General features: G+C 38.2%; 37 protein-coding genes, 2 tRNA genes and 3 pseudogenes (1 of these 42 cut by a window edge). 19 read left to right on the plus strand and 23 right to left on the minus strand.

Going from position 1 to position 44,793, the window contains the following annotated elements; genetic code table 11:
- Positions 1-45 carry the start of a PadR family transcriptional regulator gene (locus F944_RS01275; RefSeq protein WP_004985686.1) on the minus strand. It extends 480 nt beyond the left edge of the window, so the window shows 45 of its 525 coding nt (coding positions 1-45); it begins with the start codon at positions 43-45; its stop codon lies beyond the left edge, outside the window.
- Positions 46-214: 169 nt separating this feature from the next.
- Between F944_RS01275 and F944_RS01280 the strand changes: the two genes are divergently transcribed.
- A complete protein-coding gene (locus F944_RS01280) occupies positions 215-2,581 on the plus strand; it encodes an AAA family ATPase (RefSeq protein ID WP_004985688.1) in 2,367 nt (788 codons plus the stop codon).
- 13 nt (positions 2,582-2,594) lie between these two features.
- On the opposite strand, the gene tnpC is transcribed toward F944_RS01280, so the two are convergent.
- From tnpC to F944_RS01310, 6 genes are all read right to left on the minus strand, one after another.
- Positions 2,595-4,202 (minus strand): IS66 family transposase, encoded by a 1,608-nt coding sequence (tnpC, locus tag F944_RS01285; RefSeq protein ID WP_004985690.1) that lies wholly within the window; start codon positions 4,200-4,202, stop codon positions 2,595-2,597.
- A 74-nt stretch (positions 4,203-4,276) separates the two neighbouring features.
- Positions 4,277-4,612: an IS66 family insertion sequence element accessory protein TnpB gene (gene tnpB / locus F944_RS01290; RefSeq protein ID WP_004985691.1), complete on the minus strand. Its 336-nt coding sequence runs from the start codon at positions 4,610-4,612 to the stop codon at positions 4,277-4,279.
- Positions 4,609-5,037 (minus strand): IS66-like element accessory protein TnpA, encoded by a 429-nt coding sequence (tnpA, locus tag F944_RS01295; RefSeq protein ID WP_004985693.1) that lies wholly within the window; start codon positions 5,035-5,037, stop codon positions 4,609-4,611. The genes tnpB and tnpA overlap by 4 nt, the downstream gene beginning before the upstream one ends.
- Positions 5,038-5,277: 240 nt before the next feature.
- Positions 5,278-6,846, minus strand: coding sequence for a glutamine-hydrolyzing GMP synthase (gene guaA / locus F944_RS01300; RefSeq protein WP_004985696.1), 1,569 nt, complete (start codon positions 6,844-6,846; stop codon positions 5,278-5,280).
- A 135-nt stretch (positions 6,847-6,981) separates the two neighbouring features.
- On the minus strand, positions 6,982-7,350 hold the full coding sequence (locus F944_RS01305; RefSeq protein WP_004985698.1) for a NirD/YgiW/YdeI family stress tolerance protein: 369 nt from the start codon (positions 7,348-7,350) through the stop codon (positions 6,982-6,984).
- Between the two features lie 116 nt (positions 7,351-7,466).
- On the minus strand, positions 7,467-7,889 hold the full coding sequence (locus F944_RS01310; protein ID WP_004985700.1) for a DoxX family protein: 423 nt from the start codon (positions 7,887-7,889) through the stop codon (positions 7,467-7,469).
- A gap of 203 nt (positions 7,890-8,092) precedes the next feature.
- Between F944_RS01310 and F944_RS01315 the strand changes: the two genes are divergently transcribed.
- A complete protein-coding gene (locus F944_RS01315; protein WP_004985701.1) occupies positions 8,093-8,746 on the plus strand; it encodes a DedA family protein in 654 nt (217 codons plus the stop codon).
- Positions 8,747-8,748: 2 nt separating this feature from the next.
- Here F944_RS01315 and F944_RS01320 read toward each other — a convergent pair whose 3' ends face one another.
- The 5 genes from F944_RS01320 to F944_RS01340 all read right to left on the minus strand — a co-directional run bounded on the left by F944_RS01320 (position 8,749) and on the right by F944_RS01340 (position 11,589).
- Positions 8,749-9,339 carry a LysE family translocator gene (locus tag F944_RS01320; RefSeq protein ID WP_004985704.1) on the minus strand — a complete coding sequence of 197 codons (591 nt, stop codon included), beginning with the start codon at positions 9,337-9,339 and terminating at the stop codon, positions 8,749-8,751.
- A 213-nt stretch (positions 9,340-9,552) separates the two neighbouring features.
- The gene (locus tag F944_RS01325) at positions 9,553-9,939 is read right to left on the minus strand and encodes a hypothetical protein (RefSeq protein ID WP_004985706.1); all 387 of its coding nucleotides are present in this window, start codon (positions 9,937-9,939) and stop codon (positions 9,553-9,555) included.
- Positions 9,940-9,952: 13 nt separating this feature from the next.
- Positions 9,953-10,789: a ParA family protein gene (locus F944_RS01330; protein WP_004985709.1), complete on the minus strand. Its 837-nt coding sequence runs from the start codon at positions 10,787-10,789 to the stop codon at positions 9,953-9,955.
- A gap of 80 nt (positions 10,790-10,869) precedes the next feature.
- Entirely contained in the window at positions 10,870-11,262 is a 393-nt protein-coding gene (locus F944_RS01335) for a SirB2 family protein (RefSeq protein WP_004985710.1), read from the minus strand.
- 18 nt (positions 11,263-11,280) lie between these two features.
- Positions 11,281-11,589: a BolA family protein gene (locus F944_RS01340; protein ID WP_004985711.1), complete on the minus strand. Its 309-nt coding sequence runs from the start codon at positions 11,587-11,589 to the stop codon at positions 11,281-11,283.
- A 201-nt stretch (positions 11,590-11,790) separates the two neighbouring features.
- Between F944_RS01340 and F944_RS01345 the strand changes: the two genes are divergently transcribed.
- Positions 11,791-11,866 (plus strand) — tRNA-Gly (locus tag F944_RS01345).
- A gap of 44 nt (positions 11,867-11,910) precedes the next feature.
- A tRNA-Gly gene (locus F944_RS01350) sits at positions 11,911-11,986 on the plus strand.
- A 380-nt stretch (positions 11,987-12,366) separates the two neighbouring features.
- Here F944_RS01350 and F944_RS01355 read toward each other — a convergent pair.
- Positions 12,367-12,585 carry a helix-turn-helix domain-containing protein gene (locus tag F944_RS01355; protein WP_010588955.1) on the minus strand — a complete coding sequence of 73 codons (219 nt, stop codon included), beginning with the start codon at positions 12,583-12,585 and terminating at the stop codon, positions 12,367-12,369.
- A 110-nt stretch (positions 12,586-12,695) separates the two neighbouring features.
- Here F944_RS01355 and F944_RS01360 point away from each other — a divergent pair, with 110 nt between their 5' ends.
- The 5 genes from F944_RS01360 (at position 12,696) to F944_RS01380 (ending at position 15,709) form a co-directional block, all read left to right on the plus strand.
- Positions 12,696-12,911, plus strand: coding sequence for a hypothetical protein (locus F944_RS01360; RefSeq protein ID WP_004985715.1), 216 nt, complete (start codon positions 12,696-12,698; stop codon positions 12,909-12,911).
- A 13-nt stretch (positions 12,912-12,924) separates the two neighbouring features.
- Complete coding sequence (locus F944_RS01365; RefSeq protein ID WP_004985718.1) at positions 12,925-14,106, plus strand: site-specific integrase; 1,182 nt, start codon at positions 12,925-12,927, stop codon at positions 14,104-14,106.
- The gene (locus F944_RS01370; RefSeq protein WP_004985719.1) at positions 14,099-14,347 is read left to right on the plus strand and encodes a hypothetical protein; all 249 of its coding nucleotides are present in this window, start codon (positions 14,099-14,101) and stop codon (positions 14,345-14,347) included. The genes F944_RS01365 and F944_RS01370 overlap by 8 nt, the downstream gene beginning before the upstream one ends.
- Positions 14,348-14,415: 68 nt before the next feature.
- The gene (locus F944_RS01375) at positions 14,416-14,952 is read left to right on the plus strand and encodes a DUF1376 domain-containing protein (protein WP_026039984.1); all 537 of its coding nucleotides are present in this window, start codon (positions 14,416-14,418) and stop codon (positions 14,950-14,952) included.
- Positions 14,953-14,962: 10 nt separating this feature from the next.
- Positions 14,963-15,709, plus strand: coding sequence for an ATP-binding protein (locus F944_RS01380; RefSeq protein ID WP_004985725.1), 747 nt, complete (start codon positions 14,963-14,965; stop codon positions 15,707-15,709).
- Positions 15,710-16,605: 896 nt separating this feature from the next.
- Here the strand turns inward: F944_RS01380 and ppk1 are convergent.
- A pseudogene (ppk1, locus tag F944_RS01385) lies at positions 16,606-18,531 on the minus strand (polyphosphate kinase 1); the annotation flags it as partial.
- 76 nt (positions 18,532-18,607) lie between these two features.
- Here ppk1 and F944_RS01390 point away from each other — a divergent pair.
- Complete coding sequence (locus F944_RS01390) at positions 18,608-19,372, plus strand: IS5 family transposase (RefSeq protein ID WP_004985728.1); 765 nt, start codon at positions 18,608-18,610, stop codon at positions 19,370-19,372.
- Between the two features lie 15 nt (positions 19,373-19,387).
- Here F944_RS01390 and F944_RS01395 read toward each other — a convergent pair.
- The 8 genes and pseudogenes from F944_RS01395 to F944_RS01430 form a co-directional block, all read right to left on the minus strand.
- Positions 19,388-19,543 (minus strand): annotated as a pseudogene (locus F944_RS01395) (hypothetical protein); the annotation flags it as partial.
- A 112-nt stretch (positions 19,544-19,655) separates the two neighbouring features.
- Positions 19,656-20,924, minus strand: a complete 1,269-nt coding sequence (locus F944_RS01400; RefSeq protein ID WP_004907087.1) for an MgtC/SapB family protein — start codon at positions 20,922-20,924, stop codon at positions 19,656-19,658.
- 49 nt (positions 20,925-20,973) lie between these two features.
- Positions 20,974-22,566 (minus strand): Na/Pi cotransporter family protein, encoded by a 1,593-nt coding sequence (locus F944_RS01405; protein WP_004985732.1) that lies wholly within the window; start codon positions 22,564-22,566, stop codon positions 20,974-20,976.
- 140 nt (positions 22,567-22,706) lie between these two features.
- Positions 22,707-23,831 carry an ABC transporter permease gene (locus F944_RS01410; RefSeq protein ID WP_004985737.1) on the minus strand — a complete coding sequence of 375 codons (1,125 nt, stop codon included), beginning with the start codon at positions 23,829-23,831 and terminating at the stop codon, positions 22,707-22,709.
- A 1-nt stretch (position 23,832) separates the two neighbouring features.
- On the minus strand, positions 23,833-26,589 hold the full coding sequence (gene rbbA, locus F944_RS01415; RefSeq protein ID WP_004985739.1) for a ribosome-associated ATPase/putative transporter RbbA: 2,757 nt from the start codon (positions 26,587-26,589) through the stop codon (positions 23,833-23,835).
- The gene (locus F944_RS01420) at positions 26,586-27,644 is read right to left on the minus strand and encodes an HlyD family secretion protein (RefSeq protein ID WP_004907097.1); all 1,059 of its coding nucleotides are present in this window, start codon (positions 27,642-27,644) and stop codon (positions 26,586-26,588) included. The genes rbbA and F944_RS01420 overlap by 4 nt, the downstream gene beginning before the upstream one ends.
- Positions 27,645-27,662: 18 nt before the next feature.
- Complete coding sequence (locus F944_RS01425) at positions 27,663-29,060, minus strand: efflux transporter outer membrane subunit (RefSeq protein WP_004985741.1); 1,398 nt, start codon at positions 29,058-29,060, stop codon at positions 27,663-27,665.
- 4 nt (positions 29,061-29,064) lie between these two features.
- Entirely contained in the window at positions 29,065-29,760 is a 696-nt protein-coding gene (locus F944_RS01430; protein ID WP_004985742.1) for a TetR/AcrR family transcriptional regulator, read from the minus strand.
- Positions 29,761-30,189: 429 nt separating this feature from the next.
- Here F944_RS01430 and F944_RS01435 point away from each other — a divergent pair, with 429 nt between their 5' ends.
- The 8 genes from F944_RS01435 (at position 30,190) to F944_RS01470 (ending at position 41,190) form a co-directional block, all read left to right on the plus strand.
- Positions 30,190-31,608, plus strand: a complete 1,419-nt coding sequence (locus F944_RS01435) for a hypothetical protein (RefSeq protein ID WP_004985744.1) — start codon at positions 30,190-30,192, stop codon at positions 31,606-31,608.
- Between the two features lie 553 nt (positions 31,609-32,161).
- The gene (locus F944_RS01440) at positions 32,162-32,830 is read left to right on the plus strand and encodes a hypothetical protein (RefSeq protein WP_010588950.1); all 669 of its coding nucleotides are present in this window, start codon (positions 32,162-32,164) and stop codon (positions 32,828-32,830) included.
- Positions 32,830-35,157, plus strand: coding sequence for a hypothetical protein (locus tag F944_RS01445; protein ID WP_004907117.1), 2,328 nt, complete (start codon positions 32,830-32,832; stop codon positions 35,155-35,157). The genes F944_RS01440 and F944_RS01445 overlap by 1 nt, the downstream gene beginning before the upstream one ends.
- On the plus strand, positions 35,141-38,356 hold the full coding sequence (locus F944_RS01450; protein WP_004907120.1) for a tyrosine-type recombinase/integrase: 3,216 nt from the start codon (positions 35,141-35,143) through the stop codon (positions 38,354-38,356). Before F944_RS01445 ends, F944_RS01450 begins: the two co-directional genes overlap by 17 nt.
- Before the next feature lie 130 nt (positions 38,357-38,486).
- A complete protein-coding gene (locus F944_RS01455; protein ID WP_004907123.1) occupies positions 38,487-38,849 on the plus strand; it encodes an MbcA/ParS/Xre antitoxin family protein in 363 nt (120 codons plus the stop codon).
- A gap of 295 nt (positions 38,850-39,144) precedes the next feature.
- Entirely contained in the window at positions 39,145-39,405 is a 261-nt protein-coding gene (locus F944_RS01460) for a helix-turn-helix domain-containing protein (protein ID WP_004907126.1), read from the plus strand.
- Positions 39,406-39,595: 190 nt separating this feature from the next.
- Positions 39,596-39,904 (plus strand): helix-turn-helix transcriptional regulator, encoded by a 309-nt coding sequence (locus F944_RS01465; RefSeq protein WP_004282130.1) that lies wholly within the window; start codon positions 39,596-39,598, stop codon positions 39,902-39,904.
- Positions 39,901-41,190, plus strand: a complete 1,290-nt coding sequence (locus F944_RS01470; RefSeq protein WP_004985749.1) for a type II toxin-antitoxin system HipA family toxin — start codon at positions 39,901-39,903, stop codon at positions 41,188-41,190. Before F944_RS01465 ends, F944_RS01470 begins: the two co-directional genes overlap by 4 nt.
- Positions 41,191-41,207: 17 nt before the next feature.
- Here the strand turns inward: F944_RS01470 and F944_RS01475 are convergent, their stop codons facing one another.
- Positions 41,208-44,555 (minus strand): DEAD/DEAH box helicase, encoded by a 3,348-nt coding sequence (locus F944_RS01475; protein ID WP_004985750.1) that lies wholly within the window; start codon positions 44,553-44,555, stop codon positions 41,208-41,210.
- A 99-nt stretch (positions 44,556-44,654) separates the two neighbouring features.
- Between F944_RS01475 and F944_RS16910 the strand changes: the two are divergent.
- Positions 44,655-44,793 (plus strand): annotated as a pseudogene (locus tag F944_RS16910) (IS4-like element ISAba33 family transposase); the annotation flags it as partial.

The following is a 44,793-nucleotide window of genomic DNA, read 5'->3' on the forward strand; positions in this document are numbered from 1 at the left end:
AGAAGCTGGAGCATGCTCAAAATAATGATCGCTTGCATGTTTCATACTTATTTTTCTCAAATTGATTAATTTATGCATATTAAGATATATCTTAACTTATCTTTAATCAAGTTTAGATTTTATTTTTAGTTAAATTTAGTATTGACTTCCTTTTATAACCTAGTAATTTATATATAAAAATTATTAACTTACAATCAAATTAATAGGGGTTAAAATGTCTAAAATAAAGAAAATTGCAAATATTGATAATTTTGGGATTTTTAAAAGCTTTGATTGGGATTCAAATCTGAAATATCAGAATAAACAAGGACAAGATGAAATTTATAATTTTAAAGATATTAATATTCTCTATGGTCGAAACTACTCAGGCAAAACTAGTCTTTCTAAAATAATTCGTTCATTAGAGAAAAGAGTTATTCCCTCTAAATATGATCAACCTGAATTTAAAATTGAACTCTCAGATGGCTCAATAATTTCTCAAAATGATTTAGCCACTTTTTCTTACCCAATCCACTCATATAACTCTGATTTTGTAAAAGAAAATTTAAAGTTTATTCATGATGAAAATGCCACTATTGAATCATTCTCAGTAACTTTGGGTGGAGAAAATCAGCAAGTTTTAGATCGTATTCAAGAGTTAAAAAATGAGCTTGGTTCAAATATAGAAAATGCTGAAACGAATCTCCATTTAGCTATTAAGAATAAAGCTATAGAAGTTAAAAATGCTACGCAAATACATAAACAAGCCAATGACACTCTTGATACTCTTTTAAAGAACAAAGCCTCTGGAGGCCCTGACTCCATTCGTTCTCAACCAAATCTCTACGGTGATCAAGAATATAATGTTGGTAAATTGAAAAGAACTGACATTCCTTTAGTACTTAATTCAGATTATCAATCTTTAAATGAAGAAAAAGAATTAGAGTTACGCAATATTTTGAATCAACAAGAGCTAAACAATCCTCCTGAACTTTCAACTTACACATTAAATTTTCCATCTCTGATCAATTCAACAAATACAATCTTAAAAACGGTTGTTGGTAATTCTCAAAAAATTCAAGAGTTAATAAATACCCCTTCTTTAAACTCATGGGTACAAACAGGTCATTCTTTACATCTTGATCGTTCAACTTGCGCATTTTGTAATAATGAGATATCTGATAAAAGACGTAAAGAACTAGCACAACATTTTGACAAAGAATTTCAACTACTTCAGAATCGGATTTCTAAAGGTATTCAAAATTTAGATCAATTCTTAATTGGTAATGAATTAAGAATTGATCTGGATATTAACCATTATTATCAAAAATATCATATTGATCTTTTAGAGCTAAAAAATGAATTAAAGATATCTCTAAAAAAGCAAAAATCATCTATTACACATCTCAAAACATTACTCGAACAGAAAAAAGGAAGTCCCTTTACTGAATTAGAAGCTGAGTATCCACAAGATTATTCAACAGAAATCAAAATCACTCTTGAAAAAATTTCTCAAATTCGAAATTTATGTATCCAATTGACTAGTGAGCTAAAGACTCAACAAAATGAAGCTAAAAAAGCTTTACGACTAAGCCATATTTATCATTTTTTACAAGATGTCAATTATTCTCAGCGAAATACAGATATAGGTTTAGCGTTTGAAGCGATTGCCCCATTAGAAACAGAACTTGCATCACTTCAAACTCGAAAAACTACAATTAATATTGCAATAAAGAGTGAAGAAGATAAATTAAAATCGGAGGGTGAAGCTTGTACTCGTATAAACAATATTCTTAATCATGACTTTGGTCACCAATCATTAAGTTTAGAAGCTATTGAGAATCCCAATGCCCAAAATGTTCATTTTGAAATTCAACGCAATGGAACTAAAGCTCACAATCTCAGTGAAGGTGAGCAAAGCCTCATCTCATTTTGCTATTTCTTAGCGAAAATCCAAGATGACCTAGATCAGAATAATAAACCGATTATTTGGATAGATGATCCTATTAGTAGTTTAGATAGTAACCATATTTTCTTTATATATTCATTAATCGAAGAAAAAATATGTAACGATAAAAAATTTCTACAGCTTTTTATATCTACTCATAATTTGGAATTTTTAAAATATTTAAGAAGAATTAGCGGTGCTGAGCCTGATCGGTCTATTGGTTTTTCTAAAGAGGAAAATAGGAAAGCTAGTTATTTTTTAATTCAAAGACATGATAATTTTTCAACCATTCGGCAGATGCCTATTTATTTAAGTAAGTTTTTGACCGAATTCAATTTTTTATTTAATCAAATTTATCAGTGTGCAACAGTAAATCAGATTGATGATTCAAATTTCCATCTTTTCTACAATTTTGGAAATAATGCACGAAAATTTTTAGAAATTTATACTTTTTATAAGTTTCCATCTCCTACATATCAACTGGATGCCCAACTAAAGGCTTTTTGGGGAGAGCAAATTCACAAGAATTTGACTGATAGAATTCATAATGAATATTCACATATGACTGGCGTACTTGAACGTGGTGAAACCATTTCTGAACAACCTGAAATGCAAAAATCTGCTAAAGCGATTATTAATGTAAGCATCCAGTGAACCGCACTTGAATTCAAGCAGGCTTCCAGTTATGCGGCAGCAACTCTTCAATGTCTTTCATTTTATGCGTTGGTAACCTTCTAAGAACATCGGTTAAATAAGCATATGGATCAAGACCATTGAGCTTGGCGGACTGAATTAACGTCATGATATTGGCTGCCCGTTGACCACTTCGCAATGAGCCAGCAAATAACCAGTTCTTACGTCCCAAAGCCCATGGTCGCATTTGATTTTCCACCCAGTTATTACATATAGGCAAATGACCATCATCCAAATAACGGCTTAAGGCAGACCAACGTTTTAGACTGTAATTGATCGCTTTTGCCGTAGGCGAACTTGCTGGTACTTTGAGCTGATGTTGTTTGAGCCAATCATACAGTTGCTGCATGATTGGCTCACTGTCCTGTTGCCTTCGCTGTCGTCGTTGTTCTGCTGTACAGTCTGGAATGTCTCTTAATTCTGCTTCAATTCGGTAAAGCTGTTGAATCATTGATAACGCTTGCTCAGCAATCAAACTTTTACCCGTCACATGCAGCTCATGGAATTTACGACGGGCATGCGCCATACAACCCACTTCAATCATCTGACCTGAGGCAAAACGTGCCTTATAACCACTGTAATCATCACAGACCAGATGACCTTGCCAGCCTTTAAGGAAATCTTCGGCATGTTGACCTGATCGACTCGCTTGAAAGTCATACACGATCGCTTGAATCGAATTGTACTGTGTGGTGGCATAAGCCCAGACATAACCTTTCTTCGGTTTCTTCTCAGCAATCTGCATCACGGTCACAGGCGTTTCATCTGCATGAATCACCTGTTGTTGTAATATGATCTGTTTTAAAGCTTCTGCCAATGGCTCAAGTTCCACGCCGCAACGGCCCACCCAATCAGCTAAAGTGGATCGAGCCAAGTCTACGCCAGCTCGTTGGTAGATCAGTCTCTGACGGTATAAAGGTAAATGGTCCGCATATTTGCAAACCAGTACATGGCTGAGCAGTTCAGGGCTCGCAATGCCTTTATCAATCACATAAGCAGGCATCGGTTCCTGCTTGATGATTTCGCACTGATCACACACCCATTTGCCACGGATATGCTGCTCTTTCATAAACTGTGCGGATTTAAAGGTCAGTTTCTCACTGACATCTTCACCGATACGACGCAAAGTACAGCCACAAGTGCATACTATTGAGGCGGGTTCATGCTCTATACGAATGGTGGCGAGATGATCTGGCAGTGCTCGACGTTTAGGTTTGATTGCCTTGGTTTTATGGGTGTTGGGTTGATCCGCATTCAGTCGTTCCAATTCAAGATCAACGGCTGCGATGTCTTCTTCGACTGCTTCATCTAACAGGCTAATTTGTTTAGCTGTTAAGTGTTCATTCTTCTGAGCGAATTTATGTCGTTTAAACAGAGCAAGTTCATGCTCGTATTTTTGCGTGAGAATGGAAAGATGTTGAACTTTGGCATCTAGGTGTTGATTAGATTGTTCTAACTGTTGTTTTGATGCTTCAAGCTGCTGCTTATCTTCTACAAGTTGCCGATTCTGCACTGCCAACTGCTGGGTAAATTCCAGTAATTGTTCATGGGTCAGTTGGCTTAAATTAGGCAATATATTCATGACCGCAGTATGCCTGAGATCAGGTCAAGGAGGAAATAGATCCTTTGGAGGATGGCAAAATAGATCTATCTGGTTTAGAGCATATTGACCACCTGAGATTGTCCAATTCTCTGCCAGGCTAAACCCTGAATCAGTGCCTGTAATTGTTCTACACTGATACTCATTGTTTCACCCTGATGAATCTTAGCCCAGTGGAATTTCCCTTGTTCCAGCCGCCTTGCACAGAGCCAAATACCCAATCCATCATGTACCAATACTTTCATACGATGACCACGTTTATTACAGAACAGATAAGCACAATGCGGTTTGACACAGCCGAAGGCTTTAAGAACTTGAGCAAGTGAAGTATCTGTACCTGCTCGCATATCCATGGGCTGGGTAGACAACCATATTTCATCAATACGAATCATTTGATCAAGCCTTGCAGCAGACATAGCAATTCAGTTGTTGATTCCACAGGCCACTCGATTTCAATCATTTGATGTCTTACGGAATGTTGTTCCTCATGCAGTGGAATCCTGATATAGGCAGTAGCTTTCTCCTCTGGTACAGACGGCGGTGATGTCTCTTGTTTGACTGGCATCGGGTGAGCAATGACAGGAAGAAAGTCGGCCTGTGGGCTAGGCGGTCTTTTTAATGGAGGGGGCATTGATTCGGACTGGCGAATCCATTTATGCAGTAGATTGGCATTGATCTGATGTTGCATTGCAACCTTGGCCACAGATGTGTCTGGCTGCTGGCATTGTTGAATAAGCTTATTTTTAAATTCAGCTGTGAAGGTTCGGCGGGGCTTTTTTAGCGTCGGTGCACTGTCTGTAACTGTCTTTAAATCCATAAATAGGTGTCCACTAAAATTTAAGTGGACACTATCGGCATATACATGCGTTAGAAAAAGTGGGGTTCAGCGGACGCTTACTTATTAATAAAGTGCAACAAGAAGATATAGCACAATACAATGCATTATTAGAGAGTATAGACATAACTATTACTAATGACTCGCTGCATCCGACCAATCAAACACAATAAAAAAGGACGCTTAAGCGTCCTTTTCCATAAAGGTAATTTCCTTCGGAAATTACTCCCATTCAATCGTCGCTGGTGGCTTTGATGAAACATCATAAACCACACGGGAAACATCTTTGATTTCATTCATGATACGCGTCGAGATTTTATCAACCAATTCATACGGCAAATGTGCAAAACGTGCGGTCATAAAGTCAACCGTTTCCACTGCACGAAGTGCAATCACCCATGCATAACGACGACCATCACCCACCACACCCACAGATTTTACAGGTTGGAATACCGCAAATGCTTGTGCTGTTTTGTCGTACCAACCACTAGCACGAAGTTCCTGCATAAAGATATCATCTGCCAGACGTAAAATATCGGCGTATTCTTTTTTCACTTCACCCAAAATACGCACGCCCAAACCCGGACCCGGGAATGGATGACGATAAATCATGCTGTGTGGCAAGCCAAGCGTTGTACCCAATTTACGCACTTCATCTTTAAACAAGTCACGTAATGGCTCGACCAAATCAAACGCTAAATCTTCTGGTAAACCACCCACGTTGTGGTGGGATTTGATCACATGCGCTTTGCCTTGTTTACTGGCAGCAGATTCAATCACGTCAGGATAAATCGTACCTTGCGCCAAGAATTTCACACCATCAAGTTTACGCGCTTCTTCTGCAAAGACTTCGATAAATTCACGACCAATAATTTTACGTTTTTTCTCAGGATCAACTTCACCCGCAAGTGCAGTTAAGAAACGTTCTTCGGCATCCGCACGAATGACACGGATTCCCATATTGTCTGCAAACATTTGCATCACTTGGTTGCTTTCGTTTAAACGAAGCAAACCATTGTCTACAAATACACACGTTAATTGATCACCAATCGCTTTATGTAAAAGTGCAGCCACAACAGAGGAATCTACGCCACCAGATAAACCGAGTAATACTTTTTCATCTCCAATTTGCTGACGTAATTGTTCTACGCGCAAATCGATAATGTGCTCTGGCGTCCAAAGACCACCACAACCACAGATTTTATGCACAAAGTTAGACAGTAATTCTGCACCTTTGGCGGTATGCGTGACTTCCGGATGGAACTGAACTCCATAGAAACGGCGAGTTTCATCGGATGCTGCTGCGAATGGACAACTTGGCGTACTAGCCGTAGTCTGAAAACCTTCTGGTAAACGTCCTACTTTATCACCATGACTCATCCAGACATGGAGTTGATCTTCGCGATCCTGCAAATTGCCAATCAATTGATCACGTTGTTGAATGTCGACTTCGGCATAACCAAACTCATGCACCTTGCCCGGCTCAACTTTTCCGCCCAATTGCTCAGACATGGTTTGAAAACCATAACAAATCCCTAAGACAGGGACACCAAGCTCAAATACCACTTGTGGCGCACGTGGGCTACCTTCTTCATGTACGCTTTCAGGCCCACCAGACAAAATGATACCGTTCGGATTAAAAGCACGAATGTCTTGTTCAGACATATCAAAAGCATACATTTCAGAATATACACCCGCTTCACGTACACGACGTGCAATCAGCTGGCTGTATTGAGAGCCGAAATCCAAAATTAAGATACGGTCATCAGTAATGTGAGTATTGGTTGTCATGATTACGCAACTATGCAAGGCAACGAGAGAAGCGCAATATTCTAGCATTTTTCATGATGCCACGCACGTTCTTTCCATTGCCAAAAAACTTAATAAAAACAGTATTAAAAAAGGCACTACATGAGTGCCTTCTATTTAGTGCTGAATTTTTTCGATTTTCACGACTTCAATGTCTGTAGGTTTATAGCGATGAGTATCTACCTCGCCCACAACACGGACGTGATCACCGACTGTTAAGCCTGCTGCACGCCAAAGATCATCATCAATTTCCAGACTAATTGTGCCAGAACGATCTTTAAATTCGTAATGATCACTTTTAATATGTTTGGTAATTTGACCTGTCAATGTTACGCCCGTTTCATCTTTGATTTTTGCTACTTGCTGAACAGTCACCATATTTTTTGCAGCTTCCTGAATAATCACATGATCATCCTTGCCAGCAAATGCACTAGAAGATAAAACGACTGTCGCGGCGATAGAAGCAGTCAGGATAAACTTTTTCATTATTCTCTCTTGATATTAAATATATTCTGTTTTATCTAAACAGAAAGTGAAAAAGATGTCGGCTAGAGTTTTGTAATATAAGGTAAAAGTTAATTTACCCTATAAGTCTGAATAATTTATTTTTCAATCATTGCATCTAGACTGATTTTACCCGCACCATGTAACATCAAGAAAAATAAACCGCCCGCCATACTTAAGTTTTTCATAAAATTAATGGCTTGAGATTGATCTGTACCTTCATGGAAAATCAGTGCAGTAATAATACTAAAAACGCCAAGTCCCAATGCCGCTAAACGAGCCTGAAAACCAAATAAAAGCGCTAACCCACCGCCGAATTCAACCAAAATTGTTAAAGGTAATAGTCCACCTGGCACCCCCATCGACTCCATATAACCCACAGTTGCCGAATAAGCGGTAATTTTTCCCCAACCTGCAACTATAAAAATATAGGCCATCAGGATTCGTGCAACCAATGAGATAACAGCATCCGCACCAGATTGAGTGACGATGTTTTTTACGACTACATTTGGATTAAACATAAATAAGCCCTTTAGATTGATTTCAACGTATGTTGTTTTGATGAGATGATCTTAATCTGCTTTATTTTTGCAATAAATATTCATTTTTCAGACATATCGTTCTGAATAAAAGACAATAAAAGATGTAACTTTTTACTGAATCATACTGACTTTCACATAAGGCACTGCTAGGATTTGATCACAATTTTGCGCTGTAGCCTGTCATGGAACTTTTTGATTTTATTTTGCACGTTGATGATCACCTTCTTGAGTTTATTCGCAATTATGGCGTATGGATATATGCAATTTTGTTTCTGATTATTTTTGTGGAAACAGGATTGGTGGTAATGCCGTTCTTACCTGGCGACAGTTTACTGTTTGCAGCAGGTGCATTGGCTGCATCTACTGGTGCAATGGATCCATGGGTTCTGGGCATTCTTTTATTTATTGCAGCAGTATTGGGGGATACGCTAAATTATCATATTGGTCGTTTTATAGGGCCGCGTGTTTTTGAAATGAATTCACGTTTTATTAATAAGGCACATCTGACTAAAACTCATGCGTTTTTTGAACGTCATGGTGGTAAAACCATCATTTTTGCTCGATTTATTCCTTTTGCCCGTACTTTTGCGCCTTTTGTCGCAGGTGCAGGCAGCATGAACTATAAGTTTTTTCTGACCTATAATGTGATTGGAGCGCTGTGTTGGGTAGCTTCTTTTATTACATTGGGCTATTTATTTGGCAATATGCCGATGGTTAAAGATAATTTTACCCACTTAATTTTTGGCATTATTATTTTGAGTGTGTTACCGGGAATTTTTGCCTTTATTCGTCAGAAACTCAGCAATAAGCGTCAAGTTTTAAACTCTAAAAAGTAAGTTTAAAAGAATCGAAAAATCACGGGTAACATACATAATAACAGCAACATTGCCGATCCTTTATATAAACGGTCGGCTTGTAATCCCTTAATATTGCCTGCCAGTAAAGCCCGACCAAACACCATCCAGAACCATGACACTGGAAATAGAATCAAGCTAAATACGCCTAGTACTAAAATGGCATGTTCCAAAGAATCCCATGTCTCTGGCGGAAAAATTCCTGCGGCAAACAATAACGCTTTAGGGTTTTTTAAGGTCGAGAAAAATATCTGTTTAGGGCGAATCGTTTTATGACTTTGGCTATGTTTTTGTAAATGTGAGGTTTTCCACAAGTTAAACGCTAACCAAATGACATATAAAGCACTAATCACATGCAAAAGCGGAGTCAGTGCAGGCCAGATCGGTTGTCCAAGATGAATTAACAATGCCCAAATCGCAATACCATACAGATAACCCAACCATTCTGCTGGAATAAAAGAAGCCGTTTTTGTAATACCCTGATGATGTGCAGCACTGGCAAACAACGCATTGGTTGGACCAGGAATAAGTAGCACGGCTAGCATCGCCAATACAAAAAACCAGCTTTCAATCATAAAGTATCCATCGCGATTAAGGTGGGCACACCTTATATGAAATTGAATTTAACTGACAAGTTTTATTGACGTTTAAGCCTGAGCATAGATGATGAAATATCAATGCAAAGAAAACTAACAATATGATTTAAAAAGACATATCACGAAACATTTTGACAAACACTTATTCAGTCCTGATTCAAAAAATGTGAAGCAGGACTCGTTTTTAGGATTTTAACTGGCTTTTTTCTTGACCACAATAGGACAATTTTTAAATTGTGCTGCCTGAACAATCGCTTCTTGCTGACCTAATACGCGAGAAAGTTCCGTATTTTTGGTGTTTGAAGATTGTCCCATGTTGACTGAAACGCTTGGACCGAAGCCCCAACCACCACGTCCCCAGCCACCGCCAAGTCCAACGCCTACACCCACACCTGTCCGTTTCGGTGTCTGCACACCATTTTCAATATAGAGTTGAATACGATTATATTCACTTTGTAATTGCTGACAATTCAACGACTGGTATTGCGTTGGAGAGACATAGGTCGGTTTAACTGTGGTCGCACAAGCACCCAGCAATAGTGTTAATACGCTTAGAGGAAGGAAATATAAGCCTTTCATCGCTTTTCTCAAATTAATTGGGTTCAATTTCTGCGAACAGTGTCTGATACGCTTGTGTCAGCTTGTGTTCTGGCGATAGATGAACCAAGGGTAAATTTTTCTGATGTGATTCTTTCATTAAAATTGAAGGCGGTAACATACTGTTTAATACAGGTAAGCCTTCATCTTTTAATTGTTGTACCACTTCTCTTGGCAATTTTGCCTGTGCCTGAAATTGATTGACCACAATCCCTTCAATTTCCAGACCATTATTATGATCATCTTGGGTTTCGATCACATTTTCAATCAAAGTTTGTAACGCACGTTTGGAAAACACATCGCAATCAAATGGAATCAAGACGCGATCAGCGGCAATGAGCGCCGACAAAGTAAAGAAATTAAAAGCAGGCGGCGTATCGATATAAATCCGATCATATTGGCTGCTGAGTTGTTGCAAAGAATCACGTAATTTATAAATTTTATGCTTGGATTCAAGCGCATGCTCTAATGCACCCAGTGTTGGACTGGCTGGAATCACGTCCAGCTTTGGAAAAGCCGTATGATGCACAAAACTTTCCAAGCCTTTGGCACGTGATTTTAAAATTGAGCCGATGGCATTGCCAATCAACCCTTTTGGTTGATTATTACCTAAGACATCATCAAAAAAGTTTTCGATGTTCGGCTCTAGGGCATTTTTATCTGCGGAGTAAGTCGCCTGTTCACCTAATAGGTATTGGCTAGAATTGGCTTGTGGATCTAAATCAATCACCAGTGTTCTTAAGTTTTGCTGTGCGCTAATTGCAGCCAAATTTACCGTGATACTTGATTTACCCACACCACCTTTTTGGTTAAAAACCACCCGTGTCAACATGCTTCCCTCATCACTATTTTTTCAAACTTGTTTAGAGTTTAACCTAGCCAATCGATATAAATGCAAAGAATGTCAAACAATTAACCAAAAACTGGCTTGATCATGACTAAACCCAGAATAGCAACAAATGCCACACAGCCAATGACCAGACCTGCTTTGCGCTGTACCACTAAAATAGACTGATCCTTTTTAAATGCTTTACTGAATGACGAAAGCATTACCACAAACAGAATAATTTTGGCATAAAACCATGGCTGCATTTGAAAATGATTCAGCGATAACAAAACAAGTCCCGTAATGACAACAAGCGTAAATCCTGAATGTTGCAGGGCAATCCAGAGTTTATTGGTCACAGGAGACTCAGACTGATCAGGCGTAGTCATCCATAAAGGCATAGAACGTATCAGCACGGCTATCGCTGCAAGTGCCAATGCAACCAGATGAATGACAAGGACGAATAAATGTATATCCATTTTTATCTATCAATTTGTTTAATTTTTAGGTGCATGCGCACATTCAGGACTATCGGGTCCTTGGCCTTGCCATTCATCTGGCGTATAGGCATGAATCGCCAATGCATGAATTTTACCAGGATTCATTAAATCTGTTGCGACTGCATAGACTTTTTGGTGACGTTGCACCAGTCGAAGTCCCTGAAAAATTGGACTTACAATAGCGACTTTAAAATGACTTTCTTTACCCGGAAAGTAACCACCGTGACCCGCAGACTCGTTGATCACTTCAAGATGCGTGGGTTGCAATGTATTTAAACGTTCAATCAGTTGTTGTTCGAGCGTCATGATCAGTTACCTACTTACATAGAAAGATGGATGGAAGTATAACGTGCCTAAGATTAAAACACTGAAAAACACATAAAAAGTGAGTCAAATAGAATAACTCAGACGATCAGAGTGCGAATATGATTTTATTTTATGCAATCAGCAGCATTATTTGCATAAAGTGGTTGACCCTTGATTTGCTTAATGTATTATAAGCGGCACGCGGGAATAGCTCAGTTGGTAGAGCACAACCTTGCCAAGGTTGGGGTCGCGAGTTCGAGTCTCGTTTCCCGCTCCAGATTGTTTTTAGTGAAAGTTTTTTATAAAACTGCTCAAATATTTGCGGGAATAGCTCAGTTGGTAGAGCACAACCTTGCCAAGGTTGGGGTCGGGAGTTCGAGTCTCCTTTCCCGCTCCAGATTCAAAAAGCCCTCATCGAAAGATGGGGGCTTTTTTCTTGTTGATTATTAATAATATTTTTTCTAAAACCTATATGTTCCAGCTTTGGAAGAAGCTCTAAAAATTTTAGAAAAAGTATTGTATAAGCTCGCTGCGTGACCAAAAGTGCCCTAAACGTGCCTTCCCTTTATCATATACGAATCAATTCATTCGCTATTCTGGTATTTTTTTAATCAATTTCAGTATAGATAATCAGAACACCTTCCCCATACACTTGACTTCCCTTTTTTCCATCTATTTTAGTATTTTTTTATTTGCTTTATTTTGATGGTGACCAAATTTGGTCACCAAAAATACATAGTTAAAACATTTACTTATGATCAAAAAACTCAATTTTAATCAATCATTCTGCTCTTCATTTTTCTTAAATTTTAATAAATCACCCACTTCAACATTAAGTAATACACACAATTTTTCTAAGGTCTCAAAATCTATTCGAGTCGATTGACCATTATATAACTTATGCAATGTTGTCTTACTCATTCCAGTCGCTCGAACTACATCCGCAACTTTCATTCTTCGCTCTGCCAAAAGCACTGGCAAGTTACAAACTATCATTAATTACCACCATTGTGTAATAAAGTACTTGCATAGTGTCTTAAATGCATTTATTATCGCATTGTGGTCTTAAATAACACCATTGTGATACTTTATAAAAGGATACAAACATGAATCTTACTTATATTACTACAAAAGAATTGGCGGAACGAATCCATTATAACGAACGTACTATCCGTAATCAGTTAAAAGATAGCGTTTTGATCGAAGGCATTCATTACATTCGCCCTTTTGGTGGTCGCAAAATTTTATATGTATGGGAGCGTATTGAAGAAGATATGACTAAAACAACTTTAGGCTCGCTACACAGCCTACAACTTCTGTAAGGAGAACATAATTATGGCTGCTATTCGTACTAGATACGGTAAGTTATGTGTCGATTTTCGATACTTAAGTATCCGTTGCCGTGAAACCACCGCTCTTGAAGACAATGCTCAAAATCGAAAAAAGCTTGAAAAAGCGATTGAACGAATGGAGGCAGAAATCTTATTGGGTATTTTTGACTATGCTAAATACTTTCCAAAAAGTTCTCGTTTGAAAGAAATCAAAAATGCAGAAAACAGAGTAAATGAAATCAGCTCAAAAACACCTCTATTTTCTAAGTTCTGTGAAATCTGGTTCACTGATAAAGAAATAGAATGGCGTACAAGCTACAAGGAAAAAATTCAAATTGTGATCAGAAAGTACTTAATTCCTTTTTTTGGCACAATTCCGGTTATTAATATCAAAAAGTCAGACATTCTTGGATTCCGTTCATCCCTCGCCAAAGTGACTCACGGGAAAAACCAAGAATGCCTTTCACCATCAAGAATCAACCAGATTATGATAGCACTTCGTATGATACTCGATAGTGCTGCCGAACGATATGACTTTGACAGTCCTTATAAGAATATCAAGAACTTAAAGCAAGGGAAAATTGAAGTCACGCCTTTTTCATTAAAGGAAGTACATGCAATCTTGGCCACAGTTCGTGATGATTTTAAGCCTTATTACACTGTTCGGTTTTTCACAGGTATGCGCACCAGTGAAATTGATGGGTTGCAATGGAAAAATGTGGACTTGCAACGTCGGGAAATCCATATTCGTGAAGCCTTGGTGAATGGGGAACTGGGTGGAACCAAAACCTATGGTTCTGACCGCACAATCCAGATGAGTGACCGCGTTTACCAAGCCTTTCTGCAACAGAAAAGCTTAAATAATGGTAAATCAGAGTTTGTTTTCTGCAATCGTGATGGTGGACCTCTCGATTACCGTTTGGTGAATAAACGTGTCTGGCATCCGATCTTGCGCTTTCTAGGATTAAAGCCTAGAAGAGCCTACCAAACACGTCATACAGCAGCAACGCTCTGGCTGTCGGCAGGAGAGAATCCGGAATGGATCGCACGTCAATTGGGACATTCAACGACTGAAATGCTATTCCGGGTCTATAGCCGTTACATCCCCAATGTTACCCGTCGTGATGGCAGTGCATTTGAAGCCATGCTGGAAAAACTAAATACAGAGGAGCTTGCACATGAATAGTAAAGCTTTCTTTGGTGGTGTGGTCGTCAGTCCTGAAGCGGATACGGTCGCTCGTGAATTAATCCATGAGCTACACATTCCCAAACTGCACAATCTGGCGTTTTTGCTGGAGATCAACAAATGCTTCGATGATCACCAGGCGTTAAGACTGTGGCTACAGCGACTGCTGGATGATGGACAAGCCCATTACGATGACCTAGCCCAACAGGCTCGCCTCCGGTTAATGAGCTTAGCTCCCTGATCAAATAAATATACAAGGTCATCTGATTGATGACCTTAGCCCTCTATACCTATAAAAAAGGTGAACACATGCATAAACATATTTCAATTTGGATGCCACTCTATATTGGCGACCTACAGGCGAAATTTGCACGAATGACAGCAGAACAAATTGGTGCGGCACTGCTGTTAATGATGGATTTCTGGAAAAACGGTGCTATTCCTCATGACCTAGCTACGGTATGTAGCATCACAAAATTATCGCAACATACCAAGGCTAAAACTTTGTTGAATACGCTAATAGCCCTGGAATTGTTTGAAATCGAATCTGAGCAAATTCATTCAAGTTTTTTAACCAGTTTAAAAAGCCAGGCATTGCAAAATCAGCAAATGAAATCTGATAAAGCTAAAAATGCAGCTCAAGCACGTTGGGGAAAATCCGCAACTAATGCTCAAGCATCAGCCAAGCAACGAAAAGTAAATGCTCAAGCAGCTCCTGAGAAGAGCCCGAGTATTACTCAAGTCATGCTTGAACCATGCCCTTCATCTTCATCTTCATCTTCATCTTCATCTTCAAATTTTGAAGAAAAAAATGAGAGTTTTTTAGAAAATTCAAAATGGATTTAGGAGAACAATCATGAATACCATGCTTAAAACGCTCCAGTTTCGCGCAGAAACAACAGAAGCACTCTGCCCTACCCATCATATACCCCTGATGGAAATCGCCGGTCACAGGCTTTGCAAATTGTGTGCAAAAGAAATGGTCCATCGCTCACATGCAGCCTATGCAGATGAGCTGCAACAACGGTTGCTGCAACAGAAAATCAAAAACTCAGGGCTCAATAAACGCTACCTGGACCGTGGCTTCAAGAATTATGTAGTTGCATGTCCTGCTCAAGACAATGCCATAAAACTATGTCAGGCTTTTGCACAGCAAATTATTTCTGACCATTATCCAAACCTGCTGCTCATTGGTACACCAGGTACAGGAAAGACTCATCTGAGTGCGTCAATCATTCGCAACATTCTGCATAACAGTACAAAATCTGCACGCTACTATACCAGTGCAGAAATTGCTCAAAAAATGATGGACACCTGGTCAGATGCTTCACGCTCTGAAAAGGAAGTTATCGAGCATTTCTCCAGTTTTGATTTATTGGTGATAGATGAATATGGCCTGCATGACCGACATGAAAAACGCCTGGAGATGGTGCATAAGGTTTTATATAGTCGTTATGACAATATGAAATCTACACTGCTGATTTCCAATTTCACAATCCAAAATATGCAGCGGGATTTAGGTGCCCGATTATGGTCACGGTTACATGAGAACAATTTGATTGTAGTGCCATGTTATTGGGATGATCTAAGATTTAATCAGTAAAATAATTTAGATTTAGAATCTATATAAGTGTAAAACCTATAAGTATTGGTTTTACACTTAATATCAAGATAATTAGAAGTAGTAAGAATTCTCTCCATCCAAATTCAATACCATCTAATTTTCAAATATAACAAAATTAATTTAACAATATCAAAAATTGCTTTTTTAAGAGTTAAATCTATACTACCTTTTATGAAAATTGGTTCATATTTTTTCATCAAATTGAGAAAATAAAAATCGAAAATAACCCTTATCAATTTCAGTTAAATTTTTAAAATCATGTTAAAAAATTACATATTTTTTGTTATTTTCAACATAACTTATAGTATAATTATAATATATAAAACAGCATCTTGTGATAGGAAAATGAAAAAATGAAGCTCACATCTAATAAATTTTTAATTCCCTTTACTCTTATCATTTTAATCAGCAGTTTTTTAATTATTCTCTACCGTATTACTATCAGCTAATACAGAAATTTTTCATATAATGATATGAAAAGAATTTAAAAAATTTAGATCAAATGAAAACCGACATAATTTAGATATATTCAAATTATGTCATTATTGTTTCATCGTACTCATTCGCTATGAAATAAAATAAGCCAAATGAAATATTTTTACCAAGGCAAAAAGATCAACTTCGGCATCTGGACAGGTAAGACTTGATCAAAATATAAAGTACCCAAAAATGTTTATCCTATTTAAATGTGTTAAATCAAAAAACAATGACCATCCAACAACTTAAAATATTATATCTGCCTATAACTTTATTTGACAAAAGGTGGCAAAGTGCTTGCTACTTTAAAATTAGTGGCATTCCACCTGTATCGAAAGATCATAATTTCTTAAATGTTGTTGAATAGGCCTAAAAAGAGTTAACTTTAAGTTAAGCATTTACTTTATAACGCTTAACAAAAAGTGCTGCGCATTATGTGGCTTTTCATTTTCTATGCATGAGTTACGCTTCCAACTACCATCACTTTGTAATAGCCATGCTTGTTGATTATCCATTAAATAATTTTCTAACCCTTGCTGATAAATTCTTTTTTTGAGTCTAGTATTTTCAATAGGAAAGCACACTTCAACACGTTTAAATAAATTACGCTCCATCCAGTCAGCACTAGAACAATACACACGTGTATCACCATTATTGTAAAAATAATAGACACGAGTATGCTCAAGAAAACGCCCTACAATTGAGCGAACACGAATATTTTCTGATAAGCCAATTAGGCCTGGACGTAAACAACAAATAGAACGAATGATTAATTCTATTTGCACACCAGCTTGAGAAGCTTCGTATAATTTATTAATCAATTGAACTTCGGTTAGTGCATTGACCTTAATGATAATTTTTGCCGGTTTCCCTGCTTTCGCAAGCACAATCTCGTTTTCAATAAAATTCATCAACTGACTATGCAAAGTAAATGGTGCATGTAGAAGTTTCTTTAACTTCACCATTTTGCCCATACCGGTTAATTCTTGAAAAATACGATGTACATCTTCACACAAATCTTGATTGGTCGTTAATAAACCGTAATCAGTGTAAATTTTGGCATTGCCAGCATGATAATTTCCTGTACCTAAATGTGCGTAGCGCACCAGTTTTTGATTTTCTCGGCGTACCACCAAAATCATTTTGGCATGAGTTTTATAGCCGACAATGCCATATACCACCACGGCACCCGCTTCCTGTAAAACATTGGCAACAGCGATATTGGACTCTTCATCAAACCGTGCCCGTAATTCAATCACTGCGGTGACTTCTTTACCATTTCTTGCCGCCTCAGCCAAAATTTGCACAATTTCTGAATTTGCACCGCTACGGTACAAGGTCTGTTTAATGGCCAAAACATGCGGATCTTGCGCGGCTTCACGTAATAATCGAATTACAGGGGAAAATGATTCAAAAGGATGATGCAATAAAATATCTTGTTTCTGCATCGCACTGAAAATATTTGCAGATTTTTTCAGTATTTTTGGAATCACAGGAGTATGTGGCTCATAGCGTAAATATGGGCGTTTAAAATCCGAGACCAATCGAGCCAAATTAACAGGCCCGTCGACACGATACAATTGATGCGTATCCAAATCGAATTCTTTGAGTAAGTATTCATAAATATGTGTTGGACAATTTTTATTGACCTCCAAACGTACTGCCCGACCAAAACGGCGTGAACTGAGTTCGTCTTTTAAGGCTTCCGCTAAGTCTTCAACATCTTCAGTTAACGTTAAATCTGCATTTCGGGTTACTCTAAATTGATAGCAACCCGTTGCCGTCATTCCCGGAAATAAATCAGACACATGAGTATGAATAATTGAAGAGAGCATCACATGATGCTCTTTGCCTTCGGTCAACTCATCTGGCAAACGCACCACACGTGGCAATGAACGTGGTGCAGGAACCACTGCCAAATCGATCTGACGGCCAAAGGCATCCTTACCTTCCAAAGTCACAATGAAATTAAGTGATTTGTTGACCAAGCGTGGAAAGGGATGCGCAGGATCTAAACTTATTGGTGTTAAGGCTGGTGCAACCTGTTCCTGAAAATATTTTTTGACCCAATTAGATTGTGCTTGAGTTAACTCTCCACGTCTTAAAAAGCTGATGCCTTCTTCTCTTAACTGCGGAAAAATTTGCTCATTTAAAATTTGATATTGGCGTTCAATCGCAGCATGTGCTGTCTCCGAAATTTGATGTAAAATTTCTTGTGGGGATAAACCATCAGCCGTTTGTATGTCTCGCTCTTGAACAAAATGTTCCAACATAGTTGCAACACGAATTTCAAAAAACTCATCTAAATTTCTAGAAAAAATTAGGGTCTGTTGACATTTTCTGTTCAAAAAAATAGCGAGAAAGTAAAATTTAATCGCCAAACCAAATTTACTTCTCGCTATGCCTCGTACAATGCTGAATGATCAACACTGGTCTAAGTTACTTTCTATTTTCCGAAATTTTAATATCTATTTCAAATCTAATTTGAGAAATTTTGTCGAAGCAATACTTTATAGAATAAGAACAGGCTGTCCGTGGCGTGATTTGCCTAAGGAATTTGGTTCGTATAACTCAATCTTTAAAAAATATAATCGTTGGTGTAAAAATGATAAGTTAATGAAAGTATTTAAATTAATTTCTTCAAATGCTGATGTGGAATGGGTTTTTATTGATGGTAGTCATGTTCGGGCACATCAACATTCTGCTGGAATAAAAGATCAGGATATTTCTAAAAGCATTGGTGGCAATAGTTCTAAAATACACTTAGCTGTTGATGCGGATGGCAATCCAATCGAAATTATTATCTCCGATGGAACGACACATGATGTCAAGATTGCTCCCAAAATGATTGAAAAACTAGATTTGAGTGAAACGGAAGTGTGTTGTGCAGACAAAGGATATGACTCTGAATCATTAAGAGAACAAATATCTGCGAAAAAAACTAAAGCGAATATTCCAAGAAAATCAAATACCCAGTCAAATAATGACCATATGGATTGGTATTTATATAAAATCAGACACTTAGTGGAGAATGCATTTTGTAGGTTAAAGCAGTTCAGAGGAATAGCAACACGATATGATAAGTTAAAGTGTAGCTATGAGGGTGCAGTTGCATTAGCTTGTATATTTATTTGGCTACCTTTATCGGGTAAATTCTATACTTGAAATGTCAACAGACCCTAATAAAAAATTCAATTTTTCTAAGAGTGGATTTAAAGGATCGACCGCTTGTTCTAAGACACGTAAATTAAAATCTAAAATTGACAACTCGCGATTAATATATCGCTCAACTTGACCATATACCGGGGGGGAGGCTTGTGTAACTACGGAATTCATATACTACCCATATTTCTTAAAAGCAATGCCATTTTTAGTTGGCTAAAAATAAATAGAATTACAAAACAAAAACTTAAATATCATTCTAAAATATTGAAAATAAATCCTAAATTTACTGAATAACCATCCAAAGTACCGCCATTAAAATCGCCATATGCAGCATTTGTGCGGGGGCAAAATATAGAAAATATTTCCCGCCACCAGTTAAAAATGCATTGATGCTTTTAGAAAATGCATGTGCAGCCAAACCAATCATCATAGCGTAGACCAACGTCATCTGCTGTGGTGTTCCTTGCATCACCACCGTTGCCATGGCGGCATGCACTTCAAATAAAGAAGCGAAGAATGCCCCAATAATCAAACCGCTATCACCCAACACTACATTCAAGCCATATACCGCTGCTTGAATCACTGTCAGTGTTACCACAATGATCAAGGCTTCCTTAATGCTGAACATCCGACTGTCCATATGCGTAATATCATTTTGTGGTGTAGCCTGTTGACCCATCGTCGCTTTGGATGAATGAATTAACATCAAGGCAATGATCAAAAGCACTGCAATGCCAATACTGCAAGGCAACAATAAAACCTTAAACCAAGCAAAATTAATCCCTGCGACAATAATCAGCAGCTGTAACAGGGTCGCAATACAGGAAATTAAGCCTGCACCAGCATTAGATTTGGCTTCTGCTTTGCCTGAACGGACTTCCATGCCCAAACTGGCAATAGTTGCGGTGCTAGAAACAAAACCGGATGCCAAAGATGACAACATCAAGGCTTTATTGTTTGGCAAGAGACGTTTAGCAATATGTGCCAAGGACTGTACGCCTAAAATCATGATCAGCAGTTTTAGAATCACATATGGATTGAGTACTGTGCCCCACATTGCCTGATCCGGCATCAGTGGCAAGGCAATTAAAATCAGTGCCAGTAAAAACAAACCGTCACGCAGTTCAAAATGCTGAATCCAATTGCCAGCAAAATAATGCAATGACTGCTTGCCCATTAAAATCAGACACAACACTACCGCTAACCCTGCAGCAAGCGGCACATTAAACACACATAATGCACCAATCAAATAGGTCATCAAAAATGCCAGTTCAGTGGTCGCACCAATATCCTGTTTTTGTTTAATCAGGCTATAAACACAAAAAGTCGTGACTGAAAATGCACCTAAGATACCTACTGCAAGATGTAGTAAAAAACATACTGCCCCAAGCAAGGCGCAAATGGTAAATGAACGCAGTCCGGCAAAACTGGGTTCACTTTCTTTACGATTATGCCTTTCCCGTTCTAAACCGATTAATAAACCGCAGCCTAATGCAGATACCATGACTCTCAATAATTCTTGAAAGGACAAATCTAGTAATACAGTATTCAATTTCTTAGCCTCAACACAGCTGGATAAAAAATGCGATGAACCACATTCATCAAGACTCCTCTAAAAGACGCTCATACATCACGTTAGAGAAACGATAGCTATGTGCAATTAAGCGATCCATCCAACGCTGTGCAGCTAATAATTCCACCCCTTTGGATGCGCTTAATTGATTTACTTCGGTATATTCCATGACTTTTTTACGCGTTTCGGCACGATGGCTACTGGTCCATTTTTTTAACTGATTTAAATCGGCTCTAAGATTTTCAATGACTGACCGATCTGCTAACTGTTCTATATGTGAAAAGTAACTTTCTAAAATATTGCAATAATCTAGTGCTAACTGAAAAATTGCCGGCTGTGTTCGTAGCAATATGGCATTATCTAAACGCTCTAAATCATTATGTAAGACACGTACATAGACCATTACTCGCAGTAATGATAAGAATTTTTGTTTGAGTGCAGGATGCTCAGGAATCGCTATTTTTTCTAAATACTGCTCAATATGCTGAATAATCTCATTCAGCGTATTCAACTGTTGATGTCTAGGTAATGTACCGGTCTGAAAAACCATTTGTAGAATTTTAAAAATCTCAAATATGCTGAAATATACCGCCTTTTCCGCGGCCTGTACTGCAATGGCAGGTACTTGCAAACTTGCATCATCCAGACTGTCTAAAATGGCAGGATTATTACTTGGCAACCATTGGATAATTTTCTGTTCTAAAAATTTCAGACTTGGCATAAACATACATGCCCCCAACACACTGAATGCTGTATGAAACATCGCGAGCATAATCACTTGATCAATGCTGCTGAAAAATGCACTGTGTTTAATCAACCAAAGAAAAAACGGTGCTAACAGGAAAAATGCAGCAATCGCACTCACGAGATTAAAAATCACGTTCACAGCAACTGTTCGTTTGGCATTGATCGAAGCGCCAATCACCGAAATCACGGTAATGCTGACTGCACCAATATTTTGCCCAATCACCATATATAGCGCCTGCGGCAAGTCAATCGCACCACTGACTAAGGCAGCCATAGTCGCTGTAATAGATGCACTAGAGGACTGCAGCAGCATTGCCATAATGATGCCGATCAGCACCAAAACCAATTGTGACCACAAGCTGTCATAACCAAAAAAGGATAAATCTGAGTGTACAGCAAACCCCGCCATGGCTTTTTGCAAAACATCGATGCCAAAGAAAATCAGACCAAAGCCTGCAATCACAAGGCCCAATAAGGCCATTTGGCCTTTAGCGATGAGTTTAAGCAGAGCGCCTAAAGCAATCATCGGTAATGCCAACATGGAAATGGAAAATTTCATGCCCAAAAATGCCACAATCCAACCAGTACTGGTTGTGCCGATATTGGCACCAATCACCACACTCATGGCTTGCGTGAAACTGAGTACCCCTGCTCCGACAAAACCAATGGCGGCGACAATTGTTGCTGTAGATGAATGCACCAGCAATGTCATACCCAAACCTGACAGCATGGCTTTAAACGGTGTTGCCGTAAACCTTGTCAGTAACTCCTTCAAGGTCTGACCTGCAATTTCTTTAAGGCTATCAGTCAGTAACGTCATACCAATTAAAAATAGACCGACACCGCCACATAGTTCAGAGAGAATTTGAAGCACTACATTCCCCTATAAATTTCAAAAAAATTATGCTATTCAATGACATTTATTTAAATCTTGCGCCATTGAATTATTATCAAAGAATAAAAAAAAGCAGGCAGACTATTCAGGGAGTCATCTGCCTGCAAAAGGGAAACCCTTTACGCCATGGTATGAATCGTGTCTTTAAAGCGTTTCCACGATATATAGAAAAATACCACTGCAATACCTAACAGCCATACAAAAGATGGCCATACCACATCAAATCCAGCATTGCGGTATAAAATGGCTTGAGCTAAGGAAACAAAATGCGTCGTTGGGGCAATCATCATCACGTGCTGTACAATTTCCGGCATACTTTCACGTGGAGTTGAGCCGCCTGATAGCATTTGCATCGGAATCAATACGAGCATCATGAGCAAACCAAACTGCGGCATAGATTTAGATACAGTTGCCATGTAAATACCCATTGAAGTTGTTGCAAACAGTGTGAGTAAGGCGCCAAAGAAAAAGAGCGGCAAACTACCATCAATCGGGACATGCAATACACCCTGAATCACGACTTTTAAGCCAACAAATACTGCGATCAATACCACAAGACTCATTGACCAGACTTTGGACATCATGATTTCAAATACCGTTACTGGCATCACCATCAGATGTTCAATGGTGCCATGTTCACGCTCACGAATCAGTGCTGCCCCCGTGAGGATAATCGAAAGCATCGCCACGTTATTAATGATTTGCATCACACTGTTAAACCATATATTTTCCAGTGTCGGGTTAAAACGGGAACGTATTGCCAAATCTATCGGTAGCTGGCTAATTTCACGATTGCGAAGTACATATTCATTTACTTCAGATTGAATGATCTGCTGAATATAACCTGCGCCAGACATGGCTTGGGTCATTCGGGTTGCATCCACATTAACCTGAATTTCTGCTGCATCACCCGACAGTACATCCGACTGGAAATTACTCGGAATATTGACCGCAAAGGTAAATTCACCTGCGTCCATGCCTGCATCCATCGTGCCAAGCGTGGTGGTTTTACTGATAAAATTAGGCGGATAAAAGGCTGAAGAAATCCGTTCCGACAAAGTTGAATGATCCTCATCCACAATCGCAATCGGTGCCATATTCAAGGTATCTTTGACCGCTGTTGATGCGGTATATACTGAGATGGTAAAGGTGTAAATAATCAGCACCAACATGGCAGGATCACGCCACAGGCTCCAAAGTTCTTTACATCCGAGCTGATAGATATTCTGTACTTTTTTGAACATCTTATTGCTCCTGTTTTTTCAGCAAGGCAATAGCAGCAAACATTACTACCGGAACAGCCATGGCAATGATCCAAATGGCCTGTTTCAAATCATCAAAGCCCAAACCTTTATTGAAAATTCCACGGCTAATATTGACCATGTGTGTTGCAGGATAAATTTCACCAAACCAACGCCCAAAACCATCTAAGGAGGTAACAGGGTTAATAATCCCTGCAAATTGCATGACAGGTACCAACGTCCCAATCATCACCAAAAACATTGACGCAATCTGACTTTTGGTCACTGTGGATGCCAATAAACCCATCCCTGTGGCAAAAATCACAAACAGAAATGCAGCAACTGTGAGGGTAAAAAAACTGCCTTTGACAGGTACATCAAATAAAGTCACGATGATCAAACACATCATAAAGTAGTTCAACATCGCCAACACGATATACGGAATCTGTTTGCCGATTAAAAATTCGCTGCGTGTCACAGGCGTGACGTATAAATTGACAATTGAACCGAGTTCTTTCTCTCGTACCACCGATAAAGCCGTCAACATGGCAGGAATCAGTAACAACAATAAAGGCATCACTGCGGGGGTCATCGCAGGTAAACTTTTAATATCAGGGTTATAGCGATAGCGCGTTTCGACATTCACTGTACTTGATGTTGCATCACCGCTTTGTTCCAACGTCTTTTGCATGAGCCAGTAAGTGTGAATCCCCTGTACATAACCTTGTACGGTTTCTGCACGTTGTGGCATTGCACCATCAATCCACACCCCGACTTGCACCTGTTCGCCACGCGCCACATCTCGAGCAAAATTAGGCGGAATTTCTATCGCTAAGGAAATTTCACCGCTACGCATTCGCCGATCGATATCGTCATAACTTTGCAACGGTGGTTTTTCAATAAAATAGCGTGACCCCGCAATACTCATGCTGTAATTCTGACTCAAACTGCTTTGATCATGATCCAGTACCGCAAATTTTAAATCTTCTACATCCATGGTGATGCCATAACCCATCACCAACAGCAAAATCAGTGACCCCATTAATGCCATGGTCGCTCGAATGGGATCTCGTGCCAGTTCCAAAGTTTCACGCCATGCAAAACTGAATAAACGCAGCAAACTAAATTTTTTCGGTGTTGTGTCAATTTCTTTATTGTCGGAAACTTCGCTAATATTTGCTTCAGCATCTGTTGGCTGATCTTTCGTGCCTGCACCTGCATCAATCAAGTAACCAATAAAGGCTTCTTCAAGCGTTTCAGCCTGACGATTTTCAATTAATTGTGCAGGAGATGCACTATCGAGTACCCGCCCAGCGTGCATCATCGACATACGGTCGCAACGCAAAGCTTCATTCATAAAATGCGTAGAAATGAAGATGGTCACGCCATCATTGCGTGATAAATTGATTAAATATCGCCAAAAATTATCACGAGCAATCGGATCAACCCCCGAAGTTGGTTCATCCAAAATTAAAATTTCAGGATTATGCACCAATGCCACTGCAAGCGATAAACGCTGACGAACCCCCAAGGGCAAATCATCGGGCAGTTTTTCTTTGACTTCTTCCAGGTCAAAACGCTCCAGCATGAGCTGTACACGTGGCTCAATCTGTTCTTTTGGTACATGAAATAATTTGGCATGTAAGACCAAATTCTGCACAATGGTCAGCTCGCTGTATAGGGAAAATGCCTGCGACATATAGCCGACACGGCGACGAGTTTCAATATTGTTGCCCTCTACAGGCTCACCAAACAGCCACGCCTGACCTTCTGAGGCTTCTAAAAGTCCCGTCAGCACTTTCATGGTGGTGGATTTACCACAACCATTCGAGCCTAAGAAACCAAATATTTCACCACGCTTAATTTTAAAATTAACATGATCTACCGCAGTAAAATCACCAAATTTCACTGTTAAATCTTGCGCTTCAAGAGCATAGCTTTCTGAACCGTAGTCAGGTAAAGGCGGAATCACCACAGGCTCATAGCCGAGCTTTTTTTCTTCTGGCAATAGTTGAATAAAAGCATCTTCTAAACTGTTACATTGCGTTTCAGTCAATAATTCTTGTGGTGTGCCAGTTTTTAAAATCTGCCCATCATCCATCATCGCCAGCCAGTCAAAGCCTTGTGCTTCATCCATATAAGCAGTAGCAACAATAACACTCATCTGTGGACGAACTTTGCGAATGCGGTTAATTAATTCCCAAAATTGCGCTCGCGCCAAAGGGTCAACCCCTGTGGTCGGCTCATCTAAAATCAGAAAATCGGGATCATGAATCAAAGAACAGCACAGACTTAATTTCTGCTTCATCCCACCCGATAATTTACCCGCAGGACGGTCGAGAAAATTGTACAAGCCTGTGCTTTTGGTCAGATCATCAATCCGTTTGCGTCGCTCGGCAGCATCATGCCCAAACAGACGTGCCACAAACTGTAAATTCTCTTCAACCGATAAAGTTTTATATAGGTTTTTCCCTAAACCCTGCGGCATATAGGCAATATGTGGGCAAACACGGGTACGGTGTTGTTTATCGGCAATATCACCGCCCAACACCTTTAAGCGACCTTGCTGTACAATTTTCGCCCCTGACAGCAAAGCCAATAGACTGGATTTCCCCACCCCATCTGGACCGATTAAACCGATCATGCAGCCTGCTGGTAAGGATAGCGACACTTGATTCAGTGCAACCGTTTTTCCATATTTCAGACTAACATTTTCAATTTCTGCAACAACCGATCCTTTTTCAGATTGTTGTGTCATCATTTAACTGTGTTCTCTAAAAATGTCGGCCAAGCTGCCTGATCATCAATTTTGATATATGCCACACCTGGCAAACCTGTTTTGACTTGTTCGATATATTTGTTCAATAAAGTTGGATCAATTTTCGCTTTAACACGGAACATCAGTTTTTGACGTTCGCTTTCCGTTTCCACCGATTTTGGTGTGAACTGTGCAGTATCGGCAACAAAAGACACTGTAGCTGGAATCACCACATTTTTCGCAGCATCCAATACAATACGTACTTCTGTTCCAATAGCAATTTTACCTGCAACGGTTTCAGGCAAAAAGAACGTCATATACACATCAGATAAATCAATCAGATTGAGCACACGCCCGCCCGCTGCCACCAACTCACCCGGCTGCGCGACACGGAACTGAACACGTGCTTTTAATGGTGCACGTAACTGTGCATCATCCATATCAAATTTAATCCGTTCCACCGAGGCTTTGATGGCATCGACTTGAGAATGTGCGGCTGACACTTGGCTTTTAGACGCAACAATTGCCCCTTGGGCACTTTGTACCTGTGCTTTGGCTGCGCTTAATACCGCAATGGCTTGCTGTGCTGCGGCACGTTCATCATCCAGTTGTTGCTTGGACGATGCGCCTTCTTTGGCTAAAACTTCGGTACGCGCTAAACGATTTTTAGCCGCCATCAGTTCTGTTTCACGCTGTTGTACCATGGCTTCAGCGGCGGCTTTTTCGCTGATCCGCATCGCCACTTGTGCTTCCGCTGTCGCAATCGCATCCTGGGCTTGACGCTGTTGTGCTTCCAATTCACGTAACTGGGCTTCTAAAGTCGAAATTTTAACCCGCGCCAAGATTTGACCAGGCTCGACAAAGTCACCTTCTTTAACCAAAATTTCTTCTAACTGACCAGATAGCTTACTAGATACGTTAATTTCAGTGGCTTCAATACGTCCATTGCCACTGACTAAGGCATCAGTGTCTGGCTTATTCATATTTTTCCAGATCAGATAAGCGACCAACCCTAAAACAACGATGAACCCAGCAATGGTTATTTTCTTAAAATTCATGTTTAATTACCCAATATTTTAAATTTTTTTTGCAAATGCGGTGTCACCACCCAAGGCAAAATAAAGACTGACATAGGACTGCATTAAGCTACTTTGCGTTTCAATCCATTGCTGTTCTGCACTAAGTAAATTGCGCTGTGCATCCAAAACGTCTAAATATCCCACAGCACCGTTGTCATAACGCAGTTGTGCCAGCCGTGCAGTTTCCTGGAAAGCACTGAGTCCTTGTTTCTGAATCCGTAATTGTTGATCTAAATATTTCTGTTGAACCAGTGCATCAGAGACTTCACGGAATGCGTTCTGTACCGTCTTTTCATACTCTGCCACTGCAATCTCTTTACGCACTTCTGCTAAGGTCAAATTATTTTTTAGACGACCCGCAGTAAAAATCGGCACACTGATACTTGGAGCAAACGACCAAACACTGCTGCCAGATTTAAATAAATCGTCTAAATCTGCACTGGCTGTTCCAAAACTGCCCGTCAGTGCGATACGTGGAAAAAATGCTGCGCGTGCCGCATAGATATTGGCATGCTTAGATTTAAGCATTGCTTCCGCAGCATGAATATCAGGACGGTTCAACAATAAGTCTGAAGGCAAACCCGTTTGTAGCATACTTGTTTTAAAAGTCACTTGATCTAAATCTGTTTTAGGCAAAGAAATCGGCTGTCCCACCAATTGCACTAAATAGTTTGCAGTCAGTGCACGGGATTTCTGTAATTCAGCCACTAAAGCTTGACCATTACTGAGCATTGTTTTTGCTTGCATGTATTCCACTTTAGAGCCTGCACCCACCTCAAAACGGCGCTTAAAAATTCGTACTGATTTTTCATAATTCTGTACAGAGCGCTGAGCAAAATGGATGCGTTTATCCAGTTCAGATAACGTTAAATAACTTTGAACAGTTTGCTGCATAATACTATTGCGTGCTGCACGCACATTGCTTTCAACTGCAAGAAATTGCTGCAAAGCCGCTTCATTCAAGCTGCGGATACGACCCCACAAATCCAGCTCCCATTGGTTCATGCCAAGACCCACAGAATACTGACTGGATGTCACTTCTCTACCGACATAAGATAAGTCGGCAGGCACATGACTGCGTTCCATGCTCGCAGTACCACCTATATTCGGAAAAAGTTCAGCACGTTGAATGTTATAAGCCGCTTGTGCTTCATGCATACGTAATGAAGCAATCTTTAAATCCTGATTCGCCACTAGTGCCAGATCGACAATATTAATAAGTTGTTGATCTTTGACATAATCAATCCAAGAAAGTGCTTGGTAAGAGTGCTGAGTTTGAATCGGATAATTATGAGATAAAGAAATTTTAGGCTTTTGATAAGGATCTATTTGTTGACAACCAGTAATACTGAATATAATTAAAAAACTACTATATTTTAATTGGGTAAATTGCATAATATTATTCACCCCAAAAATTAACAGAATGATAAAAATGAGAATTTGAAAACATATTTTTTAAATGAATATAAACTAACTGCTTCAATCTAATTTCAATATTAAAATTAGGATCTACTATCCAGTTATGAACTAAACCCATCAATGATGTTTTAATAAAATCATGTACCATTTCAATATCTACATTTCTTGATAATTCCTCTAGAGCTAATGCTTCTTTAAGCCATTTAATAGTTTTTTCCTCACGCATATTATGAGATCTTACCAGACATTCATTTAAAATTTTATTTTGCTCTAAACCATAAAATCTCAACCAAAAATATGCTCTATATTTTTCACGATACAAATAAAAATCATCTGAAATACTTAAAATTAATGAATTAATAGCATCTAAACCATATTTATTATTAGTTGCAATTTTAGATTTCTCATTTAACCAGTTTTCCAAATAATTTAAAACTCGAACAAGTAATTGATCCTTAGAACCATAGCGCCGAGAAACTAAACCGCGACTGTATCCAGCATTCACACCTACTGCCTCTAATGTAACTGCATTAACGCCACCTTCTGATAGAAGCTTAATAGTCTGATTCACCATCTTAAAATCAGATTCAATTGCTCTAACCTGTGTCTTTTTCTTAAAAAAATCATTATTCAAGTTTTCTTTATGTTCTAAAACAGTTGAAATCTCAAGACTCACAACAGCCCCCTTCCAAAGACATATAAAAATATTGCTGTCAACAACTTTTTCTGAAAAGAATATAAACTTAAAATAATAAAAGGTCAAAATTTATATTTTAATATTTTAAATATAAATAAATAACAATAACTTACATTAAAAATACTAATAAAAATAATAATAAAAAAAATACCGATCTTTTTAGTCGGCTTTGTTTTAATGGCACAAAAAAAAGTTGTTGCAAAACAACTTTAATAGGCTTTGTTGCACAACGATTTCATAACTATATGATTTTAAAAGTTTTGATTGTTTTTTGATCCAAAATTAAATTTATTTAAATCAGATGCTTACATATTTATGCAACAAAGCCACTTTAATAATAAAACAATAACATTGACTGTAACTGAATTTATAATTATTTTATTAAAAATTTTTTAAACGAGACTTAAAATGAATTATCAAGACCTCTCCATTAAATTAATTCAAGAACAATATAAACTCAAGAATTCTAAATCAAAAAGTATATTAGTAATAATTGGCGGAATTGAACTAACGCGAAAAAATCAATCAATCAAAAAGCTAAGTGAATTAATGGATCCTAGATATTTAAAAATTAAGGCTGGAACCCCAAATAGAGTCAAAGAAAATAAATTAATTTGGCAACCATACATAAATGACATTCCAAAAAATGGACAAATCATGTTTTTTTATGGGAATTGGTATACTGATTTACTAGCGTCAACTATATTAAATGATGAAAAAATACAAAATAATGTATTCAACGAACACTTAAAGCGTATATATGAATTTGAAAGTTACTTAAAAAATAATAATGTAGATATTATTAAAGTTTGGTTTGATGTTTCATGGAGCAAAGTAAAAATTCGCACAAAAAATATTGATATTATTAATAAAATCCAAAGAGTTCCACGTTTTACATGGGATGATTTTCCACAAAAAAAATGGAAAACTAAAACCTTATACAATCAAATTCAAACTTTAAGAAATAGATTCACCCACGATTGGGTAATCATTAATAGTGAAAACAATATAGAAAGAAATACACAATTTTCTCAATTAATACTTAAACATCTAAAACTACCACCTGTACAAATTAAGAGTAAATTAAAATATCAGGCGGCACCTATTCCTTCAAGTTTAACTCAAATAAAAAAAAGTGAAATTAGCCACATAGAGTATAAAAAAACCATTAAACAACTAGAAAGGAAAGTCGCAGATGTTCTACGTTATTCATCACATAACGTTGTATTAGTTTTTGAAGGTATGGATGCCGCAGGTAAAGGCAGTTCAATTAAGCGCATCATTAAATTTCTAGGGCTACACGAATATAATATTCATAGTATTTCAGCACCAGAAAATTTTGAACGATTACGTCCTTATTTGTGGCGTTTTTGGAATAAGCATTCAACGAATGGGGCACTTAATATTTTTGATCGCAGCTGGTATGGACGTGTACTTGTAGAACGTGTAGAAGATTTAATTAACCCAATAGAATGGCAAAATGCTTATGAAGAAATAAATCAGTACGAAAAACAACTGTCTGATACAAATACAATTGTTATAAAATTTTGGCTAGCAATTTCAAAAGATGAACAATTACGTCGTTTTTACAAGCGAAAAAATACACCTCAAAAAAGCTTCAAATTAACAGAAGATGATTGGCGTAATAGAGAAAAGTGGGATGCCTACTTACAAGCAGCATCAGATATGTTCAAATATACGAGCACAGATATTTCTCCTTGGCACATCATTGCCAATGATAGTAAATATGCTGCACGAATTGAAATTTTGCAAACTATCCTTCATAGCGTACAAAATAAAAATTTAGGTCACTTAGAAAACTTATAAGATTATATAAAGATATTTTATAATCAAATCAGGTGCCATTAGCATCTCGAAAGAATGAGTCCAAAAGCATTTGAAACAGGGCAGAATGAGGCTGTCTCATACTGGGATAACTAGAGCTGTCCCCTATGAACTCAAAATAATAGCCCTCTAGGTAAAGAGGTCCATTTTAATTTTGAGGCTGTATTAATTTAATATTCAACTTCTTTCAGTTCTTTAGCTAATAAAAATTTCCAAGCTCCGTTTTCATCAGGCTTGAAACTATACCTCCAATGTGCGAATAAGGCTGAAAACTCAAGTGGGAGATTGATTGCATAGAATATCTGTAACAACTTCTACCTGTTTCAATTGTTTAATTTCCCAAGTAAGAACCTCTATATCTTCAAATATACAGCATGTTATAGGTTGTTATTTAGTTCTTAAAATTATATAAAAATAACAATATATTGTATATTAATTGTAAATATACACAAGATATGGGGTATATCAATCTTGTTTAATATTTCAAAAAATTATAAGAATATTCAATTGATTGTTTTTTACACTTATGGGGACTATGGAAACGGCTTTTGATTTCAATGAAAAATTTGGCACACCTAAAAAATTGTTGTGTAAAAATTTTAATAAAATCCAAATCAGTGTACATCCTTATTTTTCTGGAATTTATCTTTGCTATCAAGAGGCTTTTAAATCCTTAAAAACTGATTTGTCTACATTAAATCCAAGTCTCGAACTTCACGTATGGAAAGATCCTAATTTCTCTGGTTTTACCATTACAAATAATTTTCAGTGGTTTCTATATTGGTCTCAGCATATACCAAAAAATATTAACGTACTTGTTCATTCTTTTCCTCAAGATGAGGACAAAATTGAGCTATTAAAAAAAGTGGCAAGTTCAGAATTCATAAAATTTCTGTCCTTTTATCATGAACTGGACCGACTTAACCCTAAAAAAATGCAATCGCTGATTAATGCCCATATTTCATCTGAAGTTATCCTGGCTTTAAACAAAGAAAATTCTTTCAAACCTCACCGTACTATGAGCTTGGATCTGCTTGCAGAACTGCTGTCATGCACACAAAATCAACTGAATTACCGCAATAAAGTTATAAACCGGAAAAGACAGAATGTGCTTGATCAACTGCAGCAAACCAGTGGAATTGTGCAGCAGCTTCTAAACAATCCCGACTTCGTTCTCACGCCAGATCAGCTATGGAAAGCATAATGTCAGAATCTAACCCAAGCCATCAAAATGCTGCTGATATTACGCGGGTATCATTAAAACAGACACTGGAAAAACTCTTTGGTGACGAGCAGCTCCAACGTACCAAACATATTCAATATGTTGCTGATTTACTGATTTCATATCCAACTGATCAATGTCTGGAAGGGCTGAATCTCGATCTATTAGATTTTGATCTAGAAACCAGTTCTGTTGTTGCTAGACCCGCTGCCTTGGTCTCCTCTCGAAAACATACTGTTCGCGCAACACCAGTCACTTGGTATGTGAACTCAATTGCACAATTAGCAAAGTCAGAAGAAAATGCGTTAATCTGGAATATCCTGGTCTTAAAAGCAGCAGTTTACCTAATTGCGCTTCCAGACATTCAACCTGAACTTTTTAAAGATGATCACACAGAACATTTCAACACTGTAAAACGTTTATTCCAGCGCTTCCGTACCGCCAATCGGGTTCTGAGTTCCGAAAAAGAATATCAAAATACTCCTGAATATATGCTTCTTTGGAAAAAGTATCTTAAAGATCCATCCCTTTCCTTAGTTGAATTTATTCGGTATTTGAATGAGGTTATTGATGAAGAACGTGATAAAGAGTCATCTAATGATTTTATGCAAAACCTGCTCAAAGTGATCCGCATCACCTTTAATTATGTTTTGGAAAATAAAGCAAAAATTGCCAAAGAGAGCATCGAGACTCAACTGCAACATGAATTTTTAGACGAAGATCAGCTGATTGTAGAAAGTTCAGAAATTAAAAAAGGGCAAAAATCTAAAGCTCTCAATATAGAAAAACAACTAGATGACCAAGATACACGTCAAATACTTGTAGACCCAACCATCGTTACCCCTCTGGCTGAATATTCAGAATCCAGCCAGAGCTATGTGCTGCCTCTGGTTGCCAAACATATTCAACGAAAAGAACATTTGCTGCCATACAGCAGCCTCTTTCCTAATATCACAAGTATAAGTGCTCTACTTACTGAACTATATAAAAATTACATTGTTGAAATTGAAGAAGACTCTAAAGACAAGGATAAAGAAACCAAAAAAAAGAAGGCATCCTTGATCCTGATGCTGTCATTTCTGACCGGAAATAAAATCCAGGAGTGGCTACATCTACAAAGTAAACGTGCTAAAAAATTGAATTCTCGCCAACAGATCAAGCAAAGCAATGGGCAATATTTTCTGAGAAGTAAATTTTCAATTTTTGAAAATAAGGATTTTGCTTATCCAGATGGCTTGCTCAACCAAACAGTTCATCTGGACATCCCGATCCCGAATTCATTTATTGCTTCGCTACGAGATGGTAACACCGTTACGGAAGAGGACATTCAGCAACATTTGAAACAGCTGAGAGCCAAACTTTATATTCCAAAATTATCATTAATAAGAATTAGCTCTCTTTTACATCAGACTATTTTGCAACGCACTGGAAATAAACAGCTTGCTGACCTTCTCACCGGTATTGATGCAAATAAGTCTTCTTCTACTTCTTATTGTCATCAAAATATCCTGACTTTACAGACTGAATATGTCTCAATTTTAAAAGAGCTGTGTGAGTCGTTATCCGATGACTACCAGAATATCGAATATGCTGCAGAAAAAAACTTTGGTAGCCGCAAAGCACCTACTTCAAATGTGATTCAAAATATCTTTGCCACACTCAAATTCAGAATAATTTCACAAAAAGAAGACGACTGGATAGCAATTTTCAATCATTACAATCTGTGGATGTGGCATTTCTTGTTGCTCTTTACTGCTGCACGACCCGTCGCTGAATTTCCAGGTTTTTTAAAAAGCTTTAACCTGAAAAGAAAAATATGCATGGTTTCTGATAAAGAGGTGGGTGGGCGTCAAGGCTATGGACGTTTAATTCCACTGGGTCATTTTGTCGCACAAGAACTCCAGAAATTCATAGAATTTTTACATTATTTTAAAACTCAAATTGCTCCTAGTCAGCCAGAAATTCCACAATATATTCAACATATTTTAGAGAGCAAGCTTCCACTTTTGAATATCTTTCAGGATGGTCAATGGCACCCATTAAGGCCATCAATTGTAAAAAACTTTCATCCTGAGTTAGGTTTGGAGCATGAAAACTGGCACCGGCATACTGCCCGTGCGTTTCTCAGCAATAAAATTAACGAAATTGAAATTTTAGCTTTATTCGGTCATGAACCGATGCAGCAAGAAGCTGCTCATCCTTATTCCAGCTTATCTATTTCACAATATTCAAGCATTGCTCATATTCTTGAACAAATGAAAGATCATTTTAATATTACCGGTATTGAACTAGATGTCCTCACTCAATAAACGTACTAAGCAAACTCGAACACTATATGCCGAAGCACGTAGAAAACAAGACCGACTCGATCAGGAAAAACAGCTTCGAGCAGATGTAGAACAGGAGCTAATTCAATACTTCCAAGAACAAGATTTGGAACAAAAAGGGCATCTTGAATCCTTCTATCCAGCAATTTATGAGTTTATTAAACGCAAAGCTCCAAGCTTGGCCTGGAAAAAATATGCGCATGAATTTTTTCGGTCATATATCAAGCAAATCAATTTAAATCGTCGTGAGACTTTGCCCCTACCAAATCTGACATTTGAGATGCAGCGTGATCAGCCGGTTTTTACAATGGACTGGATCGAGAAGGGACATCAGGTTGATGAAGTTCTTGATAAGCTTTGGGACTACTGGATTCTAGCGAAAGATAGCAAGACATTTTCTGATGATGAAATCATTGGAAATATTGTTATTTCTGCCCTGCTTTACTCAGGCTTAAATCAAAAATCCTCTTTAGAAGCTTTGCTTGAACACTTAAAAGATCCGGCAAAAATCAGAAAGATCGAAGATCTGAACATTATATTTTTAGAACCGCTCTCCCCCTCTTATGGAGATCTCTTTATTGATGAAAAAACCATCCGTAAATCGCGTAATTTTATTCCGGATCAAATTACACGCTTATGGTTAATTCATTTTAATAGCAGAAATATTCGTACAGTAAACCAGAATGTAGAAGACTATCTACAGCTTATTTTTAATAAGATTAAGTTACCATTTAATCTCAAAACTTATAAATTGTTACGCGACTACGCCAACTTTAACTGGATGCAACTCCCGAAAGTTGACATTGATCCTGCACTTTCACAATGCCTCATTGAGAATACTGCAACCTGTGGCTTATCAGAAATAGAATTTGAAAGATTTCTTCATCCAAAATTTAAATATCAGCAGGACACTCTTACTGATTCAAATGTAGAAAAATCACCATCTACTGTGAGGGAATCCTACTCTAATGATGACATTCAGCAAGCCTTGGATGATGTTATAAAGATTCACAAAGACCTTTTACAACTGATTCGTACATCACAAACTGATCAAAGTATCGATGCATTAATCATTAAATATTGCATTGAAAATACTAATAAATTTAATGAGTATAGTAAACGTGTCGCCTTATGGCTCATCAGCCTTTATAAACCAGAATTAGAACAGATTCAGCCACTGGCTGAACGTTTTAATTTTTGCGTAAACCAATTTCAAAAATCGTTTCAGCAGAATAAGCGTTTAAAAGACGGTTCGATTTACACTTATTATTCGCGTATTGCCGAGCCTTGGCTAACCCATTCTTTACAATATCTAGATAGCGAAGATGATCTGAATACGATACTGGCTAATATCTATCAGCAAATCATTACGAATACCCGACTTGCAGATGAGGCAGGCGAGCTTAACTTTAAAAAATCCAGTGGTCAGACCGTCAGAATGTTGAAACGCTTCCATAGCTTTCAACAAACAGTTTTTGACGCTGAGTCTCTCGAATTAGAGTCAATTGCCATACAAAACAGACCGAGAGCACGTATCATTGGTCCCATGACTTATCAAGCTTTCATGAACAAGTTAGATACCTTATTTTCAGGGGCTAATAGTCAAGAAAATACGTATAAGACATTAAAAATCATCTATATTTTAGCTTACCGTACCGGTATGCGTATTAATGAAATTCTCGGCTTACGTGTGCGGGATATCGAGGGCTTGAGCTGTTTATCCGTTTGGATTCAGCCCTACGGCTCAAAAAAGAAAGGAAACTTACATCAACTTAAAACAGATAGTGCTGAACGCAAAGTCCCTGTATATTGCTTATTAAAAACCGATGAATATCAAATATTTCATAATCATGTAGTCGAGCAACGATTACTCAATCAGGAAAACTTATACCTATTCAGCAACTGGAATGAAAATAGCAAGCTGAACAAACATACGGTGACAACACCTTTCAGAATGATTATGAACGAGCTTTTTAAAACTCATGACTATTCTTTTCACTCATTTCGACACACGGCTGCCAATCACTTATCCATTCTGCTCAACTGCGATTATGCTCCACTGGTCAAGAATCTTACGGATTATACTGCAGAAGAATATCAGTCCATTCGGACAGAGTTACTCCGTAATACGCATGGTCAAAATCATTGGTTTATGATTGCCCATTTACTGGGTCACATTGACCCTACGGAAACCTTTAAAAGCTATATTCATCTGAGCTACCTGATCGCTGGACATAAAATACTGCAATATCACCCAGACATAGATACTCAATTAGCAAAGAAAATGATGGGCTACCTGCCTTCTTTCAAATTTTTAAACACAGTAAAAGATTCTGCTCCATTCAATTTCGAAAAACATGCTGTCCATTTAAGTCAGCAGTTACTCAACGATCAAACTGACTGGTTAAAAAGTAACGTAGAAGATATTCTAGATGAGGTTTCATTTAACGCTCAGCCTCATGATTTTTTTAAATATTTTGCAGGAACAAAGGAATCCAAAATTTCATTTGCATGGTTTTTTAAATGCTTAAATTTACTGGAAATTCATCATGATCCAGATCTAGTCTCAAAGGAAATGTGTTTACCTGTAGAACTGGTTAACTACTGGTATGAAAATGCAAAACAACTAGGCCAGCTCAAGTCTCAAAAAAATAACCCAAGATTATTTGATCTCAACAACACAAATCATCTGGATAAACCTTTGAAACCCGCCATGATAGATACCGTTGAAGAGCGCACAGCAAGGAACTATTTTTTTGAAAATATTCAAAATATATTTGAAAAAAAGCCAGATCAAATAAAAGCGGTGCTTGAGACATTTTTAAGTCGTGTTACAGTTTCTCATACCGGCATTCATTATCGATGGAATAAAATCGATCAATTGGAATCATTTTATTCCAAGGTAAAAGACCTGTTTCCCCATCAATTTTGGCATTTGCTTGGACAAGACTTGGTACAATTGTTAGATAAAAAGAAACAACCTTTATTACTGAAGCTGACTAAATCGAGCACAACAGAGCATCCTACGACTCAAGAAGATTATGTTCGTCTCCAGCTTTACTCAACAAAAGATGCCAAAGCACTGGCAGCGTTTAAATTCTGTTTACATTTAGCCTGTATCGGTAGACCTCGATCTCTTGAACTCCAAGTTGCAGGACTAGAAATCACTACATGCTGTTAAATAATTTAACCGTTGTTTCCTTATCTAAAGTCAAATTTAATATATCTTTAGTAAAAATTGGATGTCTGATCAACGATAATTAAATAGTATAAACTCTATGAATTAGCAGCGTCTGAAACAGGGATCAGTCATGCGTACAACATCAGAAAAAACTGCAAAACAGAAAATGATATTAGCTAAGGCAGTTTTAGCTGCTGCTGAGCGCCTTGGTCTTACACAAGATCAACTAGCCTTAATACTGAATATAGATTCAGTGAAAAAATTAACCTCTCTTGAATTAGATCCCACTTCAAAACAGGGAGAAATCGCCCTCACTTTAATCCGTATTACCACATCACTAGATGCTCTTACAGGTGGGGATACAGCCTGGATGCAGCATTTTATGAAATCACCCAATAAATTGATGAGTGGTATTCCAATAGAACAGATTCAGAACCCTCAAGGATTGGCCTCTGTTTTACAATTGGTGGAAGGTCTTCGGGCTAAACTTTAAGATAAGCAAAGTATTATAGAAAAATTTGAAAGTGATAGTCCTCTCCAATAATTCAAATGCGAGGTATAAGAATCCCCCTTCTTCTCAAGATGTATATGTCTGGCCTAATTCCGTCAATTAATTGCGAACTGCTGCTATATATTGGATTTTATTAACCTGATGCGAGGTAAATCCCCCTTATAAATTCAATAACTATTCAACAATCATTATAGAAGTTTGCTATATAGCAAACATTCACCATAATTAGTTAAAAGTTTGCTATATGGCTAACAAGTTTCGGGAGCGAAAAATTGATATGGCTACAAGAGGCGAAATAGGTAAAGAAATACGTTTGGCAAGAAAAGGATTAGGCTATACACAGAAAAGTCTTTCAGAAAAGACTAAAGTCAATAAAACAACAATTTCAGAGATAGAGAATGGCCGTTTTACAGGTTCATTTGACATATTTGAACGTGTGCTTGATGGCGTGGGTTTACAATTCGAAGTGAATAAAAAAAAGTTTAAATTGCCACAGTGGGATGAAATTGAAGAAATATTTTCAGAATATGATGAATGAAATTATTTACAGGCTCTTATCATTTGGTATTTACATCCAACAATGCAAAATCAACAACAACTTGAACACCCATTTCTCATACAAGTAGGGCTATTTTACAGATCGAAATGATAAATTCATAAATTGCTTTTCAAAAAAAAAGAAACTAATATGTTTCTTATAGGACCTAAAAGCAATAAATGTATCTACAATGAATAAGTCTTTACTTCAGCAAATCAAAAAAAGACGAACCCAATTGGGCTTAAAGCAAGTTGATATGCAATCCCGTACAGGCATTTCAAGACAGCAGTACCAAAAACTGGAAAGTCAGGGCAACCCTCGATTAGAGACCTTAGAAATTATAGCGGCAGGATTAAATGCTCAACTGATGCTCATCCCTGATGATAAGGTTCATTTGATCAGACAATTATTGAATGATGAAATTAAAGTCACTATTGAAGATCAGGATGACTTAATGACTAACCCATGGAAGGGTCTTCTCGGAGGAGAGGAACCATGAATACTGTTGCCGTCCTGAAATTAACATTACATCACGGTATCGTTGGATACTTGGCAGGATTTCAGAGCGGAAAAAATATTCTGGTTTTTACAGATTCTTTCCGCTTTGATCAGCAACGTCCGACCTTGAGCCTGCTGACTTCCCCCTTGTATCCTCAAGCGGATAAAATTTTAGAAAAGACCTATGTTACACATCAGCGCTTACACCCCTTGCTATCAAACTTGCTACCAGAAGGTGCATTACGTGAACTGATTGCACAAAGCCTCAAAGTACATATAGACAATGAATTTCAGTTATTGGCAGCTTTAGGTCATGATTTACCTGGAGCACTCATTGCGACTCCATTAGATCCAGAAGAAATTCCAGATGAAATAAAATTCAAACTGCAGATCTCGAATCCAGATCAAATTTTAAAGCAAGAGATTCGAACAGATAATAAGTTTTCCTTGGCCGGCGTCCAAATGAAGTTTTCCATGAAAGCCAAAGATGGGCGTTTTACACTAGCACAGGCAACGGAAACGACTCTACTCGGGGACTGGATTATCAAAACTCCTTCTTCCAGACATGCTTTTGTTCCGCTAAATGAATATTCTATGATGACCCTTGCCAAAACGGTCGGAATAGATGTCCCTGAGATTCGCTTGGTGGATATGGCCCTTTTACAAGACCTTCCACCATTAAATTTACCCCAAGAGCAATATGCTTTCGCAATCAAAAGATTTGATAGACAGAGTACTGCTGATACTACAGAGCTTATTCACATCGAAGATTTTGCTCAGATCTTCGGCGCATATCCACATCAGAAATACAGCACCACAAATTATGAGCAGATAGGAAAGATCATTTATCAATTATCAGATAACAAAATTATTGATATTCAGCAATTTGCCAGCCGTTTACTCATAAATATTTTACTCGCCAATGGAGATGCACACTTAAAGAACTGGAGTATGATTTATTACGATAAAAGTGCACCAAGATTATCACCCGCATACGATATATTAATGACCAGTGTATATATTGAAAATGAGCATCATTTCGCATTAAATCTTGCCAAAAATAAAGATTGGTATTTAGCTGAGATGAAGCATTTTAAGCAATGGGCAGAAAAAGTCGGCGTTCCATGGCGTATCATCGAGAAGCAACTTCACGATATTATGGATAATGCTCGATCATTATGGCCAGCGCTATTACTAGACTTACCTATGATTTCCGCTCATAAAGAAAAATTAAGAGAACATTGGAAAAAATTGCATCCGGACTTTCAGATACTTACAGATGATTAGGGTAATCTGAAACCAAACTAAAATTTCTCAAACAAGTTCATCACGTCATTTTCCGTCAGTTTCGCTTCGCCTTCATGATCTGTACTTAGAATAGAGTGTGCCAGTTCTGCTTTATTTTGCTGTAAGGCAAGAATTTTTTCTTCTATGCTTTTATTAGTAATCAGCTTATAGACAAATACCGGCTTGTCCTGTCCAATCCGCCATGCACGATCTGAAGCTTGATCTTCAGCAGCAGGGTTCCACCATGGATCATAGTGAATGACCGTATCTGCGGCAGTTAGATTCAAACCGACCCCTCCTGCTTTCAGACTGATTAAAAATACCGGCACTTGTCCAGACTGAAACGCTGTAATGACTTCATCTCGCTTTTTGGTCTTTCCAGTCAGCTTCACATAGCCAATTTCTGCGTGATGGAACTGTTGTTCAATCAGTTCCAACATTGAGGTAAACTGAGAGAAGATAAGAATTTTTCGCCCCTCTTCCACCATTGGAACGACCATATCCATCAACTGTTCAAGTTTGGCAGAATGCGCCTGCCCAATTTTCACTGAATCCAGCTTTAGTAAGCTAGGATGGCAGCACACCTGACGTAGCTTCAGTAAGGCATCTAAAATTTGAATTTGACTACGTTTAAAGCCTTTTTCTGCCACAATTTTCTGAATGCTTGCCTGCATCGTGGCACGAACAGCCTCATATAACTTGGATTGCTGGTCATTCATATCAATATTGACTTCAATCGTGGTTTTTTCTGGCAACTCTTTGGCTACGTCAGTTTTCAAGCGACGTAAAATGAAGGGCTTAATCCGGTTGACCAACTTTTGTCTTAACTGCTCATCACCGCGCTTTTCAATCGGATGACGGTACTTTTTATTAAAAATTTCTTGTGAATATAAAAATCCTGGCATCAGGAAATAAAATAGTGCCCACAGCTCACCCAAATGATTTTCCATAGGTGTACCGGTTAGACATAGACGATGTCGCGCTGTTAATTGCCGTACTACCTGTGCAGCTTTGGCGCGCGGATTTTTGATATTCTGCGCCTCATCCAAAATGAGTTGATGATATTCATATTGCTTTAGTTGCTCTTCATCTCTCGCCAGAAGCGGATAGGTGGTTAACACAATATCATAGTGCGGAATCTGCTCAAAATTCTGATGGCGGTCGGGCCCCTGTAGCAGCAATACCTTGAGCTCAGGGGTAAATTTCTCCGCTTCTTTGAACCAGTTATGCATCAGCGATGTGGGTGCAACAATTAAGGCGGGACTGTCCTGCAAATGACCAGCCTGCTTTTCCATGAGTAAGTGGGCTAAAGTTTGTGCTGTTTTCCCCAAGCCCATATCATCCGCCAGAATCCCGCCATGCTGGGTTTCCCTTAAAAACTGTAACCAGCCTAGGCCCTGCTGCTGGTATGGACGTAATTCCCCCTGAAAACCTTGTGGTGTCGGCAGTTGTTGCTGATAGCCTTGTTTGAATTTCTGCGCAAATTGCTGCAGGCGATTACTGACCTGCCACACCATCCCCAGATGATGCTGCAATTCTAATAATTGACTCGCATCATAGCGATCAATACTGCGCTCTTCTTGCTGTAAAATGCTCTGCAGATGCAACAATACCGGCTTAATATCCCTAGCGGATAGCGCCAAATCAGGTTGATCAACTGCAGTTTTCACGGTGAAAATTTGACTGTCATGCAGATGAATAAAAGTCCGTGGATCAAGTAAATCAGGATTTACTCGCACCAAAGCTACGAGCGCATCAAGCAAATTATAAGAATTGCCTGCACTGTCTTGAACCGTCGCCCCGATATTAAACCAGTCCTGCTGGCCTTCAGATTCAGTGATAGAAATATTTAAATTTTCAACATATTGCAGGTTAAAGGGGCTGTTTTCCAGATGCTCTATCTGCCAGCCCATCAACTCAATTTGATTGATGGGCATCAGCTGTTTGATCCAGTCTCCATAGAAAGCAAAAACCATAGAATCGAGACGTTGTTTATCCAGTTTTAATTGCTGGTCATAACTAAGATCTTTCACCCACTTCAGTGATTCGACCAATAGCTGTAAACGCTGGATTGACTGTTGTTCCTGAACTAAGTCCCGAAGCTGTCGCACCATTTTGCCATGCTGCTCACCAATAAAACTGTCGCCTGATGTACCTGCTTTTATTCTTCCGCCTGCATAGGAGAATTCAATTTCAGCACAAACAGACTCTTCCCATTTCCAATCAAATTTATCTAAAACACCGAAGCGTAAAATTGGCTGGGGACTACCCTCAAGGACATCAATATGCTGAATAGACTCGGGCTGAGGCAGATTTTTCACGTCTGAATATTGATGAGTCAGTTTCTCAAACTCTGGCAAGAGCATAGATGGAAGATCAGGCATCTGTAAAAAATGGTACAGAAGATTTGCCGTATATTCACCATATAACTGGCCCACCGTGTTCTGTTGAATATCCACATAACATGGTGGATGGCTCGCGAGAATCTGAATATGAGGATTTGATTTTAAATCGAGTCGAATATCACCATTGACCAATTCAATGTTTAAATGCTCTGTCTGTTTGTTTACACCTTGTTGCCAGATCAGTTCGATGTGATAGCCTTGTTCTGACCATTGAAGTGCAGTATGGCTCTTTTTTTGCCAGTATACATCGCCACTTTGAATAAAAGATTTGAAATGCTCCAATAAAATTCCGGAGATATCAAGATTGCTTTGATAAAAGCGTTCGTCGCTGTTTATTTTGGCGTAATAATAAATCTGGTTAAATAATTGTCGTTTTTGTTCAGGTAAGGTCAGATGCTTTCTGGTGATATTTTCATATTGGGTATAATAACTTTCCCCCGCAATTGAGCCGTTTTTATTGCGTCTGGCCTTCTGAACATCAACTGTCAATTTCTTTAAGCTGACCGACTGATCTAGCAGGTAAATTAAATAATTGTTTGTTTTGACAGATTGCTCTGGTTCAGTCTGTTGTAAATACCGTTTAAAATCATTCAACCAGCGCTGTGCCTGATCATCCCCACGTTGGCGCTTTGCGATTCCCTGCGGGGATTGAGAGTCAGCATAACGCTGCTGAAATTCCTGGCGATATTCCTGAAAGAATAACCGCGCTAAAGCAGCAGCATGTTTACAGTTATATCCAACCGGACAAGTGCAGTCGTCATCGATTAAACGGTCTTTTTGGGGATTATAGGTAATTGCAGTATCGTAATAATCTGTCCCTTCAATTTGGGCATACATCGTAACCCCATCTTTTTCCTCAAAGAACTCAATCGTTTCCCTATCAATGTGTTTAGCATAGCTCAGACTGCGCTGAAGAGTTGCAGTACTAAACCGAGATAGAAAATTGATCAATGAGGACATAATTACCAGAAACCAAAAATGTTTATACCTTTGTACACGACAAAAAAAGATAACTCATTGAAATAATGGCATAATACTTGTTTTCTGACGACGAATATGATGACACATTTCAATGAGTTACATCTCATCTTAAACAAATATCTAAAGTGGAACAAGTCACATGCAAAATGTTTTACACTGATTATGCTTGCATTAATTGTAAAACAGACATGTAATCTTTCTTCTGCATCTAAAGCCT

The sequence above is a fragment of the Acinetobacter ursingii DSM 16037 = CIP 107286 genome, from assembly GCF_000368825.1.
Lineage (GTDB): Bacteria > Pseudomonadota > Gammaproteobacteria > Pseudomonadales > Moraxellaceae > Acinetobacter > Acinetobacter ursingii.

Excerpts from the sequence above, each read along its gene's own strand:
- F944_RS01355 (WP_010588955.1), bottom strand. The coding sequence starts at position 12,585 with ATGATAGTTTGTAACTTGCCAGTGCTTTTGGCAGAGCGAAGAATGAAA.
- F944_RS01380 (WP_004985725.1), top strand. The coding sequence starts at position 14,963 with ATGAATACCATGCTTAAAACGCTCCAGTTTCGCGCAGAAACAACAGAA.
- guaA (WP_004985696.1), bottom strand. The coding sequence starts at position 6,846 with ATGACAACCAATACTCACATTACTGATGACCGTATCTTAATTTTGGAT.
- F944_RS01340 (WP_004985711.1), bottom strand. The coding sequence starts at position 11,589 with ATGACGCTCGAACAACAACTGATTGAACGTTTAAATACATTGCAACCC.
- F944_RS01440 (WP_010588950.1), top strand. The coding sequence starts at position 32,162 with ATGGAAACGGCTTTTGATTTCAATGAAAAATTTGGCACACCTAAAAAA.
- F944_RS01445 (WP_004907117.1), top strand. The coding sequence starts at position 32,830 with ATGTCAGAATCTAACCCAAGCCATCAAAATGCTGCTGATATTACGCGG.
- F944_RS01325 (WP_004985706.1), bottom strand. The coding sequence starts at position 9,939 with ATGAAAGGCTTATATTTCCTTCCTCTAAGCGTATTAACACTATTGCTG.
- F944_RS01475 (WP_004985750.1), bottom strand. The coding sequence starts at position 44,555 with ATGTCCTCATTGATCAATTTTCTATCTCGGTTTAGTACTGCAACTCTT.
- F944_RS01425 (WP_004985741.1), bottom strand. The coding sequence starts at position 29,060 with ATGCAATTTACCCAATTAAAATATAGTAGTTTTTTAATTATATTCAGT.
- F944_RS01370 (WP_004985719.1), top strand. The coding sequence starts at position 14,099 with ATGAATAGTAAAGCTTTCTTTGGTGGTGTGGTCGTCAGTCCTGAAGCG.
- F944_RS01365 (WP_004985718.1), top strand. The coding sequence starts at position 12,925 with ATGGCTGCTATTCGTACTAGATACGGTAAGTTATGTGTCGATTTTCGA.
- F944_RS01420 (WP_004907097.1), bottom strand. The coding sequence starts at position 27,644 with ATGAATTTTAAGAAAATAACCATTGCTGGGTTCATCGTTGTTTTAGGG.
- F944_RS01305 (WP_004985698.1), bottom strand. The coding sequence starts at position 7,350 with ATGAAAAAGTTTATCCTGACTGCTTCTATCGCCGCGACAGTCGTTTTA.
- tnpA (WP_004985693.1), bottom strand. The coding sequence starts at position 5,037 with ATGGATTTAAAGACAGTTACAGACAGTGCACCGACGCTAAAAAAGCCC.
- tnpC (WP_004985690.1), bottom strand. The coding sequence starts at position 4,202 with ATGAATATATTGCCTAATTTAAGCCAACTGACCCATGAACAATTACTG.
- F944_RS01470 (WP_004985749.1), top strand. The coding sequence starts at position 39,901 with ATGAATACTGTTGCCGTCCTGAAATTAACATTACATCACGGTATCGTT.
- F944_RS01330 (WP_004985709.1), bottom strand. The coding sequence starts at position 10,789 with ATGTTGACACGGGTGGTTTTTAACCAAAAAGGTGGTGTGGGTAAATCA.
- tnpB (WP_004985691.1), bottom strand. The coding sequence starts at position 4,612 with ATGATTCGTATTGATGAAATATGGTTGTCTACCCAGCCCATGGATATG.
- F944_RS01410 (WP_004985737.1), bottom strand. The coding sequence starts at position 23,831 with ATGTTCAAAAAAGTACAGAATATCTATCAGCTCGGATGTAAAGAACTT.
- F944_RS01390 (WP_004985728.1), top strand. The coding sequence starts at position 18,608 with ATGCCTCGTACAATGCTGAATGATCAACACTGGTCTAAGTTACTTTCT.
- F944_RS01310 (WP_004985700.1), bottom strand. The coding sequence starts at position 7,889 with ATGTTTAATCCAAATGTAGTCGTAAAAAACATCGTCACTCAATCTGGT.
- rbbA (WP_004985739.1), bottom strand. The coding sequence starts at position 26,589 with ATGATGACACAACAATCTGAAAAAGGATCGGTTGTTGCAGAAATTGAA.
- F944_RS01360 (WP_004985715.1), top strand. The coding sequence starts at position 12,696 with ATGAATCTTACTTATATTACTACAAAAGAATTGGCGGAACGAATCCAT.
- F944_RS01375 (WP_026039984.1), top strand. The coding sequence starts at position 14,416 with ATGCATAAACATATTTCAATTTGGATGCCACTCTATATTGGCGACCTA.
- F944_RS01335 (WP_004985710.1), bottom strand. The coding sequence starts at position 11,262 with ATGGATATACATTTATTCGTCCTTGTCATTCATCTGGTTGCATTGGCA.
- F944_RS01315 (WP_004985701.1), top strand. The coding sequence starts at position 8,093 with ATGGAACTTTTTGATTTTATTTTGCACGTTGATGATCACCTTCTTGAG.
- F944_RS01450 (WP_004907120.1), top strand. The coding sequence starts at position 35,141 with ATGTCCTCACTCAATAAACGTACTAAGCAAACTCGAACACTATATGCC.
- F944_RS01320 (WP_004985704.1), bottom strand. The coding sequence starts at position 9,339 with ATGATTGAAAGCTGGTTTTTTGTATTGGCGATGCTAGCCGTGCTACTT.
- F944_RS01460 (WP_004907126.1), top strand. The coding sequence starts at position 39,145 with ATGGCTACAAGAGGCGAAATAGGTAAAGAAATACGTTTGGCAAGAAAA.
- F944_RS01465 (WP_004282130.1), top strand. The coding sequence starts at position 39,596 with ATGAATAAGTCTTTACTTCAGCAAATCAAAAAAAGACGAACCCAATTG.
- F944_RS01280 (WP_004985688.1), top strand. The coding sequence starts at position 215 with ATGTCTAAAATAAAGAAAATTGCAAATATTGATAATTTTGGGATTTTT.
- F944_RS01455 (WP_004907123.1), top strand. The coding sequence starts at position 38,487 with ATGCGTACAACATCAGAAAAAACTGCAAAACAGAAAATGATATTAGCT.
- F944_RS01435 (WP_004985744.1), top strand. The coding sequence starts at position 30,190 with ATGAATTATCAAGACCTCTCCATTAAATTAATTCAAGAACAATATAAA.